The sequence below is a fragment of the Serratia rubidaea genome (assembly GCF_016026735.1).
Taxonomy (GTDB): Bacteria; Pseudomonadota; Gammaproteobacteria; order Enterobacterales; family Enterobacteriaceae; genus Serratia_B; species Serratia_B rubidaea.
The window spans coordinates 4,800,760-4,857,619 of sequence record NZ_CP065640.1 but is presented as its reverse complement, the minus strand read 5'-3'; the positions used below and the strand labels follow the sequence as shown (position 1 = coordinate 4,857,619).

Genomic DNA, 56,860 nt, shown 5'->3' with positions numbered 1-56,860 from the left:
GAACAGGCGCAGCACTTCGCTCTCTTTCGGCGACAGACGTTTGTCGCCGTAGCCGCTGGCGCTGATCTTCTCCAGCAGTTTCGCCACGCTTTCCGGCGTAAACTTCTTGCCTTTCTGCAGCGCCGCCAGGGCTTTCGGCAGGTCGGTCGGCGCGCCCTGTTTCAGTACGATGCCTTCGATGTCCAAATCCAGCACTGCGCTGAGGATGGCCGGGTTGTTGTTCATGGTCAGCACGATGATCGACAGCTGCGGATAATGGCGCTTGATGTATTTAATCAGCGTAATGCCATCGCCGTATTTGTCGCCGGGCATGGACAGGTCGGTGATCAGTACGTTGGCGTCCAGCTTGGACAGACTGTTGATCAGCGCTGTTGAGTCTTCAAATTCCCCAACGACATTCACCCATTCAATTTGCTCGAGTGACTTCCGGATGCCAAACAGTACGATAGGATGGTCATCAGCAATAATTACGTTCAGGTTATTCATGTAGTTGGTTACCTTGCTGCAGCAGTCTACTGACGAAAAAATCAATCTGACTGATGTTGTTCTCGATCTTAAGCGCATCACCGTCAGCGATGTGCTGTTCTAGCGATTCACACAGTTGCTTGCCGGGAAGCAAGTTTAACATGGCAAACACCCCTTTCAGGCGGTGAGCGGTTTGGGACAGCGCCTCAAAATCACTGCTGCCCGCCTCAGTATACAGTTTTTTGACGTCATCGGGTACTGTGTCGATAAACAAGCCATAGTAATCACTTGATTTCAACTGTTTTTCATACAGTTGGATGTCATCTGCGCCGATTTCCCGCACGGTTTCAGGCTGATCCAGCGCCGCCATCTGCTGTTCGATCAGCAGCAGGATAGCGTCGATCATTGCGCTGCCGAGGTTGTAGTTAACGCGGATATAGCGCTTGTTCAACTGCTGCCAGCCGTTTTCGTCGCTGCTGAGCAGCAGGGTGTAGTCGTCGGCCCGCTGCGGGTTGTCGGTCAGCAGTACGTCGTAGTCGCGGTTGATTTTCCGCTCGTCGGCGATAATGCAGTCGGCGCCGTAGGCCTGCAGCAGGCGGGTGACGATGCCGCGGATTTCGTCGGACGTCACCTCCAGCAGGGCGGTGACGCCGTCCAGCAGTTTCTCCTGCTCTTCCTCATCCTGACGCTCCAGCGCCATCGGCACGCGGATGGTGTAACGGGTGCCGATATCGACCTTGCTGCGGATATCCAGCTGGCCGTTCAGCTTTTTACACAGCTGGTTGCACAGGAAAAACGTCAGGCCGGAGCCATGGTCGAAGCGGTCAACCAGCGTCTGGCTGAGGAACGGATAATTCAGGTTGCTGATCTCTTCGTTGGAGATGCCCGCCCCGGTGTCATTGATATGGAACACCAGCTGCTCCGGACGCTCCGGCTCGTGGTTGACGACGACGGAGATCTTGCCGTAGGAGGTGGTGATAATGGCGTAGCGGATCAGCAGCGACAGCGCCTTGCGCAGCGCGTTGGCATCGCCGATATAGGTTTGATTGACGTCGAGCTGATAGTGGTTGAACAGCGCCAGGCCCTTGCGGTTAAGCGCCGGCAGCACCTCTTTGAGCAGTTCGTCCACCAGCGCGGCCGGGCTGAACGGCTGGCTGGCCGGCTGCCAGTCCTGCGTTTCCAGCCGGGTGAGCAGGGTGATATTGTCAATCAGCGCCAGCACCGACGACGACTCGTCAAACAGCTGCTCCACCAGCTGCTGTTGCTGCTGCGGATCCGCCTGGGTGCGCAGCCGGTCGGCCATATCGTGGATCTGCTGCATCGGCTGGTTCAGCTCAATGCCGAGGTTATGCAGCATCAGCTTGCGCGCCTGCACGTTTTTATCGTATTCGCGCCGCGCCTGCTGCAGGCGTTTGTTGACCATCACCTCTTTATCCTGATCGTTGAGCAGGAACAGATAGGTTTCCGGCGCCAGCTGGCTGCGGAAGATGCGTATTTCATACACCTCATTGTTGACCGTCGCCTGGATCACGCCGTGGTGCTGCTGCGCCATATGGGCGATTTTCTGCAGGCTGAGGTGCGGCAGCAGGTGCTCGGCAATCTTGTTGCTGGCGATCACCGTATTGCTGGCAAAGTCATACACCAGCAGCCCCGAAGGCAGGCTGGCGATAATTTCCTGATTGAGTGCGCGCTCGGCGTCCAGCTCGTCGGCCAGCGTTTCGCTCGGCTGAATATACTGGTGACGGATAAAATAGATGGCGATCAGCGACAGCATGAACAGCACCAGGTTGGTCACCAGCAGCCACATGTTGTTGCGCAGCAGGTCGATGGCCAGGCTGAGCACCGATACGCGGTACACCATATTCAGCGGCGCGTTGGGCAGGCTGGCGCTGAATTCGACCCAGCTGCCTGACAGCGTTGCCTGCGGGCCGCTGGGTGCGCTGGCCGCATTGTCGTCTTCGCTGCCCGCCAGATCGGCGCTGTCATCGACCGGCTGCAGCTCGAAGTTGGCGCGCGCCATATTGAACGGAATGATGTCGTTGATCGGCAGGTCGAAGGCGATCACCGTGGCCAGATGGCCCGGCTGGTTAAAGGTGGTGCGGATGGAGAACGAATAGGCGTTCTGGAAACGCTGTTTGCGCAGGGTGGAGAAGCTTTCACGCTCGTCGAGCATATTGGCCTGCTGTAGCATTTCGGTGCGGCGATCCTCGGCCGAGTTGGTCAGGTAGCTATCCCGGAAGCGTGACGTCAGATCCTTCAGCGATTGGGTGGTCACCAGGCTCAGGCTGTTATCCTGCCCGTTCAGGTAGTACATCGCGTAGTTTTCGGTATTGGCGCCCCAGCGGTTATCCAGATAGTCGGAAATATTGGCCATCATCGTCAACGTGTTGGCGTCATGATTGCCAAAAATTACCGCGTCGGTCTTTATATACGGCTTATCGACGTAGTAGACGTCCGGGCGCAGGCGTGTTTCCATCACCGCCGGCCCTTCCTGCGGCATCGGCGTATTGCCGAAGCGCTCATAAACCTGCTCGGTGACATAGCGGTAGATATCCACGCGCTTTTGCAGACTTTTGACGATGGTATTCAGCGCCGATTTTTTGTCGCTCAGGTAGGCATTGGTGTAGTTGTAGCCATACAGGCCGAGGCTGACGAACAGCAGCACAATAAACACCAGAAAACAGCGGATGATATTGCCGGAACTGATGGTCAGTTGTTGATTTTGCATAGTCGACGCAGCGTCCTGAGTTAACGGGTAACGGCTTTGGCGCTGGCGGTTACCGCCAGCAGCAGCACGGTGACGCAGCCGAAGGCCACGGTCAGACTGGAGACCTGGGCGATAAAGCCGATCAGCGCCGGTCCGGCCAGAATGCCGGCGTAGCCGAGGGTGGTGACCGAGGCGATCGCCAGATTGGCCGGCATATCATGCTGGTTGCCCGCCGCGCTGAAGAGGATTGGCACCACGTTGGAGGCGCCCAGCCCCACCAGCATAAAGCCCAGCAGGGCGATCGCGGCGCTGTCGCAGACCACGGCCAGCGCCAGCCCCACGGCGGCGCACAGGCTGCCGAGCAGCAGCATCTTATAGCGCCCCAGCGCGTTGACCACCCGGTCGCCGTTCAGCCGGCCGATGGTCATGGCGATGGAAAACAGCGCATAGCCCAGGCCGGCCTGGCTGTGCTCGACGCCGCGCAGCGTCGTCAGAAACAGGGCGCTCCAGTCCAGCATCGAGCCTTCCGCCAGAAACATAATAAAGCACAGCGCGCCGATAAACATCACCCAGCCGCGCGGCAGAACGAACAGCGGGCCGCCGTCCTGCGCATCGCTGTCGCGCAGCAGGTTTTTCTGCGCCAGCGCGAGCAGCAGCACAATGGTCAGCACCGTAGCCAGTACGGCGGCAAGCGGGCTCAGCCCCAGCCACAGCAACAGGCTGACGCCGCCGGCGCCGGCGATCCCGCCGACGCTGAAGAAACCGTGAAAGCCGGACATCATCGCCCGGCCGCTGGCGCGTTCGACAATCACCGCCTGGATATTCATCGCAACGTCAATCATGCCGATGGCGGCGCCGAACAGCAGCAGCGCCAGCCCCATGCCCGGCGTTGAATCCATCAGCACCAGCAGCGGCAGATCGATGCACAGCGCCAGCCCGGCCAGCAGGATCACGCGCCGGCAGCCGAGTTTACCGGTCAGCAGTCCGGTCAGCGGCATCGCCAGCAGCGAACCGGCGCCGATGCACAGCAGCAGTAAGCCCAGTGAGCCATCATCCAGGTTCAGACGGAGTTTAGCGAAAGGCACCAGCGGCGCCCAGGCCGCCATGCCGAGGCCGGAGACAAAAAAGGCGATGCGGGTGGCTATCTGTTCGGGAATGCCGGGCTGCTGCTGTTCGGTGCACAAAGTGGATGTCATGTGGGCATCAAGGATCTGTTAGAAAGCGGGTGGCTGTAAGTCGTGCTGTGTTTTTATCACAAAGCGCGATCGGGGTCGAAAACATTTGCGCACGCCTCGGCCTGTACGCCGGCTTTACGCACCAGCCACAGGGCGATCAGCTGCAGGATATAGCGCCGCTGCTGTTCGCTGAGTACCTGTCCGGCGGGAATGGCGTGCCATTTGGCCAGGCAGCCGCGGCAGCAGGTGGCGGTGGCATGCTGGGCGACAAACACCGGGTGGCCGCGCATCGGCGTCTGTTTACCGTCGTTTTTCGGCCACGCGTCGGCCAGCCGCCGGTCGATGAAATCGCGGGCATGGCTGAGGATCACGGCGATGCCTTTATTTTCCAGGTAGAGCCGGTCCTTATCATTCAGGCGGAATTTGGCGCGGAACGGAGAGGTCTGCAGCCGCTGCCACTGGGTATCGAGTTGAGAGCGCATACTGGTTTGCCGTCAGCAATAATCACCCGGCTAGAATAACAGATTTTATCTCGGGCGACGAACGGTTGCCGGCGGGGATATTGAATGGTTATCTGGTCAATAATTAAGCCGGAAGTGTTTATTTATTTTCCAGCTATCAAGGTGTAGACCAAAATAAAGAAAACGTTTAGCGATAAGTGCGGAAATTTAAATAGGCAATTATTTCTGTAAGTGATTATTTCTGGTCGGATAGTTTGCATGATGTCGCGCGGCGGAGGCAAAAACGGCAATAAAAAACCGGCCCGGGGGCCGGCTGTAAAGTACAGGGATTATCATTACGATAATGAAGGTAATAATGAAAATAATGATGATAGCAGGTGAATTATAGTGGCTGTTTGCGACAGGTATTTTGACAGTATGTGCTTATTGATCGCTATTTTTGTATGGAATTCTACATTAGTTTAAGGTTTTGTATAACTAAGTGAATTTATTCAATTAAATTCATTTTTTGTCTTTAAATGCGCTATTTTGTTTGTCGGTAAGTTTTTGTGAAAGTTCGCCGGTATTTACATTTTGCAACCTTTGTTTGCGCCGTAGAAACACTATCGGACACTTGGTATCATTTTCTTTCTGGATTAATATAAACCGTGTTACCAGAATGGTAATGCACAGTCGTGCTAATAATGCTCAAAAGGGCAGTGGCCGTAGCTCGACATAATTAACGAGGATAATAACGATGAAACTTCGAGTACTCTCCCTGATTGTACCTGCCATGCTGGTTGCCGGCACCGCAGGCGCAGCGGAAATCTACAACAAAGACGGTAATAAACTGGATTTGTTCGGTAAAATCGATGGTCTTCACTATTTCTCTGACGACAATGGCACCGATGGCGACCAGTCTTACCTGCGTTTCGGCCTGCGTGGCGAAACCCAGATCAGCGACCAGCTGACCGGCTACGGTGAGTGGGAATATCAGGTTCAGCTGAACAAGACTGAAAGCGAAAACGACTCCTTCACCCGTGTCGGCTTCGCCGGTCTGCGCTTTGGCGACTACGGCTCACTGGATTACGGCCGTAACTACGGCGTACTGTATGACATCGGCGCCTGGACCGACGTCCTGCCGGAATTCGGCGGCGACACCTACGGTGCGGACAACTTCCTGTTCCAACGCTCTAACGGCGTGCTGACCTACCGTAACAACGACTTCTTCGGTCTGGTTGACGGCCTGAACTTCGCCCTGCAGTACCAGGGTAAAAACGACAGCGCTACCGAATCCAACAACGGTCGCGACGTGCTGGCGCAGAACGGCGACGGTTACGGCATGTCTGCTACCTACGATCTGGGCTACGGCATCAGCGCGGCGGCGGCTTACTTCTCTTCTGACCGTACCAACGAGCAGAATGGCTATAACAACCCGCGTATTCTGGGCAGCGGCGACAAGGCTGAAGCCTACAGCGGCGGCCTGAAGTATGACGCTAACAACGTCTACCTGGCGGCGATGTACACCCAGTCTTACAACGCTACCCGCTTCGGCAGCCGTGGCAGCTCCGCTTATGGCTACGCCAACAAAGCGCAGAACGTTGAACTGGTTGCGCAGTACCAGTTCGACTTCGGCCTGCGCCCTTCCGTGGCTTACCTGCAGTCTAAAGGTAAGGATATCGAACGCGGCTACGGCGATCAGGACCTGATGAAGTACGTTGACGTGGGCGCGACCTACTACTTCAACAAAAACATGTCCACCTACGTTGATTACAAAATCAACCTGCTGGACGACAACGACTTCACCAAAGCCGCCGGTATCAACACCGACGACGTGGTGGCGCTGGGTCTGGTTTACCAGTTCTAAGCTTCAGGTTGTTTTGCATAACGCGGCCTTCGGGCCGCGTTTTTTTTGCCTGCCGTCTGAGCACGGATTGCTAGCCCGCCCGAACCGCCCCGGCTAGGCTTGCTGAGTAACCCTTACTCAGGAGGCTCTATGCCGCTCACCCTTGAACGCATCATTGAAACGGCGCTGTACGTCAGCGACATGCCGCGCGCCAGCCATTTTTATGAAACCGTGTTACGGCTGCCGGCGATGGTGGCCAAAGAGCGCTTTCGCGCTTACAACGTCGGCGGTCAGAACGTGTTGCTGCTGTTTATCCGTGGCGACGGACGGCAAGGGTTCCGCGAAGAGGCCGGCTATATACCGCCGCATGACGGCAACGGCCCTTATCATCTGGCCTTTGCGGTCAGCAGGGCGCAGCTGCCGCAGTGGGAGCAACGCTTAAGTCAGCACGGCGTGGAAATCGAAGGGCGCATGCGCTGGCCGCGCGGTGCGGAAAGTCTCTATTTCCGCGACCCGGATGGCCATCTGCTGGAATTGGCGACGCCCGGACTGTGGGATAATTATTAAATATCGTCGCGGCGTTTGATTAATAAAAATAAACGAACGGGGTAGGGAAGGCGTAATTAATAAATACGGCAAACCCTACCTTAATAAATTAAAGTATAAACGTGGATTTAATATTATTGGCGTTAATATTTTTCGGTGGAGCGCGCGTTTGATAGGGCTGGAATAATCGGCGGATAACCGGAGCGGGAATAATAACGGCGCTAATCGTGCCGGCGGATAATGGGGCGTGGAGGAAGGGCGGCAGCGTAATCTGCAGCGGCGGACTATGGTGGAACAGGCTGCAGTAACCGCAAAAATCGCCGCTGTCTTCGTCCATCATGCCGGCGGCGTGGTGCCGCGAAGCGGGGGCGTCGTCGGCCTGATGATGCATCATCATCATGTGCTCGCCCATCGGCATATTCATGCCCATCATACTGTTATGCTGCGAGTTTTTTGCCAACTGTGCGGAGATTAACGGCCCGGCAAACACCATCAGCATGGCAAACAGACCCAGCCAGGCCAGCGTGCGTATTGAGTGCGTTGACAGTTTCACCAGTATTCGGGCCCTTGAGCAGTGGAAAGCGCGGCATGTGATGCCGGCGCCAGTGTAACATCATTCACAAATTGCCAACACCATTAGAAAATTATTTGTTAATTAAAAATAGATCGGATAAATTCCCCCAGGCATTAAATTCACCTGTGGAAAATAATAATGACTGAACGCGTAAACGCGCTGCCTTCGGCTACCCAAAATATGCGCCGGCGGGTAACCACTCGCAGCTGGTTTATTCCCTTGATGATGCGCCTGCATTTCTATATTGGCGTATTTGTCGGTCCCTTTTTACTTATTGCCGCATTAAGCGGAATTTTTTATGCCCTGACGCCGCAGCTGGAATCTTACTGGTACGCCGAGCAGTTGTATAACCACAGCAGCGGACAGCCGCAGACGCTACAGCGGCAGATTGCGGCCGCACAAACGCAGGCGCCGACGGAGGCGCAGCTGTCCGCCGTGCGTCCGTCGCCGGCAGACGGCGAGAACACGCGGGTGCTGTTTAACGTCGATGGGCTGGCGTCCGGCGAACGTCTGGCGGTGTTTGTCGACCCCGTCACGCTGCAGACCCACGGCGCGCTGGCGGTGTACGGCACCAGCGGCGTACTGCCGCTGCGCACCTGGCTGGATCAGCTGCACCGCAGCCTGCTGCTGGGGGAAGTGGGCCGCAACTACAGCGAGCTGGCGGCCTCCTGGCTGTGGGTGGCGGCGCTGGGCGGGCTGATTCTGTGGGGGGCGCGCAAACGCGCGGCGCGGCGTCAGCGCGGCGTGCGCGCTCTGCACCGGCAGCTGGGGGTACTGCTGTCGCTGGGGCTGCTGTTTTTCTCGATTACCGGCCTGACCTGGTCGAACTGGGCCGGCGATAATATCAGCGTGCTGCGCCATCAGTTCGGTTGGGCGACGCCGTCGCTGTCCACCGCGCTGCACGGCGGCTCTCATGACGCAATGGACGAGCATGCGGAGCACCGCGGCCATGTTATGGCGCCGGACGAGGCGGCGCCGGCGCTGGATACCGGGCTGTACGACCGGGTGCTGCAGCAGGCGCGCGCTGCGGGCATTGATGCGAATAAAGTAGAGATTCGGCAGCCGCAGGGCGCCGGGCAGGCCTGGTCCGTCAGCGAAATCGATCGCAGCTGGCCGACGCAGGTCGATGCGGTGGCGGTGGATCCGCATACCCTGGCGGTGACCGACAGCGTACGATTTGCCAGTTTCCCACTGGCGGCCAAACTGACGCGCTGGGGCATCGATCTGCATATGGGCATTCTGTTCGGCCTGGTTAATGAGCTGGTGCTGGTGGCGTTTGCCGTCGGGCTGGTGGCGATGGTGATCATGGGCTATCTGATGTGGTGGCGCAACCGGCCGACGCGGGCGGCGGAACGCGCGCCGCGCTCGCCGCTGATGCTGCTGCGGCGTACGCCGAAGGGGCCGCTGGCGCTGATTTTACTGGTGACGCTGCTGCTGGGGTACAGCCTGCCGGTGCTGGGGGCCAGCATTGTGCTGTTCCTGCTGGCCGACGTGCTGCGCTACGCTTGGCTGCGCCGGCGGCAAGCCGATTAACGCTGCTGATGAATCATCCGGTTAAAATAGCACCCAGTGTTAAAGCGCAGTTTGTGGAAAAACCTTTCGCCATCTAGACTTAGAAGACAATAAACGCACTCTAAGAGGACAAGCTATGACGAAGAAGTTGGTTTTAGCCGTTTGCACTACAGCAGCACTTTCCATTCTTGCCGGCTGTACCGCTTATGACCGCGCGGCGAGCTATGTAAAAGAGCCGGTGGTCAGTGATGTTAAAGTCGGGATGACCAAGCAGCAGGTACGCGCGATTGCCGGGCCGCCGTCAACCACGGCAACGATGGTTCATGCGCAGGGCACCTGCGATACCTATGCCGTCGCGCCGCGTGACGGCAAGGCGCAGACCTACTTTGTCAGCTACAACGATACCGGCCATGTGATGAACAAAGGCTATCAAAGCTGTTCAGACTACGACTCGCAGCCGAAGTAATCGGCGCCAGATGCCAAAGGCCGGACGACTGTCCGGCCTTTTTGTTGGTGGAGCCAGCGGAAAGTCCGCCGCCGTGCGGCAGAAAAAGCGGGCCGGACTGGTGAGATATTGCGCTGTTTTCGGCATGACTTGCACTTTTTAACCACTCTTGGCCTGAAGTTTGAGCAAACGCGCCGAAATGCCTATTTTTTTGTATGGCAACGCTAGACATTTCATAACGGTACCGTTAATATCTGCGCCCATTGGAAGGATGGCTGAGTGGTTTAAGGCAGCGGTCTTGAAAACCGTCGAGTGTAACAGCTCCCAGAGTTCGAATCTCTGTCCTTCCGCCAAATTCAAAACCCCAGGCTTTAAACAGCCTGGGGTTTTTTCGTTTTTGCTGTATGTCTTGGATGTTGGCTTCAGTGGTTGCTGAAAGCGATAACTACTTTTCACCCCTGATGGTTCCCGGCATATGGGGGATAGTTTAACCACAGTATTTTTATTGGTATTGATACATGGTAGTTTAAGAGCATCAATGGATTTGATGCGACATGAGTCATGTTACCGATAGCACATGTTAAGTTAAACGCAGATGGCGAATGGGCTGAATCACACCGATTAGATGAACATCTACGTTGTGTTGCCGTGTTTGCAGAGCAATTTTTTATACGCCCCATGTCAGGGTGGGCGGTACTTGTGGGGCGATGGCATGATTTAGGTAAATACCGACCATCCTTCCAAAGCTACATTCGTAATAAGTCAGGTTTTGAGTCAGAAAGTGCCCATATTGAGCAACAGAGTGGGCGAGTGATTCATTCAACTGCAGGCGCATTGCACGCAATTGATACGTTAGGTGCCGGCTATGGGCATATGTTGGCCTATCTGATTGCCGGCCATCATGCGGGTTTACCTGATTGGAGTGGCGGAAATGGATCACTACAGGTACGTCTTGCACAGGCGCAACAAGAATATACAGAATCAGTCTCCTCACAAGTACCTGCTGACATTCTGACAGCTGATGACCAACCTCTCATTAATCCAACATTAACTCCTGAATCGGTAGCTTTGTGGCTACGTATGCTGTTTTCCTGTCTGGTGGATGCCGATTATCTGGATACTGAGCGCTATATGGCACCGGACAAATTTGCCATGCGCGGCAATTACCCCACTTTGTCGGGATTACATAAGCGCTATCGTGATTTTATGGCCGGGTTGGTAGGGCGTGCCCCAAGTACACAGCTGCAGAAAATCAGGGCGGAGATACTTACGCAAACCCTGGCGGCAGCGGTTGGAGTACCCGGGATATTCAGCCTTACAGTGCCTACCGGTGGCGGTAAGACGCTGGCAAGTCTGGGATTTGCCCTTGAGCATGCGATCAAGCATGGAAAAAAACGCATCATTTACGCCATTCCTTTTACCAGCATTATTGAGCAAAACGCGGCAGTCTTTCGTAGGGTACTGGGGGATGAGGCTGTATTGGAGCACCATTGTAGCCTTGATGATGATGGCAATGTATATAGGCGGTTGGTGACGGAAAATTGGGATGCTCCGGTGATTGTCACCACAAATGTACAACTTTTCGAATCGTTGCATGCATCACGTACGAGCCGCTGCCGCAAGCTGCATAACCTCATCGATAGCATCATCATCCTTGATGAAGCTCAACAATTACCACGCGACTTCCACCAGCCAATCACTAACGTCATGACACAACTCAGTGAGTTGTTTGGCGTTACCTGGGTGTTGTGTACAGCAACTCAGCCTGTATTGGCAGAAAGCCGGGATGTGTTTGGTAAGAAGTTAATGGAAGGGGTGAAGGATGTGCGAGAAATTATCGCTAACCCTGCGCATTTGGCGCAGCAACTCAGACGGGTAAAGGTTACCTTTTCTGCCGAACCTATGCATTGGCAACAGATTGCAGACGAATTGACCGGGGAAGAGTGTGTTCTTTGTATCGTCAACACGCGTCGCCATGCACGTGAACTTTTCAACTTGTTACCCGACGATGATAACCGTTTCCATCTTTCTGCTCATATGTGTGCGGCTCATCGTAGTCAGGTGATTACTGATATTCGCCAACGGCTTGAAGCTCGCCGTCAGGGAGATAAACGGCCATTGAGAGTTGTCAGCACTCAATTGGTAGAAGCAGGGGTAGATCTTGATTTCCCTGCGGTATTTCGTGCGATGGCGGGGTTGGATGCAATTGCCCAGGCTGCAGGACGCTGTAATCGTGAAGGTGTAATGGGGAAGTTGGGCAGAGTGTGGGTATTTATGCCTACAGACTCAGCGCCAGTTGGTCTGCTCCGGCAGGCAGAACAATGTACTGTGGCCATGTTGAAAGCTGGTCTGCTATCTGAACCTCTGTCGCCGCAAACTCTTGAACAATACTTCATGCGTCTTAATAGCCAAGGGGAGCGTGATAAGCACAAGATTTGTGAGAAGTTGACGGCCAAATACTCAGCAGATTCCCCTCTCATTATTCAATTTCGTGAGGCAGCCGACAGTTTTCGTTTAATTGATGATAAAGGCGTGGCGGTGATTGTGCCTTACTGCCCTGAGCATCAGGATGAAAGTCCGGTATTTATGCTGCTCAATACATTAGAAAGTGATCCCACGGCCAAATGGGGGCAACGAAAACTACAGCGTTACAGCGTGACGCTACCTGAGTCGTTGGCTGAAGCGTTACAAGCTATCGGTGCTCTGCAAGTTTGCGCAGGCCAGTTGGTGTTATTAGAAAGTCACTACCATCCATGTTGGGGAGTGGAATTACCGGATACGTTGTTATCTGTGGAACGTTCAGTTATTTGATCACGGAGAGAATATGGGATTTTGTCTGGATATCAGTGGTGATTTCGCCTGTTTTACGCGCCCAGAGATGAAAGTAGAGCGTGTGAGCTACGATGTCATAACCCCGTCAGCAGCCCGCAGTGTCTTTGAATCGATCTTGTGGAAACCGGCGATACGCTGGCAAGTGACCCGTATTGAAGTAATCAACCCTATACGTTGGATTAACCTGCGCCGCAATGAGGTAGGCTCGGTGATTTCCAGCCGTAATGTGAAAACGGCGATGAAGTCAGGCAAAGGGAGTCTTGGGCTTTATATCGAAGAGGATCGTCAGCAGCGTGCGGGGTTACTCCTGCGCGATGTCCGTTATCGTCTTTATGCCGAATTTCATCTCACTACTAAAGCGGGTGGCGGTGATAACGCAGCAAAGTTTGCCGATATGTTTCGCCGTCGGGCTGAAAAGGGGCAATGTATTAACCAACCCTATCTGGGATGCAGGGAATTTGCCTGTGACTTTACGTTAGTCAGTGATGCCGAGCGTCAGCCTCTGCCGTTAACTCAGGATATCGATCTGGGTTGGATGCTCTATGACATGGATTACAGCGATCCGACATCACCTAATCCCCTGTTTTTTCGGGCGCAGATGATACAAGGGCGAATTGATATCCCGGCCTTGGATAGCCCGGAGGTATACGTATGATCCTGCAAGCATTATGCGATTATTACCAACGCAAACAGGCCGAACCGAATACCGCGCTGGCCCCATTTGGTTTTGAAGAAAAAGGGATCCCGTTTCTGGTGGTGATCGATCGCGACGGCCGATTTATTCAATTTGAAGATACCCGAGCGATGGAGAGGAAAAAGCCAATACCCCGTCGTTTTATGGTGGCTAAAAGCGTAAAAAAATCCTCGGGGGTGGCGGCTAACTTACTGTGGGATCCTGCGAACTATGTTTTGGGGATTGATCAAAAAGACAAACCGCAACGCACGGAACAACAGCGGCAAAGTTTTATTGAGCAGATCCGCTTGCTATTGGGGGATGCAGTTACTGATGTTGGCGTAGCTGCCGTGCTGCGTTTCTATGAACGACCGGAACAGAATTTAACTGCGGATTTGCATTGGGCAGAAATTATTGAAACCAACCCGGTAATGACCTTTAGCCTGTTGGAGGATGGGGGACAGATTGTGTTCCATCGGCCTGCCGTGTTGGCGGCTTACCAGCAGTCTATTAACCTGCAGGGTGATGTGGCCTCCCGCTGCCTGGTCAACGGAAAAGTGCTGCCTGTGGCCAGGCTCCATCCCTCCATCAGGGGGGTATGGGGTGCGCACTCCTCTGGAGCCAGTCTGGTTTCATTTAATAAAGATGCATTCAGGTCATGGGGAAAAGAGCAGGGGGCCAATTCCCCGATCAGCGAGAGAGCAGCATTTGAATACACCACGGCACTGAATTACCTGTTAGAAACGAATAGCCCCAACCGTATGCAGCTGGGCGAAACCTCAGTCGTGTGTTGGGCTGCCCAAGATCATCCGCTGGAAACCCTGTTACCTTTCATTTTCGCCGATAGTCCTAAAGACGATCCCGACCGTAATGTTCGTGCTGTGACCAAGCTTGGCGACAGCGTGCATAACGGCCTTTATCAAGGGACCGGGGCCACTGAGCGTTTTTACTTGCTGGGGTTATCGCCCAATGCGGCACGGGTGGCTATCCGTTTCTGGCTGGTAGGGACAGTTGCAGATTTTGCTCAACGTTTGTGGCAATGGCTTGATGATATTGAGCTTGCGGGGAGTAGTGATTCGCCAAGACGCCCATCGTTGAAAACCTTGTTACGTAGTACGGCATTACTGGGTAAAGAAGAGAATTTGCCGCCTCACTGGGTGGGGGAGGTTGTACGGGCGATTTTATCAGGTTCACCTTTACCTGCTGCTTTACTCACTGGGGTATTGATTCGCATTAAAGCGGAATCAGGTGCGGTGAATGGTTACCGAACTGCGTTAATCAAGGCGTGGTTAAACCGCTATTTTCGTCAGCAAAAATTCAAGGAGGTCACTGTGGCACTCAATCTGGAAGAAGACCGTATCGGCTATCTATTGGGAAGGCTGTTTGCTGTGTTGGAAAAATTACAAACCGATGCAAGCCCAGGGCTTAATGCAACTATCCGCGATCGCTATTACAGCAGCGCCAGCTGTACGCCCAAAGCGGTGTTTGGCACCTTGATGCGTTTGCATACCCATCATCTGAAAAAGCTGGATAAACCTGGATATCGTATTGCGGCTCAAAATCGTATCCAAGAGATTATTGCGGCAATTACCGACTTCCCGGCCCATCTGGACCTGACTCAGCAGGGGCTGTTCGCTATCGGTTACTACCATCAACGTCAGGATTTAACTCCCAAGAAAACATCTACCCAAGGAGAGGCAGCATGAGTCTTAACAATCGCTATGAGTTCGTTCTGTTATTTGACGTCAAGGATGGGAACCCCAATGGCGACCCAGATGCGGGCAATTTACCTCGTGTGGATGCAGAAACTGGCCAAGGCTTGGTTACCGACGTCTGTCTGAAACGTAAAGTACGCAACTTTATCGGCCTGCATAAAGGAGAAATACCACCCTATGAAATTTACGTCAAAGAGAAAGCGATCCTGAATAAAACCCATGAGCGTGCCTATGAAGGGATTGGCAAGTCCGACTTGCTGAAAGGCGATGATAAAAAACGCAAGGGAGGGGATGCGGTAGATGAGGCTCGCCAATGGATGTGTAAAAATTTCTATGACATTCGTACCTTTGGCGCCGTGATGTCTACCGGTGTTAACTGTGGTCAGGTTCGTGGGCCGGTACAGCTTACGTTTGCCCGCTCCATTGAGCCTATTGTAGCGCATGAGCATTCCATTACTCGCTGTGCCGTGGCAACGGAGGCGGCAGCACAAAAACAGGATGGTGATAATCGTACGATGGGCCGTAAAAATACTGTGCCTTATGGTTTATATCGTTGTCACGGTTATGTTTCAGCGCATTTGGCACAACAAACCGGTTTCAGTGAGGACGATCTCAGGCTCTTTTGGGATTCTTTAATTAATATGTTTGATCATGATCGCTCAGCCGCTCGTGGCGAAATGAACGCCTGCGCTCTGTACGTTTTCAAGCACGACAGCGTATTGGGCAATGCCCCTGCTCGTAAACTTTTCGATACCATCAATATTGAACGTGTGACCGATGGCCCCGCTCGCAGTCTGTCCGATTACCGCATCAGTGTGACTGAGGAGCAGATTCCAGGTGGTGTAACGCTGCACGTTATGCTGGCGTAAGTAAGATGGCTGATACGCGACTGATTCCGCTATCCGCACTGCAGCATTATGCATTTTGTCCCAGACAGTGTGCCTTGATTCATAATGAGCAAGTGTGGGCTGATAACTGGTTGACAGCACAGGGAGCATTGCTGCATCAACGTGTGGACCACGGTGAGCCAGAGACCCGCAAAGGGATACGGTATGAACGTGGTTTGCCCGTCAGTGCGCCGCAGCTTGGTCTTTCCGGCAAGCTGGATCTGTTGGAGAAAGATCTCTCTACCGGGGCACTAACCCCGGTAGAGTATAAACGCGGTAAGCCAAAGCGTCATGATAGCGATGCTATTCAGCTTTGTGCACAGGCTCTCTGCCTGGAGGAGATGACAGGACAAGAGGTGGCTACTGGAGCTGTGTGGTACTGGCAAACTCGGCATCGGCTGGACATTGCCTTGGATAGTGCCCTGCGTCAGCGAACACTCTCGGTTATTGCCTCTGTTGCTGAACTGTTGCGTTCCGGTGAGACACCCAAATCTCAGTCCGGAAGGCACTGCAAGTCTTGTTCACTGCTTGATGAATGCCTTCCTGCTCAACAGCAAGATACCTCCATTACCTATGTGTCGGCGATTTATTCCTCAGCGGAGGAGGATAAATGAAGAAACTCCAGAACTGTCTTTATATCAATCGTGATGGTGCTTATCTGCATAAAGAGCGGGAAACATTATTGATCGAGCAGTCGATTGACGGCCAGCGCCAGAAATTGCTGCAAGTACCGATCCATTCCGTTGGTAATATTTTCTGCTTCGGTAATATTATGGTGTCGCCGCAATTAATGGGGTTCTGTGGTGAGAATGGCACCCAGCTTTCTTTTTTTGATCGCTTTGGCCGCTTCCAAGCTCGGGTGGTTGGTAAGCAAACGGGTAATGTGTTGTTACGTAGAGCACAATTTCGTTGTAGTGAAAATGGTGATGCGACGATCGCTCGTAATGTGGTGGCCGCTAAAATTCAATCGTCTCGGGTCGTACTGATGCGTCATTTACGCACTTATGGCGAACAAACAGATATTCGCGTGGCAACCCATAGGATGCGTCAGATTGTTGCGGAACTGGCCGTACAGACCGATATTAATCGGATACGTGGTTTAGAGGGGGAGGCTGCAAGCCATTATTTCGGTGTATTTGATCGATTATTGACTCGTCGCAGCGGTTTTGTTTTCGATGGCCGGAACAGAAGACCCCCTCGTGATCCAGTCAACGCCATGCTTTCATTTTTGTATTCGCTCATGTCTAAAGAGATCAGCGGCGCTTTGCAAGGCGTAGGGTTAGATCCACAAGTTGGTTTTTTACATGTTGAAAGGCCGGGGCGTGATAGTCTGGCGCTGGATTTGCTTGAGGAGTTTAGAGCCCCCATTATTGATCGGTTAGTGCTGACATTGATTAACCGACAACAATTGAAAACAGCGGATTTTACTACCGATATATTGGGAGGTGTGATCCTCAAGGAGGATGCCAGAAAACTAGTTCTCCAAGCATGGCAAACTAAAAAGCAAGAAGAAATTATCCACCCATTTTTACAAGAAAAGGTTGCAATAGGTTTATTGCCTCATGTGCAGGCTATGTTACTTTCCCGCCATTTGCGGGGTGATTTGGCTGTATATCCTCCTTACACATATCGTTGAAAGGTTCTCGGAATGATGGTTTTGGTGACCTATGATGTTTCTTTGGCTGATGCTGATGGCCCGCGTCGACTCCGACAGCTAGCTAAAATGTGCTTAGATTATGGCGTGAGGGTGCAATATTCAGTTTTTGAATGCGAAATTGATTCTGTCCAGTGGGTGAATTTTCGAGCCAAACTCCTCAGCATTTATAATGCAGAGGTTGATAGTTTACGTTTCTATCGACTAGGGAAGGAATGGAGAAACAAAGTTGAACATCATGGCGCCAAGCCCGCAGTTGATATCTTCAAAGATCATTTGATCATCTGAATTCTCTTCCGCCAACCTGTAGTCCTCACCAAAAGGCTGGCAGGTTGGCGCGAAACTATTACTATGAAATAAAAGAGAAATTTCTCTAGTCTGTTGATTAGCGGTGTATCTGTGCCTGGTTAACTGTGGGTTGGCGCAAAATGCTTGCTAAAGGTAGACTACACAAGTCCTTGCAATAAGGGAGTCGTGCCTCATGCAGGCACGTGGATTGAAACTCGCTGCTCGTTGCTCTTACGCTTAGCCATGCTCGTCGTGCCTCATGCAGGCACGTGGATTGAAACATCTACATCACCGGGCGCAATGTGGCCGGCGGCGTCGTGCCTCATGCAGGCACGTGGATTGAAACCCATAACTCACACCACAAATTTACTGTATTTATAGTCGTGCCTCATGCAGGCACGTGGATTGAAACTCATCACTGACGCAGGCCATTGTGAAAAATCTTGTCGTGCCTCATGCAGGCACGTGGATTGAAACGTGAATATCAGCGGGTTCAGCATGCGCAGGCCGTGTCGTGCCTCATGCAGGCACGTGGATTGAAACTTCTCAATACGAGCTTTGCGGTTATCGTATGGGGTCGTGCCTCATGCAGGCACGTGGATTGAAACATGGCTAATCAGGACCAGTCCGAGGAACAGCTAGCGTCGTGCCTCATGCAGGCACGTGGATTGAAACTTGATCATTTCGATAGTGTTCATTGTCCTTCCTCGTCGTGCCTCATGCAGGCACGTGGATTGAAACTGTATTTTCATGAGCAAAACAAACTGGCGCGTCGTCGTGCCTCATGCAGGCACGTGGATTGAAACAAGAACCTGATGAGTGACGTTATCCAGGGCGCCGTCGTGTCTCATGCAGGCACGTGGATTGAAACTCACTTATCGGTTGATCCCTCTCGGGGCCGGGTGTCGTGCCTCACGCAGGTACGTGGATTGAAACAGCACGTTTGTTTTGCCGCTGGCGCCGTACGCCTGTCGTGCCTCACGTAGGCACGTGGATTGAAACACCAACGACTGCTACGCGCTGGCATTGTATACCTGTCGTGCCTCACGTAGGCACGTGGATTGAAACATCATGAAATGTGTCGCGAAAGTGTGCCTGAGAACGTCGTGCCTCACGTAGGCACGTGGATTGAAATAATCGGGATGAGGGATTGCAGACGGTTGGCCCTGCCGTATTCCATGTAGATATGTGGGTTGAAATTGTGCTGCTTTGAGTAAATCTCATTAATCTTTATGGATTTCAAAATCCCAGGCTTTAAACGGCCTGGGGTTTTTTCGTTGCGCCGCGGACGGCCTGAAAGCAAAGCGGCCCCGACAGGGCCGCCTGTGTAGGTTCAGCGCGGGAACACCACCGTGCGGTTCTCATAGAGAAATACCCGCCGTTCCACGTGCCAGCTGACGGCGCGCGCCAGGGTTACGCGTTCGATATCTCGTCCTTTTTCAATCAGATCCTCCGGGTAGTCGGTATGGGTTACCGGCTCCACGCTCTGGGCGATGATCGGCCCTTCGTCCAGCTCCTCGTTGATATAGTGCGCGGTGGCGCCCACCAGTTTGACCCCTTTGGCCCAGGCCTGATGGTAGGGCTTGGCGCCCTTAAAGCCCGGCAGCAGCGAATGGTGAATATTGATCGCCTTGCCCGCCAGCCGGCGGCACATGCCGTCCGACAGCACCTGCATATAGCGCGCCAGAATCACCAGCTCGGCGCCGGTCTCCTCAATGATTCGCCACACCTGCGCCTCCTGCTGCGGTCGGGTGTCGGCGGTAACCGGCAGGTAGTGGTAGGGCAGGCCGTGCCAGGCCACCAGCGGTTCCAGATCGCGGTGGTTGGAGATCACGGCGCACACCTCCACCGGCAGCTGGCCGGTACGGTAGCGGTACAGCAGGTCGTTCAGGCAGTGATCGGTGCGGGAGACCATAATCACCACCGGCACCCGATGTCCGGGCGCGGTCAGCCCGAAGCTCATCTCGAAGTTCGCCGCGCGCGGTGCGAAACGCGCCTCAAAGGCCTGGCTGTCGAAACCGGACGGCGGCCGAAACTCGGTGCGGATAAAGAAGCGCCCGGACTCGCGGTCGTCGAACGAGTTCTGTTCGGTAATGTAGCAATCGTTCTCCCGCAGGAAGGCGGTCACCGCATCGACCGTGCCGAGCCGCCCCGGACACTGGGCGGTCATGATCCAGCAGTCATTATTACGACTCATGCTCTGTTCTCCGTCACGGGATAACGCCAATGTCGTACTCTTCCCCGGCATCCAGCAGCCAGCGCCAGAGGTAATCCGCAAAGCTGCGTCTGACGATCAGCTCCCAGCGGGTCTCGTCGGGCCGGCGCAGCACCGCGGTGGTTTTGGCGAAGACGGTGGTCACCGCCTTGCCCGCGGGGAAATTGTCCGGATGAACGTCATAGACCACTGACTTCATCAGCAGCTCGCGAACTTTTTCCCCCCGCAGCTCCAGCAGCGTCTGGCCGCCGCTGACGTTGACGATGGCGTAGTGGGCGTCGCCCAGCGCCGCCCGCAGCCGTTTCTCCACGTCAAACTCGCTGCCTTCCGGCACGATCAGCAGCCATTCGTCCGGCGACAGCCATTGGATGCTGCTTTCGCCGTCGTCGCCGCTGACCAGCCCCAGCGGCTGGCCGGGGAGTCCGATCCCCAGCACGTCGCGTAGCGCCTGATCGAGCACGATGGCGCCGCCGCGCAGAATCAGATGCCCGCGGAACGGGTGCTCGCGCAGCGTTACGCCGCTGTGTTCGCCGGCCTCCGGCCGGCCGGTATGACGGTAAGACAGCGCCAGCGGCGATTCGCGCATCACCTGCGCCTTGGGGTGGCTGTTAAAGGTGCTTATCTTTACGACATCAGACATTTTGGCGCTCTCCTTTGGGATCGACAAAGATCGGGCTGACAATTTCGGCCTCATGGATCTGGCCGTCGACCATCGGCAGCCAGACGGTATCGCCCATTTTCTGGTGCCCGTCTTTCACTACCGCCAGCGCGAAGCCGCTGTCCAGGGTAGGGCTGTAGTAGCTGGAGGTGACGTGGCCGACCATCGGCATCGGGATCGGATGGTGGGGATCCAGCACAATCTGCGCGCCTTCTTCCAGCACCACCCGCGGGTTTTTCGGCCGCAGGCCGACCAGCTGTTTACGGTCGGTGCGCCGGGTGTCGGCGCGCGTCAGCGCCCGCTTGCCCACCCAGGAGAAGCTTTTGTCGTAGCCCACGCACCACTGCATGCCGAGATCTTCCGGCGTCATGGAGCCGTCGGTATCCTGGCCGGCGATAATAAAGCCCTTCTCGGCGCGCAGAACGTGCATCGTTTCGGTGCCGTAAGGCGTCAGGCCATACTTTTCACCGTGTTCGAACAGCGCTTCCCAGACGTGGCGCGCGTAGTTGGCCTGCACGTTCACCTCATAGGCGAGCTCGCCGGTAAACGAGATGCGGAACACACGCGCCGGAACGCCGGCCACCGTGCCGGAGCGCCAGTCCATAAACTTAAAGGTGTCGCGCGACAGGTCGATATCACACACCTCCTGCAGCAGGCGGCGGGACTCCGGCCCGGACAGGGAGAGGGTGGCCCAGTGGTCGGTCACCGAGGTGAAATACACCTGCAGATCCGGCCATTCGGTCTGATGCCACAGCTCCAGCCACTCCAGCACCGCCGCCGCACCGCCGGTGCTGGTGGTCATCAGGAAGTGGTTCGCCCCGAGGCAGCTGGTGGTGCCGTCATCCATCACCATGCCGTCGTCCTTGCACATCAGGCCGTAGCGCACCCGGCCGAAGCCCAGTTTCGCCCACTTGTTGGTGTAGATACGCTCCAGGAAGGTGCGGGCGTCCGGCCCCTGAATATCGATCTTGCCGAGGGTCGACGCATCGAGGATCCCCACGCCGTTACGCACGGCGCGGCACTCTCTGGCCACGGCCTCTTCCAGGGTTTCACTGCGTCCGTCGACGCGCTGCGGGAAGTACCACGGGCGTTTCCACTGGCCGACCTCTTCAAACTCCGCGCCCCGATCCAGATGCCACTGATGCATTGCGGTGTGACGTTCCGGTTCGAACAGTTCGGCGCAGTGGCGGCCGGCCACGGCGCCAAAGGCGACGGGCGTGTAGTTGGGGCGGAACACGGTGGTGCCGACCTCGGGGATGGCGCGCCGCAGACAGCGGGCGGCGATGGCCATGCCGTTGATATTGCCCAGCTTGCCCTGATCGGTGCCGAAGCCCATCACGGTGTAGCGCTTGATATGTTCGATGGACTCAAAGCCCTCGCGTATCGCCAGTTCAATGGCGGCGGCGGTGACGTCGTTCTGCAGATCGACAAACTGCTTCGGCGCCCGGGAGGTGGGCAGATCGTGCGGCACCTGATACAGCGCCAGCGCCGCGCCGTCGCGGCGTTTCGCCACCTCCGGCAGTGTAATGTCCTGCGGTTTGCCGCCGCTTTGTTCGGCGGCCTGGCGGCCCGCCGCCGCGCCGTCGCGCAGCGCCTGTTCGGTGGTAAACGCGCCGGTTACCGCGCCGGCGGCGATCATGCCCTCCACCTGCGGCGCGACAAAGCCCGGCACCTCATCGCGCCAGATCGGCCGCGCGCCGGTATGCACCGCCAGGTGAATCACCGGGCTGTAGCCGCCCGAGCTGGCGACGGTGTCGCAGTTCAGGGTTTCCACCCGATCCACCACCCGGAAACCGGCCGGGTCGATGCGGGCAACCCGCACGCGGCTGACTCGGGAGCCGCCCTGGGCCTCGATCACCGCGCTGCCGCAGAGTACGCGGATGCCGCGGGCGCGCGCCTGGGCCACCAGTTCGCCGTCCGGGTTATCCCTGGCGTCGACGATCGCCACGACTTCCCGGCCGCTGTCCAGCCAGTCCAGCGCGGCGCAGTAGGCCTGGTCGTTGCTGGTCGACAGCACCAGACGCTGGCCCGGCGTGACGCCGTAGCGGTGAATATAGGTGGAGAGGGCGCCGGCGACGAAGTTGCCGGGAATATCGTTGCCGGCGTAGACCAGCGGCCGCTCGTGGGCGCCGCTGGCCAGCACGATGCGTTTGGCCCGTACCCGGTGCAGACGCAGACGCGCGCGATGGTCCGGCGCCGTTTCACCCAGGTGGTCGGTGCGCCGCTCCAGCAGGGTGACAAAGTTGTGGTCGTGACGGCCGGTGGCGGTGGTGCGCGGCAGCAGCTGTACGTTGTCCAGCGTCGCCAGCTCGCGCAGGGTGTCCGCCACCCAGGCGACGGCGTCGCGGTCGTTTAACGGTTCGCGGCTGTCGAGCAGCGAGCCGCCCATCTCTTCCTGTTCATCCGCCAGCATCACCCGCGCGCCGCTGCGTCCGGCGGCCAGCGCCGCGGCCAGACCGGCCGGGCCGGCGCCGATAATCAGCACGTCGCAGTGCTGGTTAAGATGATCGTAGCGATCCGGATCGCGCGCCATCGGGCTGCGCCCCAGCCCGGCGCCCTTGCGGATATACTTCTCCCAGGTCATCCACATCGAGGCCGGTTTCATAAAGGTTTTGTAGTAAAAGCCGGGAGGCATAAAGCGCCCGAGCATTTTACCCACGGCGCCCATCAGATCGCGTTCGGTGCTGGGCCAGCCGTTGGTGCTGCTCGCCGTCAGCCCTTCATATAGCGCCTGCTGGGTGGCGCGCACGTTCGGCACCTGGCTGGCTTCTGTGCTGCCCAGCTGCACCACGGCATTCGGCTCTTCGGCGCCGGCGGCGACAATGCCGCGCGGGCGTCCGTATTTAAAGCTGCGGTTGACGATATCCACGCCGTTGGCCAGCAGCGCCGAGGCCAGGGTATCGCCGGCAAACCCCTGCAGGGTCTGGCCGTTAAAACGAAAATTCAGCGGACGGCTGCGGTCGATGCGACCGCCGTCGGCCAGACGATTCACCTGTTTCATGCGCCACCTCCGGCCTGGATCCGCTCATCGTGGGTTACGGTTTCAGTTTCGCTGTCGTCGCGGCGCGGCAGGGGCACTACATCGGCCCCGGCGCCGGTTTTCGGCTGTTCGCCAATCCGGTAGGTTTCCAGTATTTCGTAGCTCACCGTATTGCGCGCCACGTTAAAGTATTTGCGGCAGCCTGCGGCGTGTACCCAGAGTTCCCGGTGTACGCCGCGCGGGTTATCGCGGAAAAACAGATATTCTCCCCACTCTTCGTCGCTACAGGCGTCGGGATCCGCCGGGCGCACGATATGCGCCTGGCCCTTGGGGTGAAACTCTTCTTCTTCCCGGTGTTCGCCACACCAGGGGCACCAGATATGCAGCATCTTGCTTCCTCCTCGTCAGTGGGCAACGCCGGCGGCGCCGTGTTCGTCCACTAAAGCGCCGGTATTGAATCGATCGATTGAGAACGGAGCCGCCAGCGGGTGCGGCTTGCCTGCCGCCAGGCTGGCGGCGAATACGTGGGCCGAGCCGGGCGTGGCTTTAAAGCCGCCGGTTCCCCAGCCGCAGTTAAACCACAGCCCTTTGACTTTGGTGGCCGACAGAATCGGGCTGGCGTCCGGCGTGGTATCGACGATGCCGCCCCATTGCCGGTTCATGCGCACCCGCGAGAAGGCCGGGAACATCTCGACGATCGCCTGCAGCGTATGCTCGATGGTGGAGTAGCTGCCGCGCTGACCGTAGCCGTTGTAGCCGTCGATACCGGCGCCGATCACCAGATCGCCCTTGTCCGACTGGCTGATGTAACCGTGCACGTGGTTTGACATCACCACGGTATCCAGCACCGGTTTGAGCGGTTCGGACACCAGCGCCTGCAGCGGGTGGGACTCCAGCGGCAGCTTCAGCCCGGCCATGCCGGCCAGCACCCCGGAGTTGCCCGCCGCCACGCAGCCGACGGTGCGGGCTTCGATATCGCCGCGGGTGGTATGCACGCCGTACACCTGGCCGTCGCGCATCATAAAGCCGGTGACCTCGGTCTGCTGCAGAATATCCACGCCCAGAGCGTCCGCCGCGCGGGCAAAGCCCCAGGCCACCGCGTCATGGCGCGCCACGCCGCCGCGCGGCTGCCATGAGGCGCCCAGCACCGGGTAGCGGGCGTTTTTCGAACAGTCGAGCATCGGCACCAGATCCTGCACCTGGCGGGCGTCCAGCACCTCGCCGTCGATGCCGTTCAGGCGGTTGGCGTTCACCCGGCGACGGATGTCGCGCATATCCTGCAGGGTATGCCCCAGGTTGAGCACCCCGCGTTGGGAAAACATCACGTTGTAGTTGAGATCCTGCGACAGTCCTTCCCACAGCTTCATCGAGTGTTCAAACAGCGCCGCGGCCTCGTCCCACAGGTAGTTGGAGCGTACGATGGTGGTGTTACGGGCGGTATTGCCGCCCCCCAGCCAGCCTTTTTCCACCACCGCCACGTTGGTGATGCCAAACTCCTTCGCCAGGTAGTAAGCGGTACCCAGCCCGTGACCGCCGCCGCCGATGATAATCACGTCGTAGGCCTTCTTCGGCACGGGGTTGCGCCACATCCGCGGCCAGTTTTCATGGTGGTTGAGACCATGGCGCAGCAGACTTAAACCCGAATAATGTTGCATAGCGTCTCTTCCTGTCTGTTAGGCGAAAGCGGGGCGGGTCAGCGTCATGCCGTGGGCTTCGCCGTACACCGGATAGCGGGCGCACAGCTCCGCCACGTTGGAGCGCACCCAGGCTTCAATATTGCGCTGCTCTTCATGGTCGCTCTCTTTGCCGCGGGCCAGGGTGTCCAGAATGTCGCAGATCCAGTGCGCCAGCATTTCGCACTCGCGCAGGTCGAAGCCGCGGGTGGTGATCGCTGCGGTGCCGATGCGCAGTCCCGAGGTGACGAAGGGGCTGCGGGGATCGTTGGGCACCGCGTTTTTATTGACGGTGATATGGGCGCGCCCCAGCGCGGCATCCGCCTCTTTACCGGTAATGCCCTGACGGATCAGCGACACCAGGAACAGGTGGTTGTCGGTGCCGCCGGAGACCAGATCGAACCCGCGGCGGATAAACACGCCCGCCATCGCCCGGGCATTGTCGATCACCCGCGCCTGATAGCGGACGAATTCTTCGCTCATCGCCTCGCGCAGCGCCACCGCCTTGGCGGCGATCACGTGCATCAGCGGGCCGCCCTGCTGCCCCGGGAAGACCGCGGCATTCAGCTTTTTGTACAGCTCCTCATCGCCGCAGGCGGAGAGGATCATGCCGCCGCGCGGGCCGCGCAGCGTTTTATGGGTGGTAGTGGTGACCACGTGGGCGTGAGGCAGCGGGTTAGGGTAGCAGCGGGCCGCCACCAGTCCGGCGACGTGGGCCATGTCCACCATCAGCCAGGCGCCGACCTCATCGGCGATTTCGCGGAAGCGCCGCCAGTTCACCACCCGGGCATAGGCGGAGAAGCCGGCGATAATCAGCTTCGGCCGGTGCTCGCGCGCCAGCGCCTGCACCTCATCGTAATCAATTTCGCCGGTTTCCGGGTTCAGGCCGTACTGCACCGCGTTGTAGTGCTTGCCGGAAACGTTAGGCGCCGCGCCGTGGGTCAGGTGGCCGCCGTGCGCCAGGCTCATGCCCAGAATGGTGTCCCCCGGCGCCACCAGCGCCATAAACGCCGCGGCGTTGGCCTGAGCGCCGGAGTGCGGCTGCACGTTGGCGTAGTCGGCGCCGAACAGCAGGCAGGCGCGCTCGATAGCCAGCCGCTCCACCACGTCGACGTGCTCACAGCCGCCGTAGTAGCGTTTGCCCGGATAACCTTCGGCATATTTGTTGGTTAACTGGCTACCCTGAACCGCCATCACCTGCGAGCTGGCGTAGTTTTCGGAAGCGATCAGTTCGATATGGTTTTCTTGACGCACCATTTCGCCAACGACGGCGGCGAAGAGCTGCGGATCGGTCTTGTTCAAATCATCGGCATTCATCTGATTATCCTCAGGGTTAGCGCTGCGGCGGCACCATCCGCCTACCGTCAGCCAAGATAGATCGGGGGACGCCCCTGAAGATTGAACAGATGCGACAGCTTTATGTCACAATCGCGACATGTGTATTTAATGCGTTGTTATTTAAAGTTATTTAATAATGGGGTTGTTTTGTATTTTTGCGCTTAATCGCGAAACGGCCGGCGGTTCATCGCGCCGCGGAACGCCGGCGGGCGCGCCGATATGTAAAAAGAAGGGATCGACCGTCTGCTCGTGGTCCGTTTTACGCGCCTGCGACGGGGAGTAGCCAAAGGTTTCGCGGAACTGGCGCGAAAAGTGGGCGGTGTCGGAAAAGCCGCACTGTTCGCCGATATCGGTGACGCTGCGCGGGGTGTAGTGCAGCAGCCACAGGCCGTAGCGCAGCCGCAGGTTGCGCATAAAGCGCTGCGGGGTGACCCCCAGTTCGTCGCGGAATTTGCGCTCGATATTGCGCCGCGAGGTGCCGATGCGCCGCGCCAGATCGTCAATCGACAGCGATTCGCCCAGGTGCTGGGAAATAATATCGATCGCCCGGCGCAGCGAGCGATCCGCCACCCGTTCGAACACCACCGGCTGCGGCTGGGGATGCTCGCCGCGCCGTCCTTCATCAATCAGCATAATATGCAGGCTTTTCATCGCCCAGGCGCGCCCCAGGTGGCGCTCCACCAGATAGGCGGCCAGATCCGCCGCCGCGCTGCCGCCGGCGCAGGTGATTACATCGCCGTCGTCGACGAACAGCCGGTCGGCCACCGGCGTCACGGCGGGAAAACGCCGGGTCAGATCGCCATGGTGATACCAGCTGACGCAGCAGCGCCGGCCGGGCATCACGCCGGCCTGAATCAGCGCGAACACGCCGGTGCAGACGCCCACCAGCGGCACGCCCGCCGCCGCCGCCCGGCGGAGGTAGTCCAGCGCCACGCGGTCGGTGCGGTCGTGCTCGTCCTGTACGCCGCCGATCACCACCAGATAGTCAAAGCGCGTCGGATCGGCAAAGGGTTCGCAGGGAGAAACGGCGGCGCCGCAGCTGGAAGACGCCGGTTGGCCGTCGCTGGTCATAAAGCGCCAGTGACAGCGCAGCTGGCGGCTGCGGTCCCCCTCATCGGCGGCCAGCCGCAGGCAGTCGACGAATGCGGCAAACGGCAGCAGCGTAAAGCGCTGCAGCAGAACAAAACCCACCGTTAGCAGCGGGGAGGCGTCAGTCATCAGAGATTCCTCGTGCCGGTCAGACGTTGACCGTCGCAGCATAGCAAGGGAACGCCGGCGGCGCACATGCTCAGGGACGGCCTCAGCACCACAGCGCGTCGACCGGCGTCTGCGCTGAAAAGTGGTGGGCCACCTGGGCCTGGAACAGTTCGGCGCAGGCCAGAGCGTCGGTAAGGGCGTTGTGCGCCGGATAGCGGGGCAGGTTATAGCGGGCGCGGCTTTCGGGCAGGCGCAGTGAAAGCTGCGGCCGGCCGCCGAACAGCCGCGCCGCCAGGCTGACGGGGCGGCTGCGGTGCCGGCGCGCCTCCAGCGCCAGCGTATCGATACAGGGGAAGGCGATCCCTTCACCGATGCGCCGCTGCAGGGCGGCGTCGAGAAACTGCCGCTCGATGCCGCGGTGGTGCACCACCAGCACCTTGCCGGCCATCAGCTCGAGCAGCGTAATAAACAGCGCGTTCAGATCCGGCGCTTTTTCCACTTCGGAATGGGTAATACCGTGGATCACCACCGACTCGTTGCGCAGGGCCGCCCGCGGCTTCAGCAGCCAGTGATGGCCGTGCCGCAGGCGGATGCGTTGCAGCGTCATCGGCACCAGACCGATGCTGACGATATCATCGCGGCGGGCGTCGGTGCCGGTGGTCTCAAAGTCCATCGCCAGCAGCGGCACCTGGTCGATCGCGGTGTCAGGCGCTACGGCGCCCGCGCGGTAGAAGGCCCGCAGGGCGGGGTGGCGCGCCTGACGGGCCAGTTCGGCCATCCGCGCCGGCCACGGCGGGGGACATTCGGCGGCGGGCTGCCGTGATGCGGGGGTAAACGGATGCTTGCCGATATAGAACATGGGTGACCTCAGCGTATCCGGCCGGCCTGATAGCGGTATTTCAGGAACTTCTGGGCATTGCTCAGGATCTGGAAGGCATCCTTGAGGTTTTTGCGTTCGAAATCCGACAGGTTTTCCGGCTCGATATTGTTATCCGGCTGGCGTTCGGCATCCAGATCCAGCGCCTGATGGCGGATGCGCACCATCGAGATAAACTCCAGCGCGTCGCGCAGATCCTGGCCGCGCCCGTGCGGCAGAATATCCGCCTCGATAATTTCCTGCAGGCGGGCAAAAGAGTTGCGGGCGCGGGAGCCGATCGCCAGCGCATGCACGCGGATCAGATCCGCCAGCGGGGCGGTGCCGCGCCGTTTCATATTGATGGAGCGGCTGTGCTGGCCGGAAGGCTCCATCACAAACCCCTTAAAGAAGCCGAGCGGCGGCGTGCGCAGCAGCGCGTTGCGCGCCATGCAGGCCAGAAAGCGGGCGTTGTGGCGCGTCTGCTGCGCGATGCTCTGGTTCAGCTGTTCCGCCCACTCGGTTTTGCCCCAGACGCCGTCGAGGTCGAAAAAGATCGCGCTGTCGAGCAGGCTCTGCGGCGTGGGCCGGCCGATCCAGTCGGCGAAGTAGCGCTCCCACACGGCGAGCGGCTGACGCCATTGGGCGGTGGTGGCCATAATTCCGCCTTTGCAGTAGCGGTAGCCGCAGGCCGCCAGACCGTCGCTGACGAAGGTCGCCAGCGCGAGGAACCAGTCGTCGTGGCGAAGCGGATCGAAGGCGTTGTCGATCACCAGCGCGTTATCCTGATCGGTGACGATCAGCTGCTCCTGACGCGCCATCGATCCCAGCGCCAGAAAACAGTAGGGCACCGGCGGCGGCCCCAGCCGCTGCTCCGCCAGCTCCAGCAGGCGCTGGGTAAAGCTGCGGCCAATCACCGCCATGGCGCTGCCGATCATCTGCGAGTTGGCGTCTTCACGCACGATGCGCCTGAAGCAGGCGCGCACCTCGCCGCTCAGGGCGCGCAGTTCCTCGACGCTGTTGGCGTGGAAAATGCGGCTGACGACAAACAGGCTGTTCTGGGACTCATGGCGCAGGATATCCGACTGTGAAATCACGCCGATGGGCTGGCCCTGCCGCAGCACCGGCAGATGGTGCACGTTGTGGCGCATCATGGTCAGCATGGCTTCAAACACCATCTGGTGATGTTCACCGTAAATCAGCTCCGGCGTCATGATCTCGCTGACCGGCGTATCCACGCTCAACCCCTTGGCGATAACCCGGGTGCGCAGGTCGCGGTCGGTCAGCATACCGGCCATGCGGGCGGCGTTGCCCATGGCGCCCTCCGGCACGCCGGCGTTCATCACCAGCAGTGAAGAGACCCCCTCGGCGCTCATCGTGATGGCGGCCTCGCGCACGGTGCCGGAGGTTTCGATGGTGACCGGCTTACGGCCGATCAGCGTATCGATACGCGAGGTCAGCAGTTCGTTGGCGTCTTCGGAACGCGCCACGGTGTGGCGCAGCCGGGTGCGGTCTTCCACCTCCACCACGTCGGCGAACGCTTCATACTGCGTAAACAGCTGGTGGAACACCGGCGCGGGGATCAGCCAGGCCAGCGTGTCTTCCAGTGCGGTGACCGGAAAGCGCACGCTGCTTTCGCGCAGCAGGCCGAACTGGCCGAAATAGCCCCCCGCGCTGAGGCGGTTGTAGAGATCGCCGTTGCGCCGGTAGACCTCAACGGCGCCGCTGCGGATCACATACCAGGCGTCCACCTGCTGGCCGAAGGACAGGATACTGCTGCCCGCCTTGAAGTAGCTGACCTCGATACTGCAGGCCGCCAGGGCCAGCGCATCCAGAGGCAGCGCGTCGAAAGGCGGATAGCGCCGCAGAAAGTCGATAATGTCCTGATGTTCGGCCTGCATGGTGACCTCCGTGGCAGCCGTAATGATAGGGCGATTCAGCCGCGCTCCGCGCCGGCGTTGGTACGCAGCCGCGGTTCCGTCGCCAGCCCCTTCAGCACCGAGACCGCGGCAATCAGCAGCACGATGGCGAACGGCAGCCCGGTGGTCAGCACCATGGTCTGCAGCGCCACCAGTCCGCCGCCCAGCAGCAGCGCTATCGCCACCACGCCCTGGAAGCTGCACCAGAATACCCGCTGCGGCGTCGGCGCGTTGACTTTCCCGCCCGCCGAGATGATATCGATCACCAGCGAGCCGGAGTCCGACGAGGTGACAAAGAACACCACCACCAGCAGGATGCCGATCAGCGAGGTAATCTGCGCCAGCGGCAGCGTGTCGAGCATGGTAAACAGCTGCAGCGGCAGTTTGGCTTCGGCGACGGCCTTGTAGCCCAGATCAAAAAACTGGTGGATGGCGGTGTTGCCGAGGATGGTCATCCACATCACGCAGGCCAGCGACGGGACGATCAGCACCGAGATAAGAAATTCGCGCACGGTGCGGCCGCGGGATACGCGGGCGATAAACATGCCGACAAACGGCGACCAAGAGATCCACCAGGCCCAGTAGAAGGCGGTCCAGCTGGCGACGAAGTTGCTGTCGTCACGGCCGAAGGGGTTGGACAGCGCCGGCAGATACTGCAGGTAGGAGGCTAGATTGGAGAAGAAGCCGGTCAGCAGCGCCAGGGTCGGGCCGACAATGACGATAAACAGCAGCAGCAGCGCCGCCAGCATCATGTTGATTTCCGACAGGCGGCGTACGCCTTTTTCCAGCCCCGCCACCACCGAGAGCAGGGTAATGGCGGTAATGCCGATCACCAGAATAATTTGGGTGGGCTCGCCCATCGGGATGCCGAACAGATAGTTCAGCCCGGATGCGGCCTGGGAGGCGCCCAACCCCAGCGAGGTCGCCAGGCCAAACAGCGTGGCCAGCACCGCCAGAATATCGATGATATGTCCGGGCCAACCCCAGACCGCATCCCCCAACAGCGGGTAAAACACCGAGCGCATGGTCAGCGGCAGCCCCTTGTTAAAGGAGAACAGCGCCAGCCCCAGCGCCAGCATGGCATAGATGGCCCAGGGGTGCAGCGCCCAGTGGAAAATGGTGGTGGCCATGGCCAGATGGCGGGCGGTTGCCGGGTCGCCGGCGGCGGCGGCCAGCGGCGCCGTGTCGCTGCGCACGCCGTTTTCGATGCTGACGCCGCCGAGCGAGCTGGAGAAGTGCGACAGCGGCTCCGAGACGCCATAGAACATCAGGCCGATCCCCATACCGGCGGCGAACAGCATGGAGAACCAGGCCAGATAGTTGTAATCCGGCCTCGCCAGAGTACCGCCCAGCCGCACCTTGCCGAGGGGAGAAAACACCAGCGCCAGGCAGAGGATCACGAAGATGTTGCCGACGCTCAGAAAGAACCAGCTCAGGTTGGTGGTCAGCCATTTCAGTACGCTGCTGAAGATAGGCTCCATCTGGCTGTGAAACGCCAGCGTCAAGACGACAAAGATAACGATCGCCAATCCGGAGATGACAAACACGCGGTTATGAATATCCAGCCCGAACGGGCCGACGCTGACCACGATATTGTCCTGGCCCACCTGATAGTCGGTATCGTAGGGGTTAACCTCACCATCGGGTACCATCGGATCTTTTGAATCCGGCATAGTGATTCCTCCTAAGGGAATGGTTGGTGATTGTCTGAAGCCTGCGTGGGGACGGGCGCAGCCCCTGGTTGGTTCAGCCCGCCCAAGACGGATGATAGCGGTGGGGAGACGGCGCAAAATGCCTGTCAACGTCCTGACGGGGTCGATTTGCGACATGCGGCGCGGGGCGGGGGGCGACGGCGGTTTTCGGTCGGTGTGACGTCCGAAAGCGTCGTGAATCGGCATTTTTTTGCCCCGTATCCACAGTAATAATGGACGCTGACATTTCAGGCTCTCGGGAGAAGGTAATGAGTATCAGCGTCTTTGATCTGTTCAAGATTGGGATCGGCCCTTCCAGCTCACACACCGTGGGGCCGATGCGCGCCGCGCAGCGGTTCGTGCGGCAGTTAAGCGAACGGGGCGTGCGTGATGCGGTGACGCGCGTCCGGGTTGACCTGTTCGGCTCCCTGAGCGCCACCGGCGTGGGGCACGGCACCGATAAGGCGACGCTGATGGGGTTGATGGGCGAATCGCCGGATACGGTCGATCCCCGCACGATCGATCCCGCCATCCGTGCGGTGTGCGAAACCGGCTTTCTGACCCTGGCCGGCGGCGCCGGCGTGGAGTTCGACTGGAACCGCGACCTGCATTTCGTCGATGAAGTGCTGGCGTATCATCCCAACGCCATGCGCCTGACCGCCTTTGATGCGCAGGGCGTGGCGTATGAAAACACCTTCTACTCCATCGGCGGCGGCTTTGTGCTGGATGAGAGTGAAGCCACCGCCACCGCGCATCTGGTGCCGCAGGTGGCGCTACCTTACGATTTTAACTCCGGCGCGGAGCTGCTGGCGCACTGCCGGCGGCAGGGGCTGAGGATCGCCGAACTGATGCTGGAAAACGAAAAGGTATGGCGCGATGAGGCTGACATCCGCGCCGGTATCGCCGGCCTCTGGCAGGCGATGCAGGACTGTGTTGCCCAGGGGCTGGAAAATGAGGGCGTGCTGCCGGGCGGGCTGAACGTGAAGCGCCGCGCGCCCGGGCTGTACCGTTCCCTGCAGCGGGCGACGGGGGCGAATGTGATTGGCACCACGCTGTCGGCGATGGACTGGGTTAATCTCTATGCGCTGGCGGTCAATGAGGAGAATGCCGCGGGAGGGCGCATGGTTACGGCGCCCACCAACGGCGCGGCCGGGATTGTGCCGGCGGTGCTGATGTATTACATGCGCTTTAGCGAGCAGACGCGGGAGCAGGACGTGGTGGACTTTCTGCTGGCGGCGGCGGCGGTGGGGGCGCTGTGTAAGAAAAACGCCTCAATTTCCGGCGCGGAGGTGGGCTGCCAGGGAGAAGTCGGCTCCGCCTGCGCCATGGCAGCCGCCGGGCTGACCGAGGTGCTGGGCGGCACGCCGGAGCAGGTGGAGAATGCGGCCGAGATTGCGCTGGAGCATAACCTGGGGCTGACTTGCGATCCGGTGGCCGGGCTGGTGCAGGTGCCCTGCATCGAGCGTAACGCCATCGCCGCGATGAAGGCGATCAACGCCGCCCAGATGGCGTTGCGGGGCGACGGGCAGCACTTTGTGTCGCTCGATAAAGTGATCCGCACCATGCGCGATACCGGGCGGGATATGCAGGACAAGTATAAGGAGACGTCGCGCGGCGGTCTGGCGGTGAACGCGATAGAGTGCTGACGGTTGGCGGATGCCTGCCCGCTTATTGGGCAGATGCACCAGAAAAGCATGTGGCGATAGGGGATTACCCCACTCAGCACGAATTGTGCCAGCTCTGTTTTTTTGATCGCAACAGCGGTGCTAAATCACTATCGATGAATGATTATCGAGATATTGCGCATACATTTTAAATGTAAAAAGGAAGTGGCACATTTGTTGCCTTATTGTTTTCTGTGGAAGTGAAGAAGTATCAGACCCGTTTGTTCCCTCTCCTGACGAGAGACCACAGAGGCAAGAGCATATGTCTGAAGCAAATACATCATCCCGGGCGAGTATCGAAAATAATAAGACACATACGGTTGGTTTTTTACTGGTCAACAATTTCACCATGATGGCGCTGGCGACGGCGGTTGAACCGCTGCGCATGGCGAACCAGTTAAGCGGCCGCGAGCTGTATGACTGGCATACCATCAGCGAGGACGGCGGCGTGGTGATGGCCAGCGACGGCATTCACATTACGCCGGATTGTTCGATGGCCGACTCCAGCGCGCTGGACGTGCTGATTGTGGTCGGCGGCGTCAATATTACCCGCAGCTACAGTCGCCGTCAGGTGAGCTGGCTGCAGGCGATGGCGCGCAAGCAAATTCTGATTGGCGGCGTCTGCACCGGCCCTTACCTGCTGGCGGAGGCCGGGCTGCTGGACGGCTACCACTGCAGCGCGCACTGGGAGTGCATCGCCTCGATGCAGGAAGCCTATCCCAAGGTGCGCTGTACCAATCAGCTGTTCGTCATCGAGCGCGACCGCATGACCTGCAGCGGCGGCACGGTGCCGATGGACATGATGCTCAGTATGATCAAGCGCGACTTCGGCTATCAGCTGACGGCGGCGATCTCGGAGATGTTTATCTGCGATCGGGTGCGCAATGAGTCCGACTACCAGCGCATACCGCTGCGCCATGTGCTGGGCACCGCGCAGCCGAATCTGGTGGAGGCGGTCTCGCTGATGGAGGCCAATATCGAAGAGCCGATCGATCTGGATGAGCTGGCCACCTATGTGGGGCTGTCCCGGCGTCAGCTTGAACGTCTGTTTCAGAAGTACCTGCAGTGCTCACCGTCCCGTTACTATATGAAACTCCGCCTGTTCCGGGCGCGTCAGCTGCTGAAGCAAACCTCGATGTCGATTATCGAGATCGCGCTGGCCTGCGGTTTTGTCTCGACGCCGCACTTTAGCAAATGCTACCGCGAGCATATCGGCATTCCGCCGCGCGAGGAGCGGCGCGGCATACGCAGCCAGGCGCTGAGCGAAACCCTGCCGCAGCTGGTGACCACCGCGCTGCCGGGCCTGAACGGCAAGAAAGAGCGCGTGGCGTCGGCGGTGGCGGTGCGCGCCCTGAGCGAGGCGCGTTTTGAACCCACCTACGGTTCGGTGTCGCTGGGCTGGAGCTCGCCGCCCTAAGGCCGGCCTCAACTATCATCGCCGTCTGCCCGCAACGGGCAGGCGGCTATGCCGACCAGTCCTCCAGCGCCAGCCCGGGCACGCGCGCAAACTCCTTGTCATTATTGGTGACCAGAATGGCGCCAGTGGCGATGGCATGGCCGGCAATTGCGGTATCGTTGGGCCCGATCGGCGTACCGGCGGCGGCCAACGCGGCCTTCAGCGTCGTGGTTTCATCCACCGCGGCGCGGTCCCACGGCAAAATGGCGTCAAGGCGGCTGCAGAAGGCCTCGACCAGCTGCGTATGACGCGGTGAGGCCTTTTTACCGATCGCACCAAAGCGCATTTCGGCATAGGTAATGGCCGACACCACGATCCGATGGCGTTGCATCACCGCCTGCTCCAGACGCCGGATCGCCGCTGCTGGCTGCTCGCGCATAATGTAAGAGCAAATACAGGTGTCCAGCATGTAGGTGTGGCTCATGGTTTGACGCGTCCCTCGTCATTAATGATGTCTTCACGTTCCGTCATAAAGTCCGCATCGGCTTTGTCTTCCAGCAGAAACGATCCCCAGCTCGGCTTTACCGGCCTCAGGATGATGGTGTCGCCTTCACGGACGATCTCCAGTTCGTTGACGCCTGCAAAATCCATATCGCGGGGCAGGCGGATCGCGCGGTTATTGCCGTTTTTAAACACAGATACTGTTCTCATGTTGCTGCTCCTCGCCGGGTGAAAGCGTGTTGGTAGGCATAGGGCAAGTATATGTCTCAAACGTTCACTTGTATAGGCCAGGCATATGCCCATCTTTCCCCGGGAGGTGCGTCCAAACAAAGGCCCATGGTGAACGAAATTTTCTCCGGCGCGACATCGCGATGCGACATTTTCGAGACGCGCCGTATTTTTCGTTCGGCGTCGGTTGCGCTGTGGGTCAGGCAGGTGACGTTTTCAGAACACTTTCTTTGTAGGGTTAACTCTATGCTGTCGAACATCAGGGCCGCTCTGGCCGTTACAGACAGGGGTGGAAAGATGAACGCAGCACAGTTGCACAACGACGCCATTGTTATCGATGGTCTGGTGATCGCCAAATGGGATCGCGAACTGTTTGAAGATATGCGGCGCGGCGGTCTGACCGCGGCGAACTGTACGGTGTCGGTCTGGGAAGGGTTCCAGAGCACCGTGGACAATATCGTCGCGATGAACGCGCTGATCGAACAGAACGCCGATCTGGTGATGAAGGTGCGCACCACCGCCGACATCATGAGCGCCAAAGCGGCAGGCAAGACCGGCGTGCTGATGGGGTTCCAGAATGCCAACGCCTTTGAGGACCAGCTCGGCTACGTGCAGATATTCAAGGATCTTGGCGTCGGGGTGGTGCAGATGGCCTACAACACCCAGAACCTGGTGGGCACCGGCTGCTATGAGCGCGACGGCGGGCTGTCCGGCTACGGCCGGGAAGTGGTGGCGGAGATGAACCGCGCCGGCGTGATGTGCGATCTCTCCCACGTCGGCGCCAAAACCTCCGAAGAGGTGATTCTGGCGTCGGAAAAACCGGTCTGTTATTCGCACTGTCTGCCTTCCGGTCTGAAGGACCACCCGCGCAATAAATCCGATGCCGAGCTGAAGTTTATTGCCGACCACGGCGGCTTTGTCGGCGTCACCATGTTTACCCCGTTCCTGAAAAACGGCATTCACTCCACCATTGACGACTATGTCGAGGCCATCGAATACATCTTTAACCTGGTGGGGGAAGATCAGATCGGCATCGGCACCGACTTCACCCAGGGCCAGGATCAGGCCTTCTTTGAGTGGTTAACCCACGACAAGGGGTACGCCCGCCATCTGACCAGCTTCGGCAAAATCATCAACCCGGAGGGGATCCGCACCCTCGGCGAATTCCCCAACCTGACCGAAGCCCTGCTGCGTCACGGCTTCAGCGAACATCAGGTGCGCAAGATTATGGGCGAGAACTGGGTCCGCGTTCTGGGCGAAGTCTGGGGCGAATAACCGTCAACATAAAGATTGTCAGGGAGAAACCATGAGTTCACATGCACCTGAACTGCCGATAGCGGTAGACGACGAAACCGGCGTCTGGACCACTGATGCGCTGCCGATGCTGTACGTACCGCGTCACTTTTTCGTCAATAACCATATGGCGATCGAAGAGGAGATCGGTGAGGAACGCTATGCCGCCATTCTCTATAAGGCGGGCTATAAATCCGCCTACTACTGGTGTGAAAAGGAGGCTGAAGCCCACGGCATCGCCGGCGCCGCGGTCTTTGAACACTATATGAAGCGGCTCTCCCAGCGTGGCTGGGGGCTGTTTATCATCGAGGCGCTCGATCTGGAGCAGGGCACCGCCCGCGTGCGCCTGGAGCACTCCGCATTTGTTTATCAGTACGGCAAGGTCAACCGCAAGGTCGATTACATGTTTACCGGCTGGTTTGCCGGCGCCATGGATCAGATCGCCCAAAGTCTGGGCTACGCGGTCAGAACCCGGGCGGTCCAGACCCGGAGCGCTGCCGAAGAGGGAAGTGACTACGGCGTGTTTGAGGTAGCGCCGCTGTAATACGCGACGGCCGCCTGCGGGCGGCCTGGGTTTAAGCATTGAATCAGGGTGTAGCCATGTCCCAGTTTGATCTCCTGTTCCAGCCGTTGAATATCAATAAGCTGACCATCCGTAACCGCATCGTCAGCACCGCCCACGCCGAGGTGTATGCCACCGACGGCGGCATGACCACCGAGCGCTACGTTAAATATTACGAAGAGAAGGCGAAAGGCGGCTGCGGCCTCTGCATCTGCGGCGGCTCCAGCGTGGTGTCGATCGACAGTCCCCAGAGCTGGTGGAGCTCGGTGAACCTGTCGACCGACCGCATCATTCCCCATTTTCAAAATCTGGCCGACGCGGTGCACAAGCACGGCGGCAAGATCATGATCCAGATTTCCCATATGGGGCGGCGTTCGCGCTGGGACGGTGAGAACTGGCCCAACCTGATGTCGCCGTCGGGCATTCGCGAGCCGGTGCACCGCGCGACCTGCAAGACCATCGAAGTGGAAGAGATCCGGCGGGTGATCGGCGACTTCGCCCGGGCGGCGGTGCGCGCCAAAGAGGGCGGCCTCGACGGCGTGGAGCTGTCCGCCGTGCATCAGCACATGATCGATCAGTTCTGGTCGCCGCGGGTCAACAAGCGTACCGACGAGTGGGGCGGCAGCTTTGAAAACCGCATGCGCTTCGGGATGGAAGTGCTGAAGGCGGTGCGTGAAGCGGTCGGGCCGGATTTTGTGGTGGGCATGCGCATCACCGGCGACGAATTCCATCCTGACGGCCTGAGCCATGAAGATATGAAGCAGATCGCCGCCTACTACGACGCCACCGGCATGGTGGACTATTTTGGCGTGGTCGGTTCGGGCTGCGATACCCATAACACGCTGGCCAACGTTATCCCGAATATGAGCTACCCGCCGGAGCCGTTCCTGCACCTGGCGGCCGGGATCAAAGAGGTGGTGTCGGTGCCGGTGATCCACGCGCAGAACATCAAGGATCCGAACCAGGCGCAGCGTATTCTGGAGCAGGGCTATGTCGATTTTGTCGGCATGACCCGGGCCCACATCGCCGATCCGCACCTGATCGCCAAGATCAAACTGAACCAGGTAGACCAGATCCGCCAGTGCGTGGGCGCTAATTACTGCATCGATCGTCAGTATATGGGGCTGGACGTGCTGTGCATCCAGAACGCGGCGACCTCGCGCGAATATATGGGACTGCCGCATATTATTAGCAAAAGCGACGGCCCGCAGCGCAAGGTGGTGGTGGTCGGCGGCGGCCCCGGCGGCATGGAGGCGGCGCGGGTGGCGGCCGAGCGCGGCCATCAGGTGACGCTGCTCGAACGCGGCGAGGAGCTGGGCGGCCAGATTTCGATCGCCGCCCGGGCGCCGCAGCGCGACCAGATGGCGGGCATTACCCGCTGGCTGGCGATGGAGCTGCAGCGGCTGGGGGTGACGGTCCAGCTGGGAACCAACGCGGACGCCGCCACGGTGCGCGATCTGCGGCCGGATGTCTGCATCCTGGCGACCGGCGGCCGGCCGTTCCTTGAGCAAAACCCGGAGTGGGGCGCGGAGGACGGACGGGTGGTCTCCAGCTGGGACATCCTGACCGGCGCCGTCGAGCCGGGTAAAAACGTCCTGATTTACGACACCATCTGCGAATTTACCGGCATGTCGACCGCCGACTACCTGACCGCCAAAGGGGCGCTGGTGGAGCTGGTGACCGATGATATCAAGCCCGGCGTCGGCATCGGCGGCACCACCTTCCCGACCTATTACCGCAGCCTGTATGAAAAGGCGGTGATCATGACCTCGGATCTGGCGCTGGAAGCGGTATATCGCGAAGGCGACAAGCTGGTGGCGGTGCTGGAAAACGAGTACACCGGCCAGAAAGAGGAGCGGGTGGTGGATCAGGTGGTGGTGGAAAACGGCACCCGGCCGAACGAGGAGCTGTACTACCAGCTGAAGGCGGAGTCACGCAATCAGGGGCAGATCGATAACGAGGCGCTGTTTGCCGCGCAGCCGCAGCCGGTGCTGGCGGAGGCGGGCGAAGGCATGATCCTCTGGCGGCTGGGTGACTGCGTGTCGCAGCGCAACGTCCACGCGGCGATCTACGACGCACTGCGCCTGTGCAAGGATCTGTAACCGAACGCCCACCCGGGTTATTGCGAGAGAGGACACCATGATACTCGACAGATTACTCCCCGTGCTGCTGACGGTTGCGCTATTGCTAGCGGCGGTCGGCATCATCCGGCGCATCCGCCTGTGGCGCGCCGGCCGGCCGGAAAAGGTGGCCCTGCTGGCCGGGCTGCTGGCGATGCCGCGCCGCTATCTGGTGGATCTGCACCACGTAGTGGCGCGCGATAAGGTGATGTCGAACACCCACGTGGCGACCGCGGGCGGCTTTGTGCTGTCGATGCTGCTGATCCTGGCGGTGCATCTGTTCGGCATCCATAGCCGCTGGCTGGCCGGCGCGCTGCTGGGGGCGCTGGCGCTGATGCTGACCGGGGCGCTGTTTGTCTATCGCCGCCGCCGCAACCCGCCGTCCCGTCTGTCGAAGGGGCCGTGGATGCGGCTGCCGAAAAGCCTGCTGGTCTTCGCGGCCAGCTTTTTTATCGCCACGCTGCCGGCGGCGGGCATCCTGCCTGAAGGCAGCGGCGGCTGGCTGCTGGCGGCGCTGCTGACGGCCGGGATCGTCTGGGGGCTGGGGGAAATGGTGTTCGGCATGGCCTGGGGCGGGCCGATGAAGCATGCCTTTGCCGGCGCGCTTCATCTGGCGTTTCACCGCCGGCCGGAGCGCTTTGGCGGCGGACGCTCCACCGCGCTGAAAGCGGTGGATCTGGCGGCGCCGAAGCTGGGGGTGGAAAAGCCCAGCGATTTTACCTGGAATCAGCTGCTCGGCTTCGACGCCTGCGTGCAGTGCGGCCGCTGTGAGGCGGTGTGTCCGGCGTTCGCCGCCGGGCAGCCGCTGAACCCCAAAAAGCTGATTCAGGATATGGTGGTCGGCCTGGCAGGCGGCTCGGACGCCCGCTTTGCCGGCAGCCCCTATCCGGGTATTGAAGTCGGCAAGGCGTGCGGCGCACCGCATCAGCCCATCGTTTCCGGGCTGATTAATCCGGAAACGCTGTGGTCCTGCACCACCTGCCGCGCCTGCGTTGAAGAGTGCCCGATGATGATCGAGCACGTGGATGCGATTGTCGATATGCGCCGCTTCCTGACGCTGGAGAAGGGCAGCACCCCGAACAAGGGGGCCGAAGTGCTGGATAACCTGATCGTCACCGACAATCCCAACGGGTTTAACCCGCGCAGCCGCACCAACTGGGCGGCGGATCAGAACCTGCGCATCATGAAGGAGGTGAAGCAGGCGGACGTGCTGTTCTGGGTGTCCGACGGCGCGTTCGATATGCGCAGCCAGCGCATTCTGCGCGCTTTTGTGAAGATCCTGAAGGCGGCGGGGGTGGACTTCGCCATACTGGGGGATGAAGAGCTGGACAGCGGCGACGTGGCGCGCCGCCTGGGGGATGACGCCACCTTCCAGCGTCTGGCGAAGCGCAACCTCGCCACCCTGGGCAAATACCGTTTCAACCGCATCGTCACCACCGATCCGCACGCTTTCCACTGCCTGCGCAACGAGTATCCGGAATTCTGCCCCGAGGGCGAGAAGCCGGATTACGAGGTGCTGCACCATACCACCTTTATCAACGAGCTGGTGAAGGCGCAGCTGCTGAACCTGAATGACTACAAGGGCGGCAGCGTCACCTGGCACGACCCGTGTTATCTGGGGCGCTATAACGGCGAGTATGAGGCGCCGCGCGAGCTGCTGGCGGAGCTGGGCATCCAACTGGCCGAGATGGAGCGTTCCGGCTTCCGTTCCCGCTGCTGCGGCGGCGGGGGCGGCGCGCCGATTACCGATATTCCCGGCGAACGGCGGATTGCCGACATGCGGATGGAGGACGCCCGCGCCACCGGCGCAGCGCTGATCGCCGTCGGCTGCCAGCAGTGCACCGCGATGCTCGAAGGGGTGGTGGAGCCGCGTCCGGAGGTGAAGGATATTGCCGAACTGGTGGCGGAGGCGCTGGCGGAGCCGAGCGCGCCGCCGGTGGTCCGACGCAAGAGTGAACAACCTGCGATGGAGGTAGCCTGATGAGCGAGATTCTGCGCAGAGACCCGCGCGCCGAATGGATTGCGCGCAACCGTCTGCATCCGCAGCACGCGGCGATGATGATGCCGGCGGGCGAGTCGCGCGGCCCGTCCGGGCTGATTCGCCGCAACCCGCACGCCGTGGGCTTTATCGGTCCGAACGGCATCCGCCGTATTGATCGGATGAATGTTGGTATGCCGACCCTGCGCGGCGGCCAGCGGGCGGTCAGCGCGGTGCAGACGACGCTGCTGCCGCTGCACCGGGTGGAGCAGCCCGACTACTACATTGCGGTGGTGCCCGATATGGTGGGCGGACGGCTGAGCGATCACGACCGGGACGTACTGGGCCAGGCCCATGCGCTGATCCGCGAGATCGGCGGCGCCGGGGCGGTGCTGGCCGTGGTGTTCGGCGAACACCGCGAGCAGGGGTTCGCGACCGCCGGCGTTGACCGGCTGCTGGAACTCAGCGGAGACGGCTATCAGGCGTATGCGCCGGAGCTGCGCGTCGCCGCCCTGAGCGAGGTGGAGCGCCAGTTTGCGCCGCGCCACTGGCTGCTGCCGGACAGTGTGGCCGGCGGTTTTGAGCTGGGCTGCCGGCTGGCGGCGCGTCTGGGCGAGCGCCCGGCCACTCAGGCCTGGCGGGTGGATGCCGCGCAAAGCGTCTGCCGCGGGGCCGGCGGCAGTATCGATATTACCCGCGCCACGCCGCGTATGCTGCTGTTGGCGGCGGAGTGCGCCGATCCGGTGGACGAAACCCGCCATGAGGCGCTGCCGGTGCAGTTGCAGCAGGCGGTCAATGCGGCAACGCGCATTCGCGACGACGGTCAGGTGGCGGTGGATCCCAACGCGGTGGCGCTGGCGGAAGCGGAGTTTATCCTCTCGGCCGGCAACGGCGTGCAGGACTGGACGCTGTTCCACCAGTGCGCCGAAGCGCTCGGCGCCACCGAAGGCGCCAGCCGGGTGGCGGTGGACGATGGCCATATGCCGCGTCAGCGCCAGGTCGGCGCCACCGGCACCTGGGTCACCGCCCGGGTCTATGTAGCGGTGGGCATTTCCGGCGCAATCCAGCATCTGCAGGGCATCGGCCAGTGCGACAAGGTGATTGCCATTAACACCGACGCCGGCTGCGATATGGTGAAACGCGCCGCGCTCAGCGTGATTGGCGACAGCAGCGAGATTATGGCCCAGCTGATCCGGCTGGTCAGAGAGCACCATCAGGGGGAATTTGAACATGCAGCCTGAGAAGCAGAATGCAGACCTGCGCGTGACCGCGCTGGTGTCGATCGGCAAGCATCCCGGCTCCGGGCGCGAGCGCCGCGCCGGGCAGGACGCCCGGGCGGTGGAACTGGCGCTGACGCTGGCGCCGCAGGGGCTGGAGGTGCTGCACGCGGGTGACCCCGGCGCTGAAGCGCTGCGCAGCTATGCCGGTATGGGATTGAACACGCTGCGAGTGCTGGAGCAGGGCGAGTGCGCGGATGTGGTGCCCGCCCTGTGCCGCTATCTGAGCCAGGAGAAGCCGGATATCATCCTGACCGGCGTGCGCGCCGAGAGCGGCGAATCGTCCGGCATGGTGCCTTACCTGCTGGGGGAAACGCTGGGCATGCCGGTGGTGACCGGCATTGCCGATATCGTCAGTATCGACGGCGGCGAGGCGCAGCTGCTGCAGGCGCTGCCGCGCGGCCAGCGCCGGGCGCTCAGGGTGCCGCTGCCGTTTATCGCCAGCGTCGATCTGGCGGCGCCGGCGCCGCGTCAGAGCGCTTTCGGCCCCGCCAGCCGGGCGCAGCTGGCAAGTACGGCGGCGGGCGTTGCCTGCCACGACGAGGCCAAAGCGCAATGGAGCGAGGCGCCGGCGCGTAAGCGGCCGAAGCGTCTGCAGGTGGTGAAGGCGAAAACCGCCGCCGACCGCTTCAAGGCGGCGACCGCGAAGTCGCAGGGCGACGGCGGGCGCATTCTGCGTGATAAGCCGGCCCCTGAGATGGCGCAGGCGATATTCGATCTGCTGCTGGAAGAAGGGGTGGTGCGCGGCGGCCGGTAAGGCGCTGGTTTTTTTATCTCGGGAAAGGGACATCGCGTTGCCCGGCTCTCTCAGGCGAGAGGGCCGGGGCAAAAGGGGGAATCAGCCGTACTGCCGTTCAGCATCGGGCACGCCGATCGGGTAGTGCTCACTATTATCCGCCGCGTCCATATTCTTCAGTACGGTCTCGCTGTACCAATCCAGGAAGTTGATCACGCCAAATTCGTAGGTTTCCGAATACGGGCCGGGCTGATAGCCGATAGAGTTAATGCCGCGCTGGTTCTCTTCACCCAGAATACGGTCCTGATCGTTGGTCGCATCCCAGACCTGACGCAGGCGTTCCGGATCGTAATCGACGCCCGGCACCGCATCCTTATGTACAAACCATTTGGTGGTCACCAGCGACTCCTGGGCGGAGATCGGCAGCACCCGGAAAACGATAAAGTGATCGCTCTGCATATGGTTCCAGGAGTTGGGCAGATGCAGGATGCGCATCGAGCCCAACTGACGGTTCTGAATGCGGCCGAGCAGCTTGGTGCAGCCTTCGCTGCCGTCGATGGTCATCACGTTGGCGCCCGGTTTCAGCGGCATGCGGACGATGCGGTTGCGTTGGCCGAAGCTTTGATGGCGATGCGGGATCCCTTCCTGATCCCACTGCTCCGCCTGCTGATTGTAGTAGGCGATAAACTCCGGCGTGGCGCGCGGATCGTTGGTGTCGTCCCACTCCAGCAGGGTGTTGAGCAGTTCCGGGTGGCTGCCCGCGCAGTGGTAGCACTCGCGGTTGTTTTCCAGCACCAGCTTCCAGTTGGCTTTTTCATACATCTCGGATTCGGTCGCCAGCTTGGTGTTTTCCACGTCGTACGGCGCCATATACTCTTCGAGCGTCGCCAGGAAGTCATCAAAGTCGGACTCCGGCGCCTGCTCCGCGATGCAGACAAAAATAAAGCCGCCGGCGGTGCGGCAGTGCGCCGGCTTCAGCCCGTGCTGACGCGGCTCGAAGCCGTCGCCCATATGGGTGCCGGCGAACAGCAGGTTACCCTTCAGGTCGTAGGTCCACTGGTGGTAGGGGCACACCAGGTTCGCCACCTTGCCGCGCGGCTGCTGGCAGATGCGCGAGCCGCGGTGGCGGCAGGTATTGTGGAAGGCGTTGACGGCGCCGTCGGCGTCGCGCACCACCAGCACCGGATTCTGGCCGATTTCAAGGGTGAAGTAGTCGCCCTTTTTCGGGATTTCGCTGGTCATGCCGACGAACAGCCACTCTTTCTGAAACACCTCCTCCATATCAATGCGAAACATGGTCGGGTCGTTATACAGCGGCTGCGGCAGCGAGTAGTTCGGCTGGCGCCGTTTGAGCAAGTCGGTCATCTGTTCGCGAGCATCGGTAATGCTGGCGCAGGTGATATTCAGCAGATCGTTATGACTCATGATGTTGCTCTTCTCATTCAGATCAAAGTGTGTCGCGCCCGCGCGCGGACGCATCCTGGTTGTAACAACGCCCCGTTCCCGGTCACCCCATTAGAGAAATGGGTCACTGTCACAGCAGATGCTGCACCCTGTCGAGAATAAGTTATGTTCTGGCTGCGACATCAATCCCCTCCGTTAGAGACGTCGAGGGAAACTATTGTTGTCCGGTGGTTTTTTCAGATATCTCGATGTCGTGAATAAGTAAATGGCAAACGAGGGTTGAACTGAAAATTCAGTCGTATTACGGCCGCGCCGAACCATCGCGTGCTATTCATCGACACCTGGCCCACAGGAAGCATTCCCTATGACCAACCAGACTATTTCGGTAGTAAATACCGGCGCTTTTGAGCCGGTAACCACCCAGACTTGGATCAACGGTCGTCATGCTGTGCGTTGCGTCAAAGTGATTCAGGAAACCTGGGATGTAAAAACCTACTGCTTTATGGCCGAGCAGCCGATCATGTTCTTCTTTAAGCCCGGTCAGTTTGTCACCCTGGAGCTGGAGATCGACAGCGAGCAGGTGTTCCGCTCCTACACCATCTCCAGCTCGCCGTCGGTGCCCTACAGCTTCTCGATCACGGTCAAACGGGTGCCGGGGGGCAAGGTGTCCAACTGGCTGCATGACAACATGAGCGAGGGGATGGAGCTGGCGGTGCATGGTCCGGTTGGCCAGTTTAACTGTATCGACAACCCGAGCGACCGGGTGCTGTTTCTGTCGGGCGGCGTCGGCATTACGCCGGTGATGTCGATGGCGCGCTGGTATTTTGATACCAACGCCGACGTCGATATGGTGTTTGTTCACAGCGCGCGTACGCCGCGCGACATTATTTTCCAGCGCGATCTGGAGAATATGGCCGCGCGCATCGCCAACTTTAAGCTGAACCTGGTGTGCGAACGCTACGAGTCTGGGCAGAACTGGGGCGGCTATCGCGGCTTCTTTAATCACGCGATGCTGGAGATGATGGCGCCCGACTTTATGGAGCGTGAAGTCTACTGCTGCGGCCCGACGCCTTATATGAAGGCGGTGCGCACCATGCTGCAGGAAGTCGGCTTCGATATGCGCCGCTACCATGAGGAGTCGTTCGGCGCGACGCCGGAACCGGTGAAAGAGCAGGCGCAGCAGGATGCCGAACAGGCGGCGGAAGAGGCCGAAGCGATACCGCGTTCCGATCTGATCCAGGTGTTCTTCTCCGCCACCGGCAAGAGCGTGCAGATCGCGCCGGGGGAAACCGTGCATGCCGCCGCCGCCAAGCTGGGGCTGCATATTCCCAAAGCCTGCGGCATGGGCATCTGCGGCACCTGCAAGGTGAAGCGGCTGGAGGGAGCGGTCGAGATGGCGCATAACGGCGGCATTACCGATGAGGACGTCGAAGAGGGTTATATTCTCTCCTGCTGCAGCGTGCCGACCGGGGACGTGGTGGTGGAGTATTAAGTTCGCGATAACGGAGGGGGCTGACCCCCTCCGGGCGGCTCAGCGGGCGTTCAGCGCCTGCCAGCGCTGATACACGGCGATTGCCCCCTGATGCCGTTGCTGAATCATCGGCAGACGGCGTTCACCTATCGGCTTGGCGTACTCATCGTAGAAGGTTTCCAGCTCAAAGTACTTGCGGTCGTCCTTATAGAACGGCGCGTAGTCTTCGCGGGTGGTGAGGTAAATCACCCGTTTGGGGCTGCAGTAGTAGAGCGAGCCCAGACACATCGGGCACGGGCTGGCCAGAATATAAATGTCGCAGTCCGTCAGGTGCTCGGTGCCGAGCTTGCGGCAGGCGGCGCGCACCGCCAGTATTTCGGCATGCGCCGTCGGGTCGTTGGTCTGGGCGACCTGGTTGGCGCTTTCGGCGATGATTTCACCGTTGCGCGCGATGACGGTGGCAAACGGCCGGCCGCCTTCCTCCACGTTCTGCATGGCCAGATCGATCGTGCGTTGCACAAAATCCATAGCGTTCTCCTGCTGTGACTATCAGCGCCATGCCGCCGTCGGCATGGCGTCTGCGTGGGTTAGAACGGTTTGGTGGGCAGATACTTGCCGTCCAGCGTGATCACCGCGCGTGAACCGCCTTCCGGGTCGTCCACTTTCTGCACGTCCAGTTTAAAGTTGATGGCGCTGATAATGCCGTCACCGAACTTCTCATGCACCAGCGCCTTCAGCGTGGTGCCGTACACCTGCAGCATCTCATAGAAGCGATAAATAGTCGGGTCGGTCGGAATGCTCTGCTCAATGCTGCCGCGCAGCGGGATGCTCTGCAGCAGCGCGACTGCGTCGGCGTCAAGCCCCAGTTTCTCCCCCACGCTGGCGGCGGCCTGCGCCGGCAGCGCGTGCTGGCCGAGCAGGGCGGCGGTGACGAAGGCTTCGCTCAGGCCGGTGCCGTCGGTGATTTGGGCAAAGGAGAGGTCCTGGCGGGCCTTGGCCAGCAAAATAACCTCGGTCAGCGCCTGACGCGCGTGGTTGCTTACTTGAGACTGAATCATTAGGGTCACCTTATGGGTTGAAGACAAGGATTACACCGCCGCCGGCTGGCGGGGCAGTGCGCGGGTTTGCGGATGGTCCGCCAGAGAAACAAAGGCGCCGCGTGCGCCATCGAAGGCATCGATGCCGCCGCTGGCTATGTCATAGACCCAGCCGTGCAGCGCGGCGCGTCCTTCCTCCAGCGCCAGACGCACCGCAGGGTGGGTCTGAATATTCGCCAGCTGGGCAATCACGTTTTCACGCACCATGTCGTCCACTTTGGTGCGCGGCGTCGGGTGCTGACGCGCGGCGTTAACGATGCGCGCCGAATCGGCGTAGCGCAGCCAGGCGCTGACCGCCGGCAGGTGCTCCATACAGCTGCAGTTGGCGACGGCGGTCATGGCACCGCAGTCGGAGTGGCCGCAAATCACGATGTCGGCCACCTGCAGGGCGGTGACGGCGTACTCAATCGACGCCGATACGCCGCCCGGCTCCGGGCCGTAGGACGGCACGATATTGCCGGCGTTGCGTATTACAAACAGATCGCCCGGCTCGCGCTGGGTCACCAGCTCCGGCACCAGACGGCTGTCGGAGCAGGAGATAAACAGCGCGCGCGGGCTTTGCCGCGTGGCCAGATCCTGGAACAGCGCGGCCCGCCCGGGGAAGATATCGCGCTGAAATTTAAGGAAACCTTCAATAATGTCTTTCATGGCTGCTCCCGCAACGGCGTAGTGATGGGATGCCTGGCAGGTTACGCCTGAGTATGTATAAGGTAAAATATCGGATATGGATAAACTGAATAACTAAAACTTATAGGTGGCGGCATGCTTCTGCGGCACATCAACTATTTTATTGCGGTTGCGGAGCACCGCAGCTTCACCCGCGCGGCGTCGGCGCTGCACGTTTCACAGCCGGCGCTGTCGCAGCAGATTAAACAGCTGGAAGAGCGGCTCGGCGCGCCGCTGTTTGACCGCAGCGGACGGGAAATTCAGCTGACCGACGCCGGGCAGGTCTATCTGCGCTATGCGCAGCGCGCCTTGCAGGATCTGTCCGCCGGGCAGCGGGCGATCCACGACGTCAGCGATCTGAGCCGCGGCGCATTACGCATTGCCGTTACGCCCACCTTTACCAGCTATCTGGTCGGCCCGCTGGTGGAGGCGTTTTATCAGCGCTATCCCCGGATCACGCTGTCGCTGCGTGAGATGTCGCAAGAGCAGATGGAGGAACAGCTGCTCGACGATCGGCTCGATCTTGGCATTGCCTTCGAAGAGGTGCGTTCGACGGAGATCGTTACGCAGCGTTTGCTGGTGGAAACGCTGGCGCTGGTGGTGGGCCGCCACCATCCGCTGGCCGGGCAGCGGACGCTTGGCCTGCAACAGCTGAATAACGAGGCGCTGATTTTATTGACGGCGGAATTCGCCACGCGCGAGCAGATTGACCGTTACTGCAGCCGCCAGGGCATTTATCCCCGGGTGCAGATGGAGGCCAACTCATTAAGCGCCGTGCTGGAAATCATCCGCCGTACGCCGTTATCTACGCTGTTGCCGGCGGCGGTGGCCAAAGAACAGGCCGGGGTGGTCGCCATCGCGCTGGAGCCGCAGCTGCTGCAGCGTACGGCGGTGCTGATGCAGCGCCGCGGGGCGTATCAGACCGCCGCCGCGCGGGCGTTTATCGCGCTGGCGCAGGAAAAATTACCGGATGACGGTTAAAAATCGCGCCCCGGGCTGACCGGGGCGCGTCGGTCAGGCGCGTGCGACGCCGCGCAGCTGTTGTTGGCTGCTCAGCAACGCCCAGCCGCTCAGCAGCGCCACCATCATCAGGTAGTAGCTTGGCGCCAGGCTGGTGCCGGTGAGGCTGATAAGCAGGGTGCAAATCAGCGGCGCAAAGCCGCCGAACACCGTCACTGCCACGTTATAGCCGATCGCCATGCCGCTGGCGCGGGTCTCCATCGGGAACAGATCCGCCATCAGCGACGGCACGGTAGAGAAGTACACCGATTTCAACAGTGCCATCCAGCCAACCAGCAGCATCAGCGTCAGCGGCGTGGTGTGATTAACCACCAGCCGGAACGCCGGGTAGATGCTGACCACCAGCAACAGCAGCGAACCCCACATCAGCGGCAGCCGGCCGACTTTTTCCGCCCATAGCCCCACCAGCGGCGTCACCACCGTCAGGATCACGCCGGCCAGCAGCGTTGCGCTGAAGGCGACCGAGCCGGGCAGATGCAGGTTCTTGGTGGCGTAGGTCGGCACATAGTTGAGCATATAGTTGATGGCGGTGGAGATCACCATCAGCCCGATGGCCAGCAGCAGCAGATGCTTCTGGCTGCCCATCAGTGTTTTCAGCGGCGCTTTGGCTTTTACATGCTGCTTGAAGCTGGCCGGCTCATGGACGTGACGGCGAATATACAGCCCCACCGGGCCAATCAGCAGGCCGAAGGCGAAGGGGATACGCCAGCCCCATTCCTGTATCTGCGCTTCGCTCAGCCAGTAGCTCATTCCCAGGCCGAACGCCGAAGCCAGCAGGGTGCTGGCGCCTTGGGTGGCGAACTGCCAGCTGGCGATAAACGCCTTGCGTTCGGGGAAGTGTTCCACCAGAAACGCGGTCGAGCTGCCGAATTCGCCGCCGGCGGAAAAGCCCTGGATCAGACGGGTGAGCAGGATCATCAGCGGAGCCGTCAGCCCGATGGTGGCGTAGGACGGCATAAAGGTGATGATAACGCCGCCGAGCATCATCAGGCTGATGGACGCCAGCAGGGCTTTTTTACGTCCGACGCGGTCGGCGTAGGCGCCCAGCACCACGGCGCCCAGCGGGCGGATCAGAAAGGAGACGCCGAAGCTGCCGAACGTCAGCAGCAGCGAGACGGCGGGGTCCTCGGTGGGGAAGAAGGCGTGGGCGATATAGCTGGCGAAAAAACCATACACGGCGATATCGAACCATTCCAACGCATTGCCGATGCAGGTGGCGAACAGCGTTTTGTACAGATGCGGTTTATTGCCGGCGGCCGGCGTCTGGGCAGAGATGCTCATCGCGTCGCCTCCCGCCGGCGCTGCGCCAGCACGTTGACGCCGTTGTCGCCGAGATCCCAGAACAGGCGCGTCATGATCTGCAGGCCCTCCCGGGCGACGGACTGCAGCAGATGTTCGTTGACGCCGTGCTGGCCGCAGGCCGGGTAGGAGTGCGGCACCCACAGCGTGGGCAGCCCGAGAATATCGGCGAACACGTCGTTCGGCAGCGAGCCGCCCAGGTTAGGCAGCAGCGCCGGTTTTTTACCGCTGGTGCGCTGCATAATATCGAGCGCCCAGTGCACCAGCGGATCCTGAGGATTGAGGCGGGTCGCGGGGGTACCGTGCAGCCACTCGACCTCGACATGGTCAAAGCCGTGCGCCTGCAGGTGGGCCTGCAGGTGTTCAACCAGCCGCTGCCAGTCGGTGCCGACCACAAAGCGCAGCTGGCAGACCGCCGTGGCGCTGGCGGGGATGGCATTCATCGGCCGCTGCGGATTGCCGGTCTGGTAGGCCAGCACTTCCAGCGTATTCCAGCCGTAGAGACGCTCGCTGGGGGTTAACCCGGCTTCGCCCCAGTGTTCGTCAATCTGCGGATCGTCGGGTTGGCCGCCGACGGTCAGCTCGCGCAAAATAGCGCGCATCGCCTCATCCAGCGCCGGCGGCTGTAAGGCGGCGACCTGCAGCTGGCCGTGCTGATTGACCAGCGCGGCGAGGGCGTTGGCGAGCTGGGTGCCGGGGTTGGTGAGCAGGCCGCCCCAGTTGCCGGAGTGGTAGGCGTTGTCCCGCGCGTGAATGCTCAGGCGGAAATTGACGCTGCCGCGCGAACCAAGAAACAGCGTCGGCTGAGTGGCGTTCAGCCGCGGGCCGTCGGAGGCGATAAACAGATCGGCCTGCAGCAGTTCGCGCTGGCGGCGACAGATCTCCGCCAGTCCGGGGGAGCCGATCTCTTCCCCCATTTCAAAGATCAGTTTGCAGTTAAAGCCCAGCTTGCCGCCGCGCGCCTGAAACACCTGTTCCAGCGCGGCGAGATTGATGCTGTGTTGTCCCTTGTTATCGGCGCTGCCGCGTCCGTACCAGCGGTCGCCTTCCTCATGCAGCTGCCAGGGAGAGAGGTCGCTGCGCCAGTTGTCATCGTCGCCGAAGACAACGTCGCCGTGGCCGTAGGTCAGCAGGGTCGGCAGCGCGGGATCTTCGATGCGTACGGCGATCAGAAACGGCCGGTTGGCCGCTTCTGGATTGTCGTACAGATGGAGCTCAAAGCCGAGCGCGCGCAGCGGCGGCATGATTTCCTGCTGCAGATACTGCATCAGCAGCGCATCGCGATCCGGCCGCTGGCTCTCCGTCTGCAGAACAATACGGCGCGCCAGCACCTGCCGAAAAGCCCCGCTGTCAAAATAGGCGTTTGCCTGTTGTACCGCGTCTTCACCCGTCATGATGGTATCCCGTTGTGTTTGTTGTTGATGTTGTGCTGCTTTTAGTTGTTGTCTGGGTATCTAAGCTAAAATCGAGGTTTGCCACAATTGTCTATTTAACAAACAAGCTTTGCTGTTATAACAAAGCTTATTTGCCCCGTTGCGAAGCATGCGCCGCCAGGAGGCCCCGTAATGATCAGTAGTGAAATGCGCTTTTTTCTGGCGGTGGCCAGCTGCGGTTCGCTGAGCGCCGCCAGTGAGCAGCTGTTTGTGGCGGTTTCGGCCATCAGCCGCAAGATCCAGCGGCTGGAGGCGCAGGTGGGAGCGCCGCTGTTTGAGCGCCATGCACGCGGGATGGTGCTTACCGAAGCCGGGCAGATTTTTGAAAATCATCTGCGCAAGAGCCTGCTCAATATTGAGCAGGCGGTGGCGGAAATTAAGGGGCTGAAAGCGGTGCGGCGCACGGCGCTGCGCGTGGCGTGCTCCAACGGCCTGGCCTTTTCGCTGCTGCCGCAGCTGATGGCCCGCTTCCGCGCGCAGAATCCGGCGGTGACCTTTGTGCTGACGGTGGCGGACAGTAAAAGCCTGGCGCGGCTGGTGCGCAACGGCGAATGCGATCTGGCGCTGCAGTTCAGCCTGCACCCCGAACAGGGGGTGGATGTGGTCGCCTCATGGGCGGCGCCAGTGCTGCTGCTGATGCACGGCGATCATCCGCTGGCGAATCAGCAGGTGGCGCTGGCCGACCTGTGCCACTATCCGGTGTGCTTGCCGGAGCCGGGCACCACGGTGCGACAGCTGTTTGATATCTGCTGCCAGATGAGCGGCACCTTTATTGAGCCGGTGCTGACCTGCGATAACTTCGCTGCGTTGTTCAACTTCCTGCAGGTTTCACCGCGTTCGGTGGCGATCTGCAGCCAGTTCACCGTATTGCCGCTGTTGCAGCAGCCCATCACCATCAAATCGTTTGGCGTTGACCAGCTCAGCCAGCGTACGCTGCAGTTACAGCTGCCGCCGGGACGACAGCGTAGCGCCGCGCTGCAGCTGTTTGTCGACTTTGTCAGCGAGACGCTGAGCCGGGAAGACCGCGCGGTACGCCGGCGCTATGCGCTCTAAGGCGACGCGTCACGGCGGGAAGCGGAAGCGGGTGAAAAACCGCCGTTGGCGCGGTTATGGCGGCAAGCGCGGCTTTTTTCAACAACCGGTGTGCTAGCCCGTTGATTACGCTTGCCTGCCGGCGTCGCGCTGTATTATATTGCGCAGCACGGAGACGGAAGGTTTCCGCCAGAATTCGCCGGCTTAGCTCAGTAGGTAGAGCAACTGACTTGTAATCAGTAGGTCACCAGTTCGACTCCGGTAGCCGGCACCAATTAAAAAAGCCACCTCATTGAGGTGGCTTTTTTGCGTTATCGCCTCGTTGAACGTCCGCCGGCATGGCCGGCGGGTGGCGTCGTCTTACGGCAGCGCCACGGCTTTGTTTTTCTGGCCGCGTTCAATAATGGTTTTACCCAGCTTGATGCCCGGCTTTTCGACAAAGCGATACAGCAACAGGCTGATGCCGTAGGTAACGGGCAGAATAATCGCGGCGGCGGCGGCAAACCTTACCGGGCCGGCCAGGTCGGCAAACGCGCTGCCTGTGAGCAGATGCGCGATAACCGGCAGCACAATCAGCAAGTGCAGCAGATAGACCGAATATGAGACGTCGCCCAGAAATACGCTGAACTTGTTGGTGAGCACCCAGCGCGGGAGGCGCAACAGTTTGGCAATGGCGCTGTGCTCGGCACGGCTCCACAGGATGGTCGCCATCATCACAATCATACCGAGCTGCGCGGCATAGCGGAGCTTGTTCATACTGTCGTGCTGATACAGGCTGGCGACCGTGGCCAGCAGGGCCAACAGAATATAGCCGACGCTTTTATCACGTACGCCCTTGGCGATCAGCATACCGGCAATAAACAGGTTCAGCTTGATCAATATCATCGATGGCATCGGGAATGCGGCGAAGTAATCAGGCCACAGCGTTCTGGCGCCGACGCAGAGTAATACCACCGCGATACAGGCCGCTGCAAAGCCGAAGCGCATCACGCCCAGCATAATAAACGGGAACAGGAAGTAGAACTGCATTTCCAGCCCGATGCTCCAGTCCGGCAACACGGTATTAAATGAATAGTAGGGCAGGAAGCCAAACAGGAAGCTGACGTGGGTAAAGAGGTTCATCAGCGAACCGTCGCTGTAGCGGCTGGTATTGGTCTGGGTGCCCGGATAGAACTGGGCGATAGCGTCGCGCGCTTCGCCGAAATAGCTGCCAAAGCCAATGGCGAACACCAGCAGCACATAATAGAGCGGGGCGATACGGAAGAAGCGGCGCAGCCAGAATTTTTTGAAGGTGCTGGCGGCGGTCCAGGGCTCTTTCTCTTTACGCTCCATGTAGTTTTTCGCCATCAGATAGCCTGACAGCAGGATAAACAGGTCAACGCCCATGGCGGGGTCAGACAGGATGGGGAAGTGAAAATCGACCAGGATGCAAATATGTCCCAGAACGACCCACAGGGAAGCCAACCCCCGTAGCCCTTCCAGTTCTTGTGACCACTTCTTAGCAGGCTGCATTGGCGGTAACCCTCAATTGATACGCATTGTCACGGCAAAACGAATAATCGAAAGACTATAGCATCTCGCTCAAATGTTACTTATTGGTAGTAATCTGATTATTAATAGGTAACTAACAACGCGGTGGTGAATGCCGCGTTGTTATTTCATCAGTAAGTTTGCGGGCCAACGGAAGGTGCGCATTGCGCGTCGCTGCAGTGGGATACGGGCGGTCCGCCGTTATCTTCCGGCGGTGGCCCTTCTCCGGAAGAGCAGGCCGCCAGCATCAGCAGCGCTAATAGTAGCGGGATTGAACGTAGCATCAGACCTCCTTGCATACGGCTTTAGGGTTCACTTTAAAAGGTATAGCAGAGAAACCCCGGGCAGGCGGAGGAGAAGGGGAAATCTGAGCGCTAACCGCAGAAAGCCGTGCGTGGCGGGAAAATAATGCCGGAAGCGTCGGCGTGGGGCGAAGTATCAGCCCGCATGCCGCAGGGCGGCGAGCATAAAGCTTACTCTTTCCTCTAACGGTGCGCGCGGCAGTTCCAGCAGACGGTAACCGTATTGTTGGTAGGTTGCACGCATGACCTGGTATGTCATCTCCGCCTCGGCGAACGACTGCCTGCGCTCTGTGTCCTGGGCATAAATTTCACGCCACGGCGGGGCAATAAATACGCGCTCGGCATAGCGAAAGTGCGCTATGGCCTGCTCCAGATGAGCAGGAACGGGGAGTTGGCACAGCGTCAGATAGCCCGCCACGTCGGGAATACCGCGATCAAAAAAGTACGCCGTCTCGGCGCTGCCGGCGTGCTGCCACGCGCGTATCTCCCGGCTGAGCATCCGCTCGGCAAATGCCTGACGGTCTTCCCAGGGCAAGGCATTACCGCCGGTGGCGACCTGCTGCTGAATAATGGCCCGGCCCGCCTCCGTGCTGCATGCATAGCCGCGTCGGGCCAGGGCGTCAATCAGCGTGCTTTTGCCTGAACCCGGGCCGCCGGTCAGAATAATTCGTTGATTAATCATCTGTATTTCCTTGGGGAATGGGGGATCGATTCTCTAACTTCCGATGCACCATAATTTATAAAGAACGTATAATGATTAGCATATTCAAATAGATAGGAGGTTTTATGGCAGGATTAAGATTGCCTTGAACAAGAGATTGCCATTACTATAACGGTGAATTTATAAACAAGGATGTGGAAGGATGGATACGGTTGAAGAGTTGGATGGTAAGTATTTTTTCAACGGAATGAGCCTCGACAAAGATGAACTTCTCCTGTGGCTGATTCTCGATGAGTTTCAGAAACAGTTCAGCGGGATGGTTGACTTATTGGCTATCGCCTCCATGTTGGTCAGTCTGCCCGTGATTCCCGTGAAGGGGAAGATCGGTAAGGCCTCTGGTAAAGGTACATCAGGAAGCAGCCCATTATCTATCGCCTCACGTACGCTAATTCAACAAAGGTTTAAGAAAGCCAAAAAAACTATTACATGGGCCAAATTAAGACGTGGCGAGTGGGCTTACACCACAAGTATTGGTGCCTATGTTGGCCGCTGGCTTCCTGGATTGGTGCAGTTCTGACAACCTATGATTTAGCTATAGTAACCCGTAATGTCACCCGCCGTTATGAGCTTATCATTGGGAAAGGGGGGGTAGGGAATGAATGAAGTTAATGAAGTCCACGAGTTACTCAGAAAACACTTCTGGGAAATGACGAATGATGCGTCGCTGAGTACAGGTAAAAAGAGCGTACTCCCTGAAGATGCTTATGGTTTTCTGGAAGAGTACGCGGATCAACTGCATGTTGATATGAGCAGTTTTGAGTTTCGCAAATACTTTCCAAACTCGGGGCTTTGGTTCTTACCCAATGCTATCCTCCCCAAACATATGCAAACAGATCGCCATAAGCCG

At 59.4% G+C, this 56,860-nt stretch carries 49 protein-coding genes, 2 tRNA genes, 1 pseudogene and 1 CRISPR repeat array (2 of these 53 running past the window's edge); of the genes and pseudogenes, 26 read left to right on the top strand and 26 right to left on the bottom strand.

Annotated elements, in window-relative coordinates:
* The 4 genes in view from rcsB to I6G83_RS22840 are tightly spaced (at most 56 nt apart) and all read right to left on the bottom strand, a layout consistent with a single transcriptional unit that may run on beyond the window.
* Positions 1–486 carry the 5' portion of a response regulator transcription factor RcsB gene (rcsB, locus tag I6G83_RS22855; protein ID WP_015673123.1) on the bottom strand. Its footprint begins 165 nt before the window's first position, so 486 of the gene's 651 nt are visible here — the first part of the coding sequence; it begins with the start codon at positions 484–486; its stop codon lies beyond the left edge, outside the window.
* Positions 479–3,193, bottom strand: a complete 2,715-nt coding sequence (rcsD, locus tag I6G83_RS22850) for a phosphotransferase RcsD (RefSeq protein ID WP_054306819.1) — start codon at positions 3,191–3,193, stop codon at positions 479–481. Before rcsD ends, rcsB begins: the two co-directional genes overlap by 8 nt.
* A 20-nt stretch (positions 3,194–3,213) precedes the next feature.
* A complete protein-coding gene (locus I6G83_RS22845) occupies positions 3,214–4,368 on the bottom strand; it encodes an MFS transporter (RefSeq protein ID WP_054306818.1) in 1,155 nt (384 codons plus the stop codon).
* A 56-nt stretch (positions 4,369–4,424) separates the two neighbouring features.
* Positions 4,425–4,829: a DUF4186 domain-containing protein gene (locus I6G83_RS22840; protein WP_054306817.1), complete on the bottom strand. Its 405-nt coding sequence runs from the start codon at positions 4,827–4,829 to the stop codon at positions 4,425–4,427.
* A gap of 715 nt (positions 4,830–5,544) precedes the next feature.
* Between I6G83_RS22840 and I6G83_RS22835 the strand changes: the two genes are divergently transcribed.
* Positions 5,545–6,654: a porin OmpC gene (locus I6G83_RS22835; protein WP_062779039.1), complete on the top strand. Its 1,110-nt coding sequence runs from the start codon at positions 5,545–5,547 to the stop codon at positions 6,652–6,654.
* 129 nt (positions 6,655–6,783) lie between these two features.
* A complete protein-coding gene (locus I6G83_RS22830) occupies positions 6,784–7,200 on the top strand; it encodes a VOC family protein (protein WP_054305182.1) in 417 nt (138 codons plus the stop codon).
* An 88-nt stretch (positions 7,201–7,288) separates the two neighbouring features.
* On the opposite strand, the gene I6G83_RS22825 is transcribed toward I6G83_RS22830, so the two are convergent.
* Positions 7,289–7,732 (bottom strand): DUF2946 domain-containing protein, encoded by a 444-nt coding sequence (locus I6G83_RS22825; protein WP_054305181.1) that lies wholly within the window; start codon positions 7,730–7,732, stop codon positions 7,289–7,291.
* Positions 7,733–7,891: 159 nt separating this feature from the next.
* Here I6G83_RS22825 and I6G83_RS22820 point away from each other — a divergent pair, with 159 nt between their 5' ends.
* From I6G83_RS22820 to cas2, 10 genes are all read left to right on the top strand, one after another.
* A complete protein-coding gene (locus tag I6G83_RS22820; protein ID WP_054305180.1) occupies positions 7,892–9,286 on the top strand; it encodes a PepSY-associated TM helix domain-containing protein in 1,395 nt (464 codons plus the stop codon).
* Between the two features lie 115 nt (positions 9,287–9,401).
* Positions 9,402–9,731, top strand: coding sequence for an osmotically-inducible lipoprotein OsmE (gene osmE / locus I6G83_RS22815; RefSeq protein WP_015673115.1), 330 nt, complete (start codon positions 9,402–9,404; stop codon positions 9,729–9,731).
* Positions 9,732–9,975: 244 nt separating this feature from the next.
* Positions 9,976–10,063: transfer RNA gene (locus tag I6G83_RS22810), tRNA-Ser, on the top strand.
* Between the two features lie 208 nt (positions 10,064–10,271).
* Complete coding sequence (locus I6G83_RS22805; RefSeq protein ID WP_054305179.1) at positions 10,272–12,521, top strand: CRISPR-associated endonuclease Cas3''; 2,250 nt, start codon at positions 10,272–10,274, stop codon at positions 12,519–12,521.
* Between the two features lie 13 nt (positions 12,522–12,534).
* Complete coding sequence (gene cas5c, locus I6G83_RS22800) at positions 12,535–13,197, top strand: type I-C CRISPR-associated protein Cas5c (RefSeq protein WP_054305178.1); 663 nt, start codon at positions 12,535–12,537, stop codon at positions 13,195–13,197.
* Positions 13,194–14,921: a type I-C CRISPR-associated protein Cas8c/Csd1 gene (gene cas8c, locus I6G83_RS22795; protein ID WP_054305177.1), complete on the top strand. Its 1,728-nt coding sequence runs from the start codon at positions 13,194–13,196 to the stop codon at positions 14,919–14,921. The genes cas5c and cas8c overlap by 4 nt, the downstream gene beginning before the upstream one ends.
* On the top strand, positions 14,918–15,799 hold the full coding sequence (cas7c, locus tag I6G83_RS22790) for a type I-C CRISPR-associated protein Cas7/Csd2 (RefSeq protein WP_054305176.1): 882 nt from the start codon (positions 14,918–14,920) through the stop codon (positions 15,797–15,799). The genes cas8c and cas7c overlap by 4 nt, the downstream gene beginning before the upstream one ends.
* Positions 15,800–15,804: 5 nt before the next feature.
* The gene (cas4, locus tag I6G83_RS22785) at positions 15,805–16,431 is read left to right on the top strand and encodes a CRISPR-associated protein Cas4 (RefSeq protein WP_054305175.1); all 627 of its coding nucleotides are present in this window, start codon (positions 15,805–15,807) and stop codon (positions 16,429–16,431) included.
* Positions 16,428–17,453, top strand: coding sequence for a type I-C CRISPR-associated endonuclease Cas1c (cas1c, locus tag I6G83_RS22780; RefSeq protein WP_054305174.1), 1,026 nt, complete (start codon positions 16,428–16,430; stop codon positions 17,451–17,453). Before cas4 ends, cas1c begins: the two co-directional genes overlap by 4 nt.
* A 12-nt stretch (positions 17,454–17,465) precedes the next feature.
* The gene (gene cas2, locus I6G83_RS22775; RefSeq protein ID WP_072186071.1) at positions 17,466–17,759 is read left to right on the top strand and encodes a CRISPR-associated endonuclease Cas2; all 294 of its coding nucleotides are present in this window, start codon (positions 17,466–17,468) and stop codon (positions 17,757–17,759) included.
* A 183-nt stretch (positions 17,760–17,942) separates the two neighbouring features.
* Positions 17,943–18,894: direct repeats of the CRISPR family, unit length 32 nt; unit sequence GTCGTGCCTCATGCAGGCACGTGGATTGAAAC.
* Positions 18,895–19,092: 198 nt separating this feature from the next.
* Here the strand turns inward: cas2 and purU are convergent.
* The 10 genes from purU to I6G83_RS22725 form a co-directional block, all read right to left on the bottom strand.
* Positions 19,093–19,956 carry a formyltetrahydrofolate deformylase gene (gene purU / locus I6G83_RS22770; protein ID WP_054305173.1) on the bottom strand — a complete coding sequence of 288 codons (864 nt, stop codon included), beginning with the start codon at positions 19,954–19,956 and terminating at the stop codon, positions 19,093–19,095.
* A 13-nt stretch (positions 19,957–19,969) separates the two neighbouring features.
* On the bottom strand, positions 19,970–20,614 hold the full coding sequence (locus I6G83_RS22765) for a sarcosine oxidase subunit gamma (protein WP_054305172.1): 645 nt from the start codon (positions 20,612–20,614) through the stop codon (positions 19,970–19,972).
* Positions 20,607–23,633, bottom strand: a complete 3,027-nt coding sequence (locus I6G83_RS22760; protein ID WP_054305171.1) for a sarcosine oxidase subunit alpha family protein — start codon at positions 23,631–23,633, stop codon at positions 20,607–20,609. The genes I6G83_RS22765 and I6G83_RS22760 overlap by 8 nt, the downstream gene beginning before the upstream one ends.
* Positions 23,630–24,001, bottom strand: coding sequence for a sarcosine oxidase subunit delta (locus I6G83_RS22755; protein WP_015673111.1), 372 nt, complete (start codon positions 23,999–24,001; stop codon positions 23,630–23,632). Before I6G83_RS22755 ends, I6G83_RS22760 begins: the two co-directional genes overlap by 4 nt.
* Positions 24,002–24,016: 15 nt before the next feature.
* Positions 24,017–25,267 carry a sarcosine oxidase subunit beta family protein gene (locus I6G83_RS22750; protein WP_015673110.1) on the bottom strand — a complete coding sequence of 417 codons (1,251 nt, stop codon included), beginning with the start codon at positions 25,265–25,267 and terminating at the stop codon, positions 24,017–24,019.
* A gap of 18 nt (positions 25,268–25,285) precedes the next feature.
* The gene (glyA, locus tag I6G83_RS22745; protein ID WP_062779042.1) at positions 25,286–26,602 is read right to left on the bottom strand and encodes a serine hydroxymethyltransferase; all 1,317 of its coding nucleotides are present in this window, start codon (positions 26,600–26,602) and stop codon (positions 25,286–25,288) included.
* 147 nt (positions 26,603–26,749) lie between these two features.
* Complete coding sequence (locus I6G83_RS22740) at positions 26,750–27,841, bottom strand: GlxA family transcriptional regulator (protein ID WP_054307153.1); 1,092 nt, start codon at positions 27,839–27,841, stop codon at positions 26,750–26,752.
* An 82-nt stretch (positions 27,842–27,923) separates the two neighbouring features.
* Positions 27,924–28,679 (bottom strand): 3'-5' exonuclease, encoded by a 756-nt coding sequence (locus tag I6G83_RS22735; RefSeq protein WP_054307154.1) that lies wholly within the window; start codon positions 28,677–28,679, stop codon positions 27,924–27,926.
* A gap of 8 nt (positions 28,680–28,687) precedes the next feature.
* On the bottom strand, positions 28,688–30,574 hold the full coding sequence (locus tag I6G83_RS22730) for a DUF294 nucleotidyltransferase-like domain-containing protein (protein ID WP_054307155.1): 1,887 nt from the start codon (positions 30,572–30,574) through the stop codon (positions 28,688–28,690).
* Between the two features lie 35 nt (positions 30,575–30,609).
* Positions 30,610–32,265 carry a BCCT family transporter gene (locus tag I6G83_RS22725; RefSeq protein ID WP_054307156.1) on the bottom strand — a complete coding sequence of 552 codons (1,656 nt, stop codon included), beginning with the start codon at positions 32,263–32,265 and terminating at the stop codon, positions 30,610–30,612.
* Between the two features lie 287 nt (positions 32,266–32,552).
* Here I6G83_RS22725 and I6G83_RS22720 point away from each other — a divergent pair, with 287 nt between their 5' ends.
* A complete protein-coding gene (locus I6G83_RS22720) occupies positions 32,553–33,929 on the top strand; it encodes an L-serine ammonia-lyase (protein WP_054307157.1) in 1,377 nt (458 codons plus the stop codon).
* 280 nt (positions 33,930–34,209) lie between these two features.
* Positions 34,210–35,364 (top strand): choline metabolism transcriptional regulator GbdR, encoded by a 1,155-nt coding sequence (gbdR, locus tag I6G83_RS22715; protein WP_054307158.1) that lies wholly within the window; start codon positions 34,210–34,212, stop codon positions 35,362–35,364.
* 46 nt (positions 35,365–35,410) lie between these two features.
* Here gbdR and I6G83_RS22710 read toward each other — a convergent pair whose 3' ends face one another.
* Together I6G83_RS22710 and vapB are read right to left on the bottom strand one after the other, a co-directional pair.
* Positions 35,411–35,827, bottom strand: coding sequence for a type II toxin-antitoxin system VapC family toxin (locus I6G83_RS22710; RefSeq protein WP_054307159.1), 417 nt, complete (start codon positions 35,825–35,827; stop codon positions 35,411–35,413).
* On the bottom strand, positions 35,824–36,054 hold the full coding sequence (vapB, locus tag I6G83_RS22705; protein WP_054307160.1) for a type II toxin-antitoxin system VapB family antitoxin: 231 nt from the start codon (positions 36,052–36,054) through the stop codon (positions 35,824–35,826). Before vapB ends, I6G83_RS22710 begins: the two co-directional genes overlap by 4 nt.
* A gap of 315 nt (positions 36,055–36,369) precedes the next feature.
* On the opposite strand from vapB, the gene I6G83_RS22700 reads away from it, so the two are divergent.
* Genes I6G83_RS22700 through etfB form a run of 6 tightly spaced genes read left to right on the top strand, consistent with a single transcriptional unit; the run spans position 36,370 to position 44,059 of the window.
* On the top strand, positions 36,370–37,347 hold the full coding sequence (locus I6G83_RS22700; protein WP_054307161.1) for a dipeptidase: 978 nt from the start codon (positions 36,370–36,372) through the stop codon (positions 37,345–37,347).
* 31 nt (positions 37,348–37,378) lie between these two features.
* Complete coding sequence (locus I6G83_RS22695) at positions 37,379–37,909, top strand: DUF5943 domain-containing protein (protein WP_054307162.1); 531 nt, start codon at positions 37,379–37,381, stop codon at positions 37,907–37,909.
* Between the two features lie 56 nt (positions 37,910–37,965).
* Positions 37,966–40,029, top strand: coding sequence for a dimethylglycine demethylation protein DgcA (gene dgcA / locus I6G83_RS22690; RefSeq protein ID WP_015673098.1), 2,064 nt, complete (start codon positions 37,966–37,968; stop codon positions 40,027–40,029).
* A gap of 40 nt (positions 40,030–40,069) precedes the next feature.
* Positions 40,070–42,028 carry a (Fe-S)-binding protein gene (locus I6G83_RS22685; protein WP_041412161.1) on the top strand — a complete coding sequence of 653 codons (1,959 nt, stop codon included), beginning with the start codon at positions 40,070–40,072 and terminating at the stop codon, positions 42,026–42,028.
* Positions 42,028–43,266: an electron transfer flavoprotein subunit alpha gene (gene etfA, locus I6G83_RS22680; protein ID WP_054307163.1), complete on the top strand. Its 1,239-nt coding sequence runs from the start codon at positions 42,028–42,030 to the stop codon at positions 43,264–43,266. The genes I6G83_RS22685 and etfA overlap by 1 nt, the downstream gene beginning before the upstream one ends.
* Positions 43,256–44,059: an electron transfer flavoprotein subunit beta gene (gene etfB / locus I6G83_RS22675; protein WP_054307164.1), complete on the top strand. Its 804-nt coding sequence runs from the start codon at positions 43,256–43,258 to the stop codon at positions 44,057–44,059. The genes etfA and etfB overlap by 11 nt, the downstream gene beginning before the upstream one ends.
* Before the next feature lie 81 nt (positions 44,060–44,140).
* Here etfB and I6G83_RS22670 read toward each other — a convergent pair whose 3' ends face one another.
* Positions 44,141–45,463 carry an aromatic ring-hydroxylating oxygenase subunit alpha gene (locus I6G83_RS22670; protein ID WP_054307172.1) on the bottom strand — a complete coding sequence of 441 codons (1,323 nt, stop codon included), beginning with the start codon at positions 45,461–45,463 and terminating at the stop codon, positions 44,141–44,143.
* Positions 45,464–45,806: 343 nt separating this feature from the next.
* Here I6G83_RS22670 and I6G83_RS22665 point away from each other — a divergent pair, with 343 nt between their 5' ends.
* Positions 45,807–46,934: a hybrid-cluster NAD(P)-dependent oxidoreductase gene (locus I6G83_RS22665; protein WP_015673093.1), complete on the top strand. Its 1,128-nt coding sequence runs from the start codon at positions 45,807–45,809 to the stop codon at positions 46,932–46,934.
* Between the two features lie 39 nt (positions 46,935–46,973).
* On the opposite strand, the gene I6G83_RS22660 is transcribed toward I6G83_RS22665, so the two are convergent.
* The 3 genes from I6G83_RS22660 to I6G83_RS22650 are packed head-to-tail and all read right to left on the bottom strand — an operon-like array spanning position 46,974 to position 48,658.
* On the bottom strand, positions 46,974–47,441 hold the full coding sequence (locus I6G83_RS22660; RefSeq protein WP_054307165.1) for a nucleoside deaminase: 468 nt from the start codon (positions 47,439–47,441) through the stop codon (positions 46,974–46,976).
* A 59-nt stretch (positions 47,442–47,500) separates the two neighbouring features.
* The gene (gene cynS, locus I6G83_RS22655) at positions 47,501–47,971 is read right to left on the bottom strand and encodes a cyanase (RefSeq protein WP_054307166.1); all 471 of its coding nucleotides are present in this window, start codon (positions 47,969–47,971) and stop codon (positions 47,501–47,503) included.
* A 30-nt stretch (positions 47,972–48,001) separates the two neighbouring features.
* The gene (locus I6G83_RS22650) at positions 48,002–48,658 is read right to left on the bottom strand and encodes a carbonic anhydrase (protein ID WP_054307167.1); all 657 of its coding nucleotides are present in this window, start codon (positions 48,656–48,658) and stop codon (positions 48,002–48,004) included.
* 114 nt (positions 48,659–48,772) lie between these two features.
* On the opposite strand from I6G83_RS22650, the gene cynR reads away from it, so the two are divergent.
* Positions 48,773–49,657, top strand: coding sequence for a transcriptional regulator CynR (gene cynR, locus I6G83_RS22645; RefSeq protein WP_054307168.1), 885 nt, complete (start codon positions 48,773–48,775; stop codon positions 49,655–49,657).
* 33 nt (positions 49,658–49,690) lie between these two features.
* On the opposite strand, the gene I6G83_RS22640 is transcribed toward cynR, so the two are convergent.
* Both I6G83_RS22640 and I6G83_RS22635 read right to left on the bottom strand, forming a co-directional pair.
* On the bottom strand, positions 49,691–50,977 hold the full coding sequence (locus I6G83_RS22640) for an MFS transporter (RefSeq protein WP_054307169.1): 1,287 nt from the start codon (positions 50,975–50,977) through the stop codon (positions 49,691–49,693).
* Positions 50,974–52,389, bottom strand: a complete 1,416-nt coding sequence (locus I6G83_RS22635) for a M20 family metallopeptidase (RefSeq protein WP_054307170.1) — start codon at positions 52,387–52,389, stop codon at positions 50,974–50,976. The genes I6G83_RS22640 and I6G83_RS22635 overlap by 4 nt, the downstream gene beginning before the upstream one ends.
* Before the next feature lie 171 nt (positions 52,390–52,560).
* Here I6G83_RS22635 and I6G83_RS22630 point away from each other — a divergent pair, with 171 nt between their 5' ends.
* The gene (locus I6G83_RS22630) at positions 52,561–53,481 is read left to right on the top strand and encodes a LysR family transcriptional regulator (protein ID WP_054307171.1); all 921 of its coding nucleotides are present in this window, start codon (positions 52,561–52,563) and stop codon (positions 53,479–53,481) included.
* A 177-nt stretch (positions 53,482–53,658) separates the two neighbouring features.
* Positions 53,659–53,734: transfer RNA gene (locus I6G83_RS22625), tRNA-Thr, on the top strand.
* Positions 53,735–53,820: 86 nt separating this feature from the next.
* Here the strand turns inward: I6G83_RS22625 and I6G83_RS22620 are convergent.
* From I6G83_RS22620 to I6G83_RS22610, 3 genes are all read right to left on the bottom strand, one after another.
* Complete coding sequence (locus I6G83_RS22620; RefSeq protein WP_054307928.1) at positions 53,821–54,972, bottom strand: acyltransferase family protein; 1,152 nt, start codon at positions 54,970–54,972, stop codon at positions 53,821–53,823.
* 149 nt (positions 54,973–55,121) lie between these two features.
* A complete protein-coding gene (locus tag I6G83_RS22615) occupies positions 55,122–55,274 on the bottom strand; it encodes a hypothetical protein (protein ID WP_156484018.1) in 153 nt (50 codons plus the stop codon).
* Between the two features lie 154 nt (positions 55,275–55,428).
* Positions 55,429–55,974: an AAA family ATPase gene (locus tag I6G83_RS22610; protein ID WP_054307929.1), complete on the bottom strand. Its 546-nt coding sequence runs from the start codon at positions 55,972–55,974 to the stop codon at positions 55,429–55,431.
* Positions 55,975–56,155: 181 nt separating this feature from the next.
* On the opposite strand from I6G83_RS22610, the pseudogene I6G83_RS22605 reads away from it, so the two are divergent.
* Both I6G83_RS22605 and I6G83_RS22600 read left to right on the top strand, forming a co-directional pair.
* Positions 56,156–56,616, top strand: a pseudogene (locus I6G83_RS22605) (STM2901 family protein).
* On the top strand, positions 56,609–56,860 hold the 5' portion of the coding sequence (locus I6G83_RS22600) for a DUF1493 family protein (RefSeq protein WP_061325474.1). Its footprint extends 63 nt past the window's final position; only the first 252 of its 315 coding nucleotides appear in the window; the start codon lies at positions 56,609–56,611; its stop codon lies off the right edge, out of view. Before I6G83_RS22605 ends, I6G83_RS22600 begins: the two are co-directional and overlap by 8 nt.

What these genes read in the sequence shown, in the direction of transcription:
- rcsD (WP_054306819.1), bottom strand. Translation starts at nt 3,193, where the DNA reads ATGCAAAATCAACAACTGACCATCAGTTCCGGCAATATCATCCGCTGT.
- I6G83_RS22845 (WP_054306818.1), bottom strand. Translation starts at nt 4,368, where the DNA reads ATGACATCCACTTTGTGCACCGAACAGCAGCAGCCCGGCATTCCCGAA.
- I6G83_RS22840 (WP_054306817.1), bottom strand. Translation starts at nt 4,829, where the DNA reads ATGCGCTCTCAACTCGATACCCAGTGGCAGCGGCTGCAGACCTCTCCG.
- I6G83_RS22835 (WP_062779039.1), top strand. Translation starts at nt 5,545, where the DNA reads ATGAAACTTCGAGTACTCTCCCTGATTGTACCTGCCATGCTGGTTGCC.
- I6G83_RS22830 (WP_054305182.1), top strand. Translation starts at nt 6,784, where the DNA reads ATGCCGCTCACCCTTGAACGCATCATTGAAACGGCGCTGTACGTCAGC.
- I6G83_RS22820 (WP_054305180.1), top strand. Translation starts at nt 7,892, where the DNA reads ATGACTGAACGCGTAAACGCGCTGCCTTCGGCTACCCAAAATATGCGC.
- osmE (WP_015673115.1), top strand. Translation starts at nt 9,402, where the DNA reads ATGACGAAGAAGTTGGTTTTAGCCGTTTGCACTACAGCAGCACTTTCC.
- I6G83_RS22805 (WP_054305179.1), top strand. Translation starts at nt 10,272, where the DNA reads ATGTTACCGATAGCACATGTTAAGTTAAACGCAGATGGCGAATGGGCT.
- cas5c (WP_054305178.1), top strand. Translation starts at nt 12,535, where the DNA reads ATGGGATTTTGTCTGGATATCAGTGGTGATTTCGCCTGTTTTACGCGC.
- cas8c (WP_054305177.1), top strand. Translation starts at nt 13,194, where the DNA reads ATGATCCTGCAAGCATTATGCGATTATTACCAACGCAAACAGGCCGAA.
- cas7c (WP_054305176.1), top strand. Translation starts at nt 14,918, where the DNA reads ATGAGTCTTAACAATCGCTATGAGTTCGTTCTGTTATTTGACGTCAAG.
- cas4 (WP_054305175.1), top strand. Translation starts at nt 15,805, where the DNA reads ATGGCTGATACGCGACTGATTCCGCTATCCGCACTGCAGCATTATGCA.
- cas1c (WP_054305174.1), top strand. Translation starts at nt 16,428, where the DNA reads ATGAAGAAACTCCAGAACTGTCTTTATATCAATCGTGATGGTGCTTAT.
- cas2 (WP_072186071.1), top strand. Translation starts at nt 17,466, where the DNA reads ATGATGGTTTTGGTGACCTATGATGTTTCTTTGGCTGATGCTGATGGC.
- purU (WP_054305173.1), bottom strand. Translation starts at nt 19,956, where the DNA reads ATGAGTCGTAATAATGACTGCTGGATCATGACCGCCCAGTGTCCGGGG.
- I6G83_RS22765 (WP_054305172.1), bottom strand. Translation starts at nt 20,614, where the DNA reads ATGTCTGATGTCGTAAAGATAAGCACCTTTAACAGCCACCCCAAGGCG.
- I6G83_RS22760 (WP_054305171.1), bottom strand. Translation starts at nt 23,633, where the DNA reads ATGAAACAGGTGAATCGTCTGGCCGACGGCGGTCGCATCGACCGCAGC.
- I6G83_RS22755 (WP_015673111.1), bottom strand. Translation starts at nt 24,001, where the DNA reads ATGCTGCATATCTGGTGCCCCTGGTGTGGCGAACACCGGGAAGAAGAA.
- I6G83_RS22750 (WP_015673110.1), bottom strand. Translation starts at nt 25,267, where the DNA reads ATGCAACATTATTCGGGTTTAAGTCTGCTGCGCCATGGTCTCAACCAC.
- glyA (WP_062779042.1), bottom strand. Translation starts at nt 26,602, where the DNA reads ATGAATGCCGATGATTTGAACAAGACCGATCCGCAGCTCTTCGCCGCC.
- I6G83_RS22740 (WP_054307153.1), bottom strand. Translation starts at nt 27,841, where the DNA reads ATGACTGACGCCTCCCCGCTGCTAACGGTGGGTTTTGTTCTGCTGCAG.
- I6G83_RS22735 (WP_054307154.1), bottom strand. Translation starts at nt 28,679, where the DNA reads ATGTTCTATATCGGCAAGCATCCGTTTACCCCCGCATCACGGCAGCCC.
- I6G83_RS22730 (WP_054307155.1), bottom strand. Translation starts at nt 30,574, where the DNA reads ATGCAGGCCGAACATCAGGACATTATCGACTTTCTGCGGCGCTATCCG.
- I6G83_RS22725 (WP_054307156.1), bottom strand. Translation starts at nt 32,265, where the DNA reads ATGCCGGATTCAAAAGATCCGATGGTACCCGATGGTGAGGTTAACCCC.
- I6G83_RS22720 (WP_054307157.1), top strand. Translation starts at nt 32,553, where the DNA reads ATGAGTATCAGCGTCTTTGATCTGTTCAAGATTGGGATCGGCCCTTCC.
- gbdR (WP_054307158.1), top strand. Translation starts at nt 34,210, where the DNA reads ATGTCTGAAGCAAATACATCATCCCGGGCGAGTATCGAAAATAATAAG.
- I6G83_RS22710 (WP_054307159.1), bottom strand. Translation starts at nt 35,827, where the DNA reads ATGAGCCACACCTACATGCTGGACACCTGTATTTGCTCTTACATTATG.
- vapB (WP_054307160.1), bottom strand. Translation starts at nt 36,054, where the DNA reads ATGAGAACAGTATCTGTGTTTAAAAACGGCAATAACCGCGCGATCCGC.
- I6G83_RS22700 (WP_054307161.1), top strand. Translation starts at nt 36,370, where the DNA reads ATGAACGCAGCACAGTTGCACAACGACGCCATTGTTATCGATGGTCTG.
- I6G83_RS22695 (WP_054307162.1), top strand. Translation starts at nt 37,379, where the DNA reads ATGAGTTCACATGCACCTGAACTGCCGATAGCGGTAGACGACGAAACC.
- dgcA (WP_015673098.1), top strand. Translation starts at nt 37,966, where the DNA reads ATGTCCCAGTTTGATCTCCTGTTCCAGCCGTTGAATATCAATAAGCTG.
- etfA (WP_054307163.1), top strand. Translation starts at nt 42,028, where the DNA reads ATGAGCGAGATTCTGCGCAGAGACCCGCGCGCCGAATGGATTGCGCGC.
- etfB (WP_054307164.1), top strand. Translation starts at nt 43,256, where the DNA reads ATGCAGCCTGAGAAGCAGAATGCAGACCTGCGCGTGACCGCGCTGGTG.
- I6G83_RS22670 (WP_054307172.1), bottom strand. Translation starts at nt 45,463, where the DNA reads ATGAGTCATAACGATCTGCTGAATATCACCTGCGCCAGCATTACCGAT.
- I6G83_RS22665 (WP_015673093.1), top strand. Translation starts at nt 45,807, where the DNA reads ATGACCAACCAGACTATTTCGGTAGTAAATACCGGCGCTTTTGAGCCG.
- I6G83_RS22660 (WP_054307165.1), bottom strand. Translation starts at nt 47,441, where the DNA reads ATGGATTTTGTGCAACGCACGATCGATCTGGCCATGCAGAACGTGGAG.
- cynS (WP_054307166.1), bottom strand. Translation starts at nt 47,971, where the DNA reads ATGATTCAGTCTCAAGTAAGCAACCACGCGCGTCAGGCGCTGACCGAG.
- I6G83_RS22650 (WP_054307167.1), bottom strand. Translation starts at nt 48,658, where the DNA reads ATGAAAGACATTATTGAAGGTTTCCTTAAATTTCAGCGCGATATCTTC.
- cynR (WP_054307168.1), top strand. Translation starts at nt 48,773, where the DNA reads ATGCTTCTGCGGCACATCAACTATTTTATTGCGGTTGCGGAGCACCGC.
- I6G83_RS22640 (WP_054307169.1), bottom strand. Translation starts at nt 50,977, where the DNA reads ATGAGCATCTCTGCCCAGACGCCGGCCGCCGGCAATAAACCGCATCTG.
- I6G83_RS22635 (WP_054307170.1), bottom strand. Translation starts at nt 52,389, where the DNA reads ATGACGGGTGAAGACGCGGTACAACAGGCAAACGCCTATTTTGACAGC.
- I6G83_RS22630 (WP_054307171.1), top strand. Translation starts at nt 52,561, where the DNA reads ATGATCAGTAGTGAAATGCGCTTTTTTCTGGCGGTGGCCAGCTGCGGT.
- I6G83_RS22620 (WP_054307928.1), bottom strand. Translation starts at nt 54,972, where the DNA reads ATGCAGCCTGCTAAGAAGTGGTCACAAGAACTGGAAGGGCTACGGGGG.
- I6G83_RS22615 (WP_156484018.1), bottom strand. Translation starts at nt 55,274, where the DNA reads ATGCTACGTTCAATCCCGCTACTATTAGCGCTGCTGATGCTGGCGGCC.
- I6G83_RS22610 (WP_054307929.1), bottom strand. Translation starts at nt 55,974, where the DNA reads ATGATTAATCAACGAATTATTCTGACCGGCGGCCCGGGTTCAGGCAAA.